The sequence below is a fragment of the Streptomyces sp. NBC_00250 genome (genome assembly GCF_036192275.1).
Taxonomy (GTDB): domain Bacteria; phylum Actinomycetota; class Actinomycetes; order Streptomycetales; family Streptomycetaceae; genus Streptomyces.
In genome coordinates this window covers 6,869,721-6,925,101 of sequence record NZ_CP108088.1, presented here as the reverse complement: position 1 = coordinate 6,925,101, position 55,381 = coordinate 6,869,721, and the positions used below count along the sequence as shown (strand labels likewise).

The window sequence follows — 55,381 nt, the reverse complement described above, 5'->3', positions numbered from 1 at the left end:
CGCCCGTACGGCCGGGCGGGGCGTACGGGCCACGGCCCTGGCCGCCGCCGTCCTCGCGCTCGTCCCCCTCACGCTCCACACGATGTGGCTGTCCGGCGCGACCGAGGGCCTGTCCCCCCGTCAGATCGCCGAGCGCGACGTCGACTTCACCGTCCTGGAAGCCCAGTGGATCGCCTTCCTCGTCGTCGCCGTGGCCACCACCCTCCTCCTCGTCCTGCGCAGGCCCGCCACCCTGAGGACGCGCACGGTCGTCGCCCTGGCCTGGATCGGCTCGGGCACGGCGGGCTGCTGGGGCGCGTACATGTCGCTGGTCGCGCTGATGCCGGACACGGATCCCGCCAAGCGGCTCACGGGCCTCGCGCAGCTGACCTACGCTGGCGAAATGATCACCGGATTCCTCCTCGCCGCCTGTCTGGCCGCGGTCCTGCGGCGGCGGAGCGCCGAGGCGTGAGACGGTGCGCGATCGCCCTCCTCGGGCAGCGGGCCAGACGGCGCTGGCTCCATCTGATCGTGGGCGGCGCGCTGTTCATGCCGTTCTGGATGGTCGGCTCCGTGGTCGTCGGGGCGTTGCTCGACGCGGGCGGTCTGTTCACCGGGAGCCTCACGGTGCAGTTCGGGGCGTACGCGGTGGGACTTCCGCTGGTCGCGGTCGCCGCGCTGTTCCCGTTGGCCCGGCCGATGTCGGTGGCCGCGGCGCGGGCGCTGTGCGGGGTTCCGGCGGACGGGTTGGCGGACGGCCCGGCCCGGGGCAGGGAGGCGAAGGCCCGGACGGCCGGCTGGTTCACGCTGCACCTGGGCGCCGGGGCGCTGATCAGCGGGGCGACGCTGGCGCTTCCGCCGTTCGCGGTGTCCGTGCTGGCGCTGCCGTTCTCGTCGGCGCTGCGGGAGTCGGAGGTCGGCCGGCTCTGGGGTCTCGACCGGCCCTGGTGGAGCTGGGCCGCGATCCCGGCGGGGATCCTGATGCTGATCGCGCTCGCCGCCGTGGCCGCCGCGACCGGGGCCCTCCTCGCCCGGCAGGCGCCCCGGCTGCTCGGGCCGAGTCCGGCGGACCGGCTCGCGGCGGCCGAGCGGCGCGCGGCGGAGGCGGAGTCCCGCAACCGGCTGGCCCGGGAGCTGCACGACTCGGTCGGTCACGCGCTGAGCGCGGTCACCCTCCAGGCGGGTGCGGCCCGCCGGGTCCTGGACGGCGGCGACGGGGCGGACCTGGAGTTCGTCCGGGAGGCACTGACCGCGATCGAGGAGACCACCCGGCGCACGGTCGGCGAGCTGGACTGGGTCCTCGGGCTGCTGCGGCGCGACGAGGACGCCGGGGAAGGACCGGGGCCCGGTCCGGGTCTTGACGCCCTGGAGGCCCTGGTGCGGGGTGCGGGACCGAAGGTGGCGCTGACCGTGTCCGGCGACCTCGGGCCCGTACCGGAGGCGCTGTCCCGGGAGACGTACAGGATCGTTCAGGAAGGGCTGACGAACGCGGCCCGGCACGCGGGCGGGGAGCCCGTCGCCGTACGGCTCGACGCCCGTAGCGAGGAGTTGGAGATCACCATGGAGAACCCCCTGCCCGCGCGGCCCCCGGCCGTCCGCCCGAACGGCGGTCGCGGACTGCGCGGAGTCACCGAGCGGGCCCGGCTGCTGGGCGGCACCGCGGAGGCGGGCCCGGCGGACGGCGTCTGGCGGCTCGCGGTGCGGATCCCCCGATGAGCGCCCCGGCGAACGCCACGATCAGGGTCGTCCTGGCCGACGACGAGCGGATGGTGCGGACGGCCCTGCGGGTCATCCTCGACGCGGAGCCCGATCTGCAGGTCGTCGGCGAGGCGTCCACCGGCGCCGAGGCGGTCTCGGTGGTGCGGGCCGAGCGGCCCGATGTCGTCCTCATGGACGTACGGATGCCGGAGATCGACGGCATCCGGGCCACCGAGCAGATCCTCACGGGGATGGCGGAGCCGCCCCGGATCGTGGTGGTGACCACCTTCGAGAACGACGCCTACGTGTACGACGCGCTGCGCGTCGGCGCGGCCGGCTTCCTGCTCAAGCGGGCGGCGGCGGAGGATCTGGTGAGCGCGGTCCGGCTGGTCGCGCGGAGCGACTCGCTGCTCTACCCGGCGGCGGTACGGGGCCTGGCCGCCGAGCACGCCCGGCACCGGGCGCCGGTGGCGCCGCCCTGGGTGGCGCGGCTGACCGAACGGGAGGCCGAGGTGCTGCGCCTGGTGGCGACGGGCCTCACCAACGCCGAGATCGCGGGCCGGATGGGCGTCGGCGCGGCCACGGTCAAGACGCACGTGGCGGCGGTCCTCGCGAAGTCGGGCGCCCGGGACCGTACGCAGGCGGTGATCCTGGCGTACGAGTCGGGGTTCGTCCGGGCGGGGTGACGGCGCCCACCGCGAGCTCCGCCGACATGAAGGTTCACTGAGAAACGGGCCACACCCGGAACGTCCCGTACCGGGTCGTTCGTCCCCACAAGTGCGATGAACAAGACGATCAGGCGCACCTCGGTCTTCGTGCTGCTCCTGGTGCTCGCCCTGCTGGGCCGGGCCACCTGGGTGCAGGCGTACGAGGCGAAGGCGCTCGCGAACGACAAGAAGAACCGGCGGAACACGATCGCGCAGTACGCGCAGCCGCCCGGGAACATCGTCGTGGCCGGCTCGCCGGTCACCGGCTCGAAGAAGACGGAGGGAACGGACCTCGAGTACCGCCGTACGTACACGGACGGCGAGCTGTACGCCGCGGTGACCGGCTACAGCTCGCAGGCGTACGGCGCCACCCAGCTGGAGGGCATCTACTCCGACGTCCTCGACGGCACCGACGACCGGCTGAAGAACCCGCTCGACGCCGTCACCCGCAAGCAGCAGGAGCCGGGCACGGTCGTCACCACGATCGACCCGGACGTGCAGAAGGCCGCCTACCGGGCGCTGGGCAGCAAGAAGGGCGCGGCCGTCGCCGTCGACCCGGCCACCGGCCGCGTCCTCGCGATGGTCTCCACCCCGTCCTACGACCCGTCGAAGATCGCCGGGACGACGAACGGCGACGCCTGGAAGGCTCTGACCACCGACGAGGACAAGCCGCTGGTCAACCGGGCGCTGCGGCAGCCGCTGCCGCCCGGCTCCACCTTCAAGCTGGTCGTCGCGGCGGCGGCCCTGGAGGACGGTCTGTACGGCTCGGTGGACACGGCGACGGAGAGCCCCGACCCGTACACCCTGCCGAACACCCGGACCGTGCTGAAGAACGAGAACGCGTCGGCGCCCTGCGAGAACGCCACGATCCGCACGGCGCTCCGCTACTCCTGCAACAACGTCTTCGCCAAGATGGCCGCCGACCTGGGGCAGGACAAGGTGAAGGCGATGGCCGAGAAGTTCGGCTTCAACGACGCCGAGCTCGACGTCCCCGTCCGCGCCTACGCGAGCGTGTACCCGTCCGGCATGGACAAGGCGCAGACGGCGCTCACCGGCATCGGCCAGTTCGACGTGACCGCCACCCCGCTGCAGATGGCGATGGTGTCGGCGGCGATCGCCAACGACGGTCTGCTGGCCGCCCCGCACATGGTGTCGGAGGTCGTCGACTCCGACGGCGACGCGCTCACGACCTTCAAGGACGGCGACAGCGAGCGGATCGTCTCCTCGTCGACGGCGGAGCAGCTGCGCAGCGCGATGCGGACGGTCGTGGACGAGGGCACGGGCTCCAACGCGGCGATCAGCGGGGCCGAGGTCGGTGGCAAGACGGGTACGGCGCAGCACGGCGAGAACAACAGCAAGACGCCGTACGCCTGGTTCACCTCGTACGCGAAGGACCCCTCCACGGGGAAGCAGGTCGCCGTCGCGGTGATGATCGAGGACTCGGGCGCGGCCCGCTCCGAGGTCAGCGGCAACGGCCTGGCGGCCCCCGTGGCGCAGAAGATGATGGCGGCGGCGCTGAAGTGAGGTGAATCCGCTTGGCGGGGGCCCCGATTGGCCGTCGGGGCCCGTCACGCGATATGCAGGGTCACGCTCGTATCCGAGCACGCATTCGAACCGCTGACCCTGCTCTCACCTCGCGGAGGACCGCCGTGCGCCTGCCCCGTTCCCTGTCCGGCTGGACCATCGCGGTCTTCGGTGTGCTCGCCGCCGCGCTGGGGGTGGTGGGCCTGGTCGTACCGGACGCGCTGCTCACGGTGATGGGCTTCGAGCCGGTGCCCGAGGGCGGGCGCGCGGACGGCGACCACACCCTGGTGTTCCTCACCGCCTCCTCGATGGCCGCGCTCAACATGGGCGTGTACTACGTGCTGGCCGCGCTCGCCGACTGGAAGCCCTTCTTCCGCTGGACGGTCCCCTTCCGGCTCCTCACCTGCGCGGTCTTCACCCTCGCGGTCGTCGGCGGCCGCGCCCCGGCCGGATTCCTGGGCGTGGGCCTGTGGGAGGGGCTGGGCGCGGTGGTCACGGGTCTCGCTCTGCGGTACGAGAAGGCGCGCGCGGAGCCTCCGTACGAGGAGCAGGGCGCGGGCGCGTGAGGCGCGACGGGCCGGCCCACTAGGGCAGATGCCCGATCCCCCGGGGCCACCTCAGCGACCAGCCTGAGGTCATGCGCTGGTATCTGACAGGTGTCGTCGTGTCCGGGTTCGGGACGACGGCGATGTGGCTGGTCTCCGGGATCTGGGTCAAGTCGCTGACGGGCTCCGACAGTCTCGCGGCCCTGGCCGCCTTCGCCCTGTGGGCGCCCGTCCTCCTCGGGCCGCTCCTCGGCACGCTCGCCGACCGGGTACGGCGTCGGCCGCTCCTGGTCGCGCTGAACGCGGCGATGGCCGTGCTCCTCCCGCTGCTCCTGTGGGTGGAGTCGGCGGACAGGGTGTGGCTGCTCTTCGCCGTCCTCGTGCTCTACGGCGCGCAGGGCGCCGTCCACGAGGCGGCGGAGCAGGCCCTGATCGCGACCGCCCTGGACGAGAAGCGGCTCGGCACCTTCAACGGGCTGCGGATGACCGCCAACGAGTCCATGAAGCTGGTCGCCCCGCTGGTGGCGGCGGGGCTCTTCGCCCGGTACGGGGGCGGGCCCGTCGCCCTCCTCGACGCGGCGAGCTTCGCGCTCGCGGCGGCCCTGTTCGCGTGGATGCCGGTACGCGAGACGCGCCCGGTCCGGTCCGGGTCCCGGCACTGGTGGCGGGAGACCACCGAGGGCGTGCGGCTGCTCCGCGGCTCGCCGGTCCTGCGGCCGCTGGTCGCGACGGGCGCGTTCACGATGCTGCTCGCCGGGGTGAACGGGGCCGCGATCTACGCGGTCGTGGACCGGGGGCTCGGGCACGCGCCCGCGTACGCCGGTGTGCTCTACGCGGTGCAGGGCGTGGGATCGGTCCTCGCGGGCCTGGTCACCGGCCCGCTGCTGCGCAGGACCCCGGAGCGGACGCTCGCCGCGGCGGGTCTCGCCCTGTTCGCGGTGGCGGTGGGCGTACGGGCGCTGCCGTACGAGGCGACGGCACTGGCCGCGAGCGCGGTGATCGGCCTCGGGCTGCCGTGGGTGCTCGTGGCGGTGATGACGGCCGTGCAGCGGGAGGCGCCGACGGAGGCGGTGGGCCGGGTGGCGGCCACCGCGAACACCCTGGTCATGGCGCCGAACGCGCTGGCCCTCGCCCTCGGCGCGGGTCTTGTCGCCCTGGTCGACGTCCGCGTCCTGCTGCCGCTGCTCGCGCTCGCGGGGACGGGGTGGGCGGCGGGAGTCGCGATACGGGGGCGGCGCGGGCGACGCGACCGTGATCCGGCGACGAGCACCCCGGAGACCCCCGTCCCGGCCCGCTGACAGCGCCGCCTCCCAGAGGGCGGCCCGCGGGCGCTCGCGGTGCGGGGCGACCGACGTGCGGCGAGCATGGAAGGAGGCGCGGGCGTGGCGGGAGGAGGGCAGTGTGACGGCCGGTTCCTTCCCGGGGACGACGGGGCGGGTCGGTGTGCCCCTCGAAGGCACGGGGTTGCTGGACGTGCTCGGGGTCGCCGCCGTCGTCGTCGACGCCCACGGCCGGATCGTGCTGTGGAGTCCGCAGGCGGCGGACCTCTTCGGGTTCCGCGCCGACGAGGCGCTGGGCCAGTACATGGGCCGGCTGGTCGTCGGCGCGGACCACCGGGAGGAGGCGACGCGCCTCTTCGGCGAGGTGCTGCGCGAGGGCACGACCTGGGCGGGCGTCTTCCCCGTACGGCACAAGGACGGCAGCGTACGGAACGTGGAGTTCCGGAACATGCGGCTCTCCGACGACCTGGGGGGTCTGTACGCGCTCGGGATCGCCGCCGACCGCTCCGCCGTCGAACGGGTCGAGGCCGAGCTCGCCCTCTCCGACCGGCTCGTCTCCCAGTCCCCGATCGGCCTCGCCGTCCTGGACACCGAGCTGCGCTACGTCCTGGTGAACCCGGCCCTGGAACGGATCAACGGGATCCCGGCCGCGCTGCACCTCGGACGGCGGATCGGAGAGATGGTGCCCGAGGTCGACGCCCCGGCCCTGGAGGCCGCGCTGCGCGCCGTCCTGGCGACGGGCACACCGCTGCTCGACCATCCCACCGTCGGACGGACCCCGGCCGACCCGGACCACGACCACGCCTGGTCGGTGTCCTTCTACCGCCTGGAAGGGCCGGAGGACCGGGTCCTGGGGGTCGCCGCCTCGGTTATCGACGTGACCGAACGGATGCGGGCCGACGCGGACGCGGACCGCTCCCGGCGACGGCTCGCCCTCATCGCGGACGCCTCGGCCCGGGTCGGCACCACCCTGGAGGTGGAGAAGACGGCCGACGAGCTGGCCTCGGTGGTCGTGCCGGAGCTCGCCGACATCGCCGCCGTCGACGTCCTCGACTCCGTGCTCGCGCTGCGCAGGCCGGGCGCACCCGAGGAGGGGCCCGAACTGTTCCGGGCGCTCGCGGTGAAGGCCGCGTCCCGGACGGAGGCGCTGCCGGCGGCGGACCCGCCCGGGGCGATCACCATGTACGGGGCGGACCGGCTCGTCACCCGGTGTGTGCACACCGGTCTTCCGGTCCTGGTGGAGCACGTCGGCCCCGGCGACCTGTCCCGGATCGCGCGGAGCCCGGAGGCGGCCGAGCTGCTCGCCCGGGCCGGGGTCCACTCCTACCTGGCGGTGCCGCTGATCGCGCGCGGGGAGGTGCTCGGCGCGCTCGACCTCAAACGGGACCGCAACGCGCTGGCCTTCGACGGGGACGACGTCCTGCTCGCGACGGAGCTCGCGGCCCGCGCGGCGGTGAGCATCGACAACGCGCGCTGGTACCAGAGCGTGCGGAACTCGGCGGTGACGCTCCAGCGCAGTCTGCTGCCGGGCAAGCCCCCGGAACGGGCGGGTCTCGAAGTCGCGACCCGCTACCAGCCGGCGCAGGCGTCGAGCGAGGTAGGGGGCGACTGGTACGACGTGATCCCGTTGCCCGAGGACAAGACGGCGCTGGTCGTGGGCGACGTGATGGGCAGCGGGATCGACGCGGCGGCGACGATGGGACGGCTGCGGACCGCCACCTGCGCGTTCGCGGACCTCGATCTGTCGCCCGCCCAGGTACTGCGTCATCTGGACCGGATCACGGCCGGCCTGGAGCACTACATCGCGACCTGTCTCTTCGCCGTGTACGACCCTGCCCTGGGCCGGTGCCGGATCGCGAACGCGGGGCACCTGCCACCCGTGCGGGTCCCGGTGGACGGCCCGGCCGAGCTGGTGGACGTTCCGCCGGGGGTGCCGCTCGGGGTGGGCGGCGGCACGTTCCGTACGGCTCGTGTCCCGTTCCGGCCCGGGGACCGGCTCGTGCTGTACACGGACGGTCTGATCGAGACCCGCCACGAGGCCATCGACGAACGGCTCGCGCTGCTCGTGGGCCTCATCGACAAGTCACGCGGACCCCTTGAGGAGACCTGTGACGAGCTCCTTCGGGCACTGCGCCGGCCGGGAGCGCCGGACGACGTGGCGCTGCTCATCGCCCGGAGCACGGGATGACGGCGCGGGACGGTCGGGAGCGGGGGAAGGGCCCGGGTGACCACGGGAACGGCCTTCGCAGCGTCGCCGGACAGGTGTTCGCCCTGGAGGCGCTGATCGCGCTCCTGGTGATCGCGGCGGCCGTGTTCGTGACGTTCTACCAGGCGCGCAGCGACACCGAGCGGGACGCCCGGGTCCGCTCGCTGGCGGTCGCGGAGGCCTTCGCCAAGGCGCCCGGCGTCGACGCGGCGCTCGCCTCGCCCGATCCGACGGCCGTGCTCCAGGCCCGGGCGGAGGCGACCCGGCGGGCGACGGGAGTGGACTTCATCGCGGTCCTGAACCCGGAGGGAGTGCGGTACACCGACTCGGAGCCGGAGCTGATCGGCCGCAAGGCGACCGGCGACCTCAACCGCGCCGTGGTGGACGGCGAGTCCTTCACCGAGCTGTTCCGGGGCGCGCCCAACGACGCCGTCCGGGCCGTGGTGCCGGTCGTGAACGACCAGGGAAAGATCGTCGGCCTGGTCACCAGCGGCGTCGAGGTGGAGAACATCTCCCACGCTGTGCAGGGGCGGCTGCCGCTGCTGGTGGGCGCGGCGGGAGGGGCGCTCGTGCTCGCCGTGGGCGGCGCCGCCCTGGTGAGCCGAAGGCTGCGGCGGCAGACGCACGGCCTCGGCCCGGCCGAGATGACCCGGATGAAGGAGCACCACGAGGCGGTGCTGCACGCGGTGCGCGAAGGGGTCCTGATCGTGGGCCCCGACCGCCGGCTGCTGCTCGCCAACGACGAGGCGCGCCGGCTGCTCGGTCTCACCGCGGACGCGGAGCGGCGGCACGTCTCGGAGCTGGGCCTCGATCCCCGTACGGTCGAACTCCTGGAGTCGGGCCGGCCGGCGACGGACGAGGTGCACCGGGCGGGCGACCGGCTGCTCGCCGTGAGCGTACGGCCCACGCTGCCGCACGGGCGGGAGTCCGGCTGCGTGATGACGATGCGGGACACCACCGAGCTGGCCGCCCTGACCGGCCGGGCGGCGGTGGCCCGCGGCCGGCTCCAGCTGTTGTACGAGGCGGGGGTGCGGATCGGGACGACGCTGGAGGTCGTACGGACCGCGGAGGAGCTGGCGGAGGTGGCGGTGCCGCGGTTCGCGGACTTCGCGACGGTGGAGCTGCTCGAACCCGTGCTGCGGGGGGAGGAGCCCGCGGCGTCCGTCCCGGCGACGACGGAGATGCGGCGGACGGCGCTGAGCGGGCTGCGGCCCGACCAGCCGCTCCAGCCGGTCGGGGACACCGTACGGTTCGACGTCACCAGCACCCCCATGGCGAGGGCCCTGAGCGCGGGACACGCCGTGGTGCAGGCGGAGCTGGCCTCGGCGGAGGGCTGGCGGGAGCAGGACCCGGAGGGGGCGGCGCAGGCCCTCGCCTTCGGGATGCACTCGCTGCTCACGGTGCCGTTGCTGGCCCGTGGGGTGGTCCTGGGGATGGCGAACTTCTGGCGTGCGGACACCCCGGAGCCGTTCGGGGACGAGGACCTGTCGTTCGCGGAGGAGCTGGCGGCGCGGGCGGCGGTCGCCATCGACAACGCGCGTCGGTTCACCCGGGAGCACGCGATGGCGGTGACGCTCCAGCGGAGCCTGCTGCCCCGGGTGCTGCCGGACCAGAGCGCGGTGGACGTGGCGTACCGCTATCTCCCGGCGAAGGCCGGGGTGGGCGGCGACTGGTTCGACGTGATCCCGCTGCCGGGGGCGCGGGTGGCGCTCGTCGTCGGTGACGTGGTGGGGCACGGGCTGCACGCGGCGGCCACCATGGGGCGGCTGCGGACGGCGGTGCACAACTTCTCGACGCTCGACGTGCCGCCGGACGAGCTGCTCGGGCACCTGGACGAGCTGACGGGCCGGATCGACGACCGGGAGTCGGAGGGGCCGGACGGCGAGGGGCGGCGGCGGGAGGAGGGCATCACCGGCGCGACCTGTCTGTACGCGATCTACGACCCGGCGTCGGGCCTGTGCACAGTGGCCAGCGCGGGGCATCCCGGGCCCGCGCTCGTGGGCCCCGACGGGCGGGTCGAGTTCCCCGAGCTGTCGCCGGGGCTGCCGCTCGGGCTCGGCCTGGGCGATGTGCCGTTCGAGGCGACGGAGCTGCGGCTGACGGAGGGCACCAAACTGGTGCTGTTCACGGACGGGCTCCTGGAGGACCGGGGCCGGGACCTCGACACGGGCCTCGGCCTGCTGGGGTCCACGCTCGCCCGCCCGGACCGGAGCCCGGAGCAGACCTGCGCGGACGTGCTCGCGACCCTGCTCTCGCCCACACCACGCGACGACATCGCGCTGCTCGTGGCCCGGACCCGGTTGCTCGACCGCGAGCGGATCGCCGAGTGGGAGGTGGCGCGGGACCCGTCGGCGGTCTCTCCGGTGCGGAACGCGGCGGCGGCGAAGCTGTCGGAGTGGGGTCTCGACGGTCTCGCGTTCACGGCGGAGCTGGTCCTCAGCGAGCTGATCACGAACGCGGTGCGGTACGGGGCCGATCCGGTCCGGGTACGGCTGCTCCACGACCGGACGCTGATCTGCGAGGTGTCGGACGGCAGCAGCACCTCGCCGCACCTGCGGCACGCGGCGGCGACGGACGAGGGCGGGCGCGGGCTCTATCTGGTGGCGCAGTACGCGGACCGCTGGGGGACGCGCTACGGCCGGCGCGGCAAGACGATCTGGGCGGAGCTGCGGGTGGGTGCGGACGACGCGGAGCCGGTCGTGACGGCGGTGCCCGATCTGGACGCGCTGGAGGATCTGGCCTGGTGAAGGGCGGGACCGGGCCGCGGCGGGGCCGCGACGAAGGCTCGTGGTATACCAGATCACGGCACTGTTTTCCGTACTGTCGACAGCTCCGAGGAGACTCCCGTGACCCCGCCGCCCCGCACCGCGACCCTGTTCCACGACGTCCGGCCCTTCGGCGGGCCGGCCGGCGACCTGATCGCCGTGGACGGCGTCCTGGTGACGGAGGTCCCGGAGGGCGCCGTGGTCGAGCGGGTCGACGGAGGCGGGCGGCTGGCGCTGCCGACCCTGGTCGACGCGCACATCCACCCCGACAAGACGTCCTGGGGCGAGCCCTGGCACAGCAGGCGCCCGGCGGACGGCATCGCCGAGTACGTCGCCGGGGACGTGGAGCTCGCCCGGGCGCTCCCGACGCCGGTGGGCGAGCGGGCGCTGCGACTGATGTCGCACGCGGCGGCCCAGGGCACCCGCGCGATGCGCGCCCACGCGGACGTGGCGCCCGCGTACGGCCTGTCCGGGATCGAGGGGGTGGCGGAGGCGGCGGCGAAGCTGGCCGGGATCGTGGACGTGGAGCTGGTCGCGTTCCCCCAGCACGGCGTGGTCCGCACGCCGGGGGTGGCCGAGCTGCTCGCGGAGGCCGCGGCGAGCGGTCTGGTCACGCACGTCGGAGGCATCGACCCGGCGGGCTTCGACACGACGGGCGAGGGCACGGGCGACCAGCTGGGCACGGTCTTCGCCCTCGCGGAGAAGCACGGGCTGGGTCTGGACATCCACCTCCACGACCGGGGCGAGCAGGGCCTGGCCCCGCTGCGGGACATCGCGGCCCGTACGCGCGCGCTGGGCCTCCAGGGCCGGGTGAGCGTGGCGCACGCCTTCGCGGTGGCCGGTCTGTCCGGCCGTGAGCTCGACGAGACGGCGGACCTGCTCGCGGAGGCGGACATCGCCCTCACGACGGTCGCCCTGTCGGTGACGACGATCCTGCCGTTCCGTCGGCTCGCCGAGCGCGGGGTACGGGTCGGGCTCGGCTCGGACGGGGTCCGGGACAACTGGAGCCCGTTCGGCAACGCGGACATGCTGCACCGGGCCTGGCTCGCGGCCTGGGCCCTGGACCTGCGACTCGACGAGGAACTGGAGTCCTGCTTCCGCCTGGCCGCCGACGGCGGCGCGGACCTCCTGGGCCTCCCGAAGGCCGACCTCCGCCCGGGCTCCCCCGCCGACTTCATGCTCGTCGACGGCGAATGCCTCGCCCAGGCGCTGGTGGACCTCCCCCGCCGCGACCTGGTGGTCCGCGCCGGCCGGGTGGTGGCGAGGGACGGCCGACTGGCCTGACGGTCGACGGCGGTACGGGGGCGGGGGCCGCATTTCCGGGCCCGCGGGTCTGCGAAGATCGAAGGAGTACGACATCCCCCCGCCTGGAGCCGCCCCGATGACCGTCCCACGCCCCGCCGCCCGCGGCACCGCCGTCGGGGACACCCACCAGTCCCTGCGGGAGCGGGTCTACGTGGAGCTGCGCGAGCGGATCATCGAGGCGGGGTACCCGGCGGGCATGCGGCTGGTGGAGCGGGAGATCGCCGACGAGCTGCGGGTCTCCCGGGTCCCGGTGCGCGAGGCGATGCAGCGCCTGGAGACGGAGGGCTTCCTCTCGGTGCAGCCGCGCCGGGGTTCGGTGGTGGCGGACTTCGGACCGCGGGACGCCGAGTACCTCTTCGACGTACGGGAGAACCTGGAGGGCCTGGCCGCGCGGCTCGCCGCCCGGCACGCGGGTCCCACCCAGCTGCGGGACCTGGAGCGGCTCCTCGCTCGGGCCAGGAAGGCGGCGGAGTCCGGACGCCTCCGCGAGGCCGTCTCCCTCAACGCCGACTTCCACCGGCAGATCGTCGAACTCTCCGGCAATCCACTCCTGGTGGACCTGATGGCCCCGCTCGACTCCCGGCTGCGCCGGCTGTTCCGGCTCACCTCCGCACAGTCGGACGGCGAGCCCATGTGCGGCGCCCACGAGCGGCTCTACGAGGCCGTCCGCGATCACGACGAGGACGGCGCGGAGGCGCTGGCCCGCGCCCATGTCGCGGACACCCGCGCCTCCGCCGCGCGCCTTCTCGCCGCACCCCGGGTGGAGCAGGCGGCGGAGACGGCGCCCTAGGGAATCCCCGGGAGGCCCCCTCAGAGGGATCCGACAGGATCTCCAGCGGAGGGATCCCACAAGGGGGTCTCGGGCAGAGGGGCCACCAGAGCTCTCCCTAGCCGAGCTTGCGCAGGGCCGTCCGGACGGCTGTCAGATCCTCGTCCGAGGCCAACCCGGCGTGGTAGAGCCGCAGTTCTGTCGCGCCCGCGTCCCGCGCCCGCTCGGCGGCGTCGGCGAGCCGGTCGGGCGCGCCGCCCATGCCGGTGACGACGGACAGGTTCGCCGCGAGGACGGTGTCCACGCGCGCGTGGGCAGCGAACTCCGCGACCCGGGGCGGCCGGGCGACCACACCGTCCGCGAGGCCCAGGACGTGCGCCGGGTCGGTGCCCGAGTCGGCGCCGCAGCGGTACGGGTCGGGGTCGGCGTGCAGCAGGACGCGGAAGCCGGGCGGGGCCGCGGCCCGTACGGCGGCCACGGCGGCCTCCTGGAAGCCGCGGGCGGTCCCCGCGCGCCAGGCCAGGGCCGGGGCCTCCAGGGCGCGGAGTCCGCCCGCGGGACCCGATCCCCGCCACACGGGCTCCAGGGCGCCGCGCACGGCGGCGGCCAGCTCGTCCGGGTCGACGCCCGCGTCCCCGTACCCCTCCCGACAGGAAGGGCAGAAGCAGAGCGACATCAGGTACTGCTCCCGGTCCCCCAGGGCGACGCCGCCGGTCTTGTCGTGGGCGTGGAGGTGGGCGAGGCCGTACCAGCCGCAGGACTCCAGCTCGGTGCCGACGGCGCCGGGCCGTACGGCGGCCTCCGCGGCCAGGCCGACGAGCAGGTCGCGGACCTCGGGGCGGGCGATGCAGGGGGCCCACGGGTAGCGGTCGCCGTACGCGTTGACGACGGAGGTCTCCGGATGTTCGGCGCCGAGGCGGGAGTTGTGCGCGAGCACGACCCAGCTGTGCACCTGGAGACCGGTGGGCGCGAGAGCCTCGACGGCCCGCCCGAAGGCGTCGCCGGGGGCCCACTCGCCCGCCGCGTACGGGCGGAGCGGGCGCCCGGCCCAGCGGTCCGGGTCCGGCGGGTAGAGCACGGCGGCGTGCTCGGCGGTGACGATCCGGTGGCCGGGATGGCGGGGGGTGAGTGCCCGGGTGGAGTGGTAGGCGGCGGCGAGCGTGACCTGCGCGAGGCCGAGTTCGGCGAGCAGCGCGGGCGCGGCGGGATCGCCGTCGACGTCCCAGGGATAGACGAAGGCCCCCGCCCTCACGCCCCGGCCTCCCGTGCCCACGCCCACGCCCCGGCCTCCCGTGCCCCCGCTCACGCGCCGAGCTCCTTCAGGAGGGCCCGGCCGCTCTCGACGAGCAGCATGAGGGCGTCGACGTGCTCGGGCGCGGGCTCGCTCAGCGGCGGCCGCACCTCACCGACGTCCAGGCCCCCCCGCCGCACCGCCGCCTTGACGAGCGAGACGGCGTATCCGCGTCCCTGGGAGCGGAGTTCGACGAGCGGCCGGTAGAAGACGTCGACGAGACCGTTGACGGTGGTGTCGTCGCCGGTGGTGAAAGCGCGGTGGAAGGCGAGGGCGATGTCGGGGGCGAAGCAGAAGACGGCGGAGGAGTAGAGGGTGACGCCGATGCCCCGGTAGGCGGGGCCGGTGAGTTCGGCGGTCGGCAGGCCGTTGAAGTAGAGCAGGTCGAGTCCCTCGGCGCGGACGGCACTGACGATCCGCTGCATCAGGTCGAGGTCGCCGAGGCCGTCCTTGAGGCCGATGATCCCGTCCGTACGGGCGAGGGCGACGGCGGTGGCGGGGGTGAGGATCGCGTTGTCGCGCTGGTAGACGATGACGTCGAGCGAGGTGGCGGCGGCGAGTTCGGTGTAGTGGCGCAGCAGCCCGGCCTGGTCGGCGACGACGAGGTACGGCGGCATGGCGAGGAGTCCGTCGGCGCCGGCCTCCTCGGCGAGCCGGGCGTACCGCACGGCGAGGGCGGTGCCGTAGCCGGCGCCCGCGACGACGGGGACGCGGCCGTCGGCCTCCTCGACGGCGGCGGCGACGCAGTCCCTGAACTCCTCGGGGGTGAGGGCGTGGAACTCGCCGGTGCCGCAGCAGGCGAACACGGCGGCGGCACCCGCCTCGATCCCCGCGCGCACGTGGGCGCGGAAGGTGTCGAGGTCGACGGAGCCGTCCGGCGCGAAGGCGGTGACGGGGAAGAACAGCAGGCCGTCGAGCCGGCCGGTGAGCGGGGCAGTGGTCACGGGCGCTCCCAGGGAAGTCCGTCGTACAGGGCCATCGCGTGCACAGTTATGACTGTCATCCATATTCTTGAACAGTGACGCTCCGCACGCTAGAACAGCACGGAAGGGCCGGTCAAGGTGAGAACGCGCCCTGTCGCCCGCTCTTGACGCTCCGTCGGGCCGCTCCCTAGCGTGTCCACGGTTGTGAATTCCACTCAGGTGAATGCCATCGCATGCGGTTGAATGCCCCCGCATGCGAACGACACCGCATGCCGCTCGACGGAGGAGATCCGTTCCATGGCCGTACCCCGCACCGTCCTGCTCACCGGCGCCGCCGGAGGCGTCGGCACGCTGATGCGGGAGCTGCTGCCCCCGTACGGCTACGAGCTGCGCCTCCTGGACGTCGTCCCCGTGCCGGGGGCGCCCGACGCCATCGTCGCCGACCTCGCGGACCGCGCGGCGCTGCGCGAGGCCGTCCGGGGTGTCGACGCCGTCGTGCACCTGGCGGGCATCTCCCTGGAGTCGACCTTCGACAAGATCATGGCGGCCAACATCGCCGGGACGTACAACCTGTACGAGGCCGCCCGCGAGGAGGGCGTCCCGCGCGTGGTCTTCGCCTCCAGCAACCACGCGGTCGGCTTCACCCGTCAGCCGCGCGAGGGCGACCCGCTCGTCCCGGTCGACACCCCGCACCGCCCGGACACCTTCTACGGCCTCTCCAAGTGCTTCGGAGAGGACCTGGCGCAGCTGTACTGGGACCTGCACGGCGTCGAGACGGTCTCGGTCCGCATCGGCTCCTGCTTCCCCGAGCCCACCTCGGTCCGGATGCTGTCGATGTGGCTCAGCCCCGCCGACTGCGCCCGTCTCCTGCACGCGACACTCGCCGCCGAGGACGTGGCCCACACCGTGGTGTACGGCTCCTCCGCCAACACGCGCGCGTGGTGGGACCTGTCCACGGCCCGGGAGCTCGGCTTCGATCCGCAGGACGACTCGGAGGTCTACGCGGAGAAGCTCATCGCCGACAAGGGCTTCCCCCCGGAGGGCAGCGCCGACGACCTCTACCTGGGCGGGCACTTCTGTGTGAACCCGCCCCGGTGGCCGCACTGAACGACAGGAGCAGAGCAATGGACCGTCCCCTGGCGCTCGTGACCGGTGTGGGCCGCACGGTCTGCATCGGCGCGGGCATCGCCCGACGTCTCGCGGAGTCGGGCTGGGACATCGCGTTCACGTACTGGACCCCGTACGACCGGCGCATGGACTGGGGTGAGGAGGACGGCGCGGCCGGGGCGATCGCCGAGCAGCTCGCCGAGCTGGGCGCGGCCTGCACGGCCGTCGAGGCCGACCTCGCCGACCCGGAGGCGCCGGCACGCGTCTTCGACACGGCGGGGGAACGGTTCGGCCGCCCGGTCACGGCCCTGGTCATGTGCCACTGCGAGTCGGTCGACTCCGGTCTGCTCGACACCACCGTCGAGAGCTTCGACCGCCATTTCGCGGTCAACGCGCGCGCGTCCTGGCTGCTGATCCGGGAGTACGGCCGTCGTTTCACCGGCCCTCCGGGCACCGGCCGCGTCGTCGCCCTGACCAGCGACCACACCGTGGGGAACCTGCCGTACGGGGCGAGCAAGGGCGCGCTCGACCGCATCACCCTGGCCGCCGCGCGCGAGCTGGCGCATCTCGGGGTCACCGCCAACGTGGTCAATCCGGGTCCGGTGGACACCGGCTGGATGACCGAGGAACTGCGGCAGGAGATGGTCCGGCAGACCCCGCTCGGCCGCCTCGGGACCCCTCGGGACACCGCGCACCTGGTGGACTTCCTCTGCTCACCCGAAGGGCAGTGGATCAACGGGCAGCTGTTGCTGAGCAACGGCGGGCTGGCCTGAGGCGACGGCCACCCGAGCGGGAGGATACGCAGGACCCGGCCGGACTGATACGGGGGAGCCGGCCGGGGCCCGGGTCACGGTGCGCGCTGGCAGCCGGACCTGCTCACCGTAGGCCCGGACGAAGATCATCGCGAGCCGCGGAACGCGGCACCTGTCCGGAATGCGCGATGGATCGACGCATGGAAGTCTGCCGGTCAGCGAAATGTGCGCCCCTCGCGCGCCCCGGCGTACGCCAGAACCGGGCACGGCCTGCCACGGACCCGCCGCAACGGCTCGCGACGGGCCGGAGCGACCTCGGCGACACCCTCGCGAGATGCCGCCCTCAGCGACACCCGCGCAAGGTCCCCGACGGCGACTCGCCGAACTTCTCCCGGTAGCGCGCCGCGAAACGGCCCTGGTGGGCGAAGCCCCAGCGCCAGGCCACCTCGCTCACGCTCACCTCGTCCGGCGCGGCCGCCCGCAGCTCCTCGCGGACCCGGTCGAGGCGGACCTCCCGTACGTACGCCATCGGCGACATCCCCACGTACTCCCGGAACGACTCCTGGAGGCGGCGCACGCTCACCCGGGCCAGGGCGGCGAGTTCGGTGGTGGTGAACGGGTGCTCGGGGCGCTCCCGTACGGCGTCCATGACCCGCTTGACCGGGGCCGGGCGCCGGGGCTCCCCCGGGTGGGCCAGGTCCTCGCGCCAGGGGTGCTCGGCGGCCAGGAGCAGCCCGTTGAGCAGGGCCTCCTGCAGGGGGCGGGCCACCAGCTCGTGCCGGGCCAGGCCCTCGCCGGCGAGGGCCTCCGCGGCGACCTGGCGGGCGAAGCGCACCCAGCTCAGTCCGGGGCCGCGCGTGATGTCCAGGACGGGCGCGAAGACGAGCGGGCCCCGGGGCGCGCGGCCGATGAGCTGTTCGAGGCGGTCGCGCAGTTCGGCCGCCCCGACCTTCACGGACAGGGTCCGGCAGTCCCCGCTCCAGCGGTCGAGGAAGGTGTCCCCCGCCGGGTCGAGCAGCAGCGCCTCGGTGGCCGTGGCGACGATCGGCGAGCCGGCCTGGCGCATCTCCATCCGCCCGCTGAGCGGCGCGTTCAGGTGGTACGCGCCCAGCTCCCCGAAGCTCATCCGCACATCGGCCCCGCAACTCAGGTCGCCGATGACCAGCGGGCCGAGCGCGACCGTGTCGAAGCGCGCCGCGAAGGGGCGCCGCTCACCGTCGACGACGTCCATCCGGTTCGCGTAGTAGCGGGCGTCGAGTTCCTCGCGCGCCTCGTCCACGTCCTCTGTCCGGAAACAGCTCCCGTCGACCGCGCCCACAGCGCCCCCCGCCCCTGCCGGTACCACCGGCCCCTCCGCCCCCACTGCACCCATGGGTCGAAAGAATATTCATATGACGGATCTGACCGGGAACGGCAGGATGCCCGGCATGCCACGACCCCATGGATTCACCTACGAGCAGCGCCGGGACGGCTCCGTCGTCCTGACGCATCGGGGACGCGCCGCGGGCGTGCTGCGCGGCGCCCGCGCGGAGAAGTTCCTCGCGGAGGTCGAGTCGGGCGACGCCCAGCTCGTCATGGCCCGCTGGACCGGTGCGTACCGCTTCGGCAACGAGCGGCAGGCCAGGAACCACCCGCGTAATCAAGGTGGCCGAACCGGGCGAGGGTAAGGGAACGGCAAAGGGACCCGGTTCGTTAGCTCTGGCATGACCGCTATGACCCCCGGCTCGAACATCCCTCTCACCGCCGCGCGCGTGGCGGTGGACGTCGCCGCCCCGGTGCGGCTCGACGTCTCGGGCCTGCTGCTCGGCGCCAACGGCAAGGTGCGCTCGGACGACGACTTCATCTTCTACAACCAGCCGTCCGGCCCCGGTGTCACCTACCGCTCCGGCGGCGGGACCGCCCCCGACGCGATCCTCGTCGACACCTCGGCCGTCCCGGCCGGCATCGAGAGGATCGTCGTCACCGCGAGCCCGGACGCCGCGGGCCAGACCTTCCAGGGCATCGAGCCCACGGCCACCCTTCGCAACGCGGACGACGGCAGCGTCCTCGCGACCTTCACCCCGCCGCAGCTGGCCAACGAGACCGCGCTGGTGGTCGTCGAGATCTATCTGCGCAACGGCGCGTGGAAGGCCCGCGCCGTCGGGCAGGGCTACGCGAACGGCCTGGCCGGCATCGCGACCGACTTCGGCGTCTCCGTGGACGACGAGCCCGCCGCCGCCCCGGCCGCCGCCGCGCCCCTGGCCCCGCCCGCCCCGGTGGCTCCCCCCGTCGCGCCCCCGGCCCCGCCCGCGCCGCCCGTCGCCCCCGTGGACCCCCGCATCGCGGCCGCCACACCGCCCGCTCCCCCGGCCGCCGCCCCCGTCTCCACCGGCAAGATCAACCTCGACAAGGGCCGGGTCAGCCTCCAGAAGAACCAGACGGTGTCCCTGGTCAAGGGCGGCCGTCCGCTGCTCTCCCAGGTCAAGATGGGCCTCGGCTGGGAGCCCGCGTACCGGGGCAAGGACATCGACCTGGACGCCTCCGTCATCGCGTACGGCCCGCAGCGCAACCACCTGGACAGCTGCTACTTCGGCAAGCTGTCCATCCTCAACGGCTCGGTGAAGCACTCCGGCGACAACCTCACCGGCGAGGGCGCGGGCGACGACGAGGTGATCGTCGTCGACCTCGGCCGGCTCCCGGCCGACGCCACCGGCCTGGTCTTCACGGTCAACTCCTTCTCCGGTCAGAAGTTCACCGAGGTCGCCAAGGCCTACTGCCGGCTGATCGACGCGGAGACGGGCGAGGAGCTGGTCCGCTTCGACCTGACCACCGCCGAGCCGCAGACCGGCGTGATGATGGCCAAGCTGATCAAGCAGTTCACCGGCGAGTGGGAGATGACGGCGATGGGCGAGTTCGTGAAGTCCCGGACCGTCCGGGGCATGGTGAAGCCGGCCGCCCAGGCACTCTGAGCGACCGGCTTCACGAGCGCCGCTACGAGAACAGGGCGCTGTAGGCGTTGAGGGCGGGCTGGCCGCCGAGGTGGGCGTAGAGCACGGTCGAGTCCCGGCCGATCTCTCCCCGGTCCACCAGGTCGATCAGCCCCGCCATCGACTTCCCCTCGTACACGGGGTCGGTGACCATGCCCTCGGTGCGGGCGGCGAGCTTCATCGCGTCGAGCGTGGCCTCGTCGGGGATGCCGTACACCCCGGCGTGGTAGCGCTCGTCCAGCTCGACGTCGGCCGCCGTCACCGGCCGCTCGACACCGATGAGGGCGGCGGTGTCCCGGGCGATCCGGGTGATCTGCTCGTGCGTCGGGCCGGGCTTCGCGGAGGCGTCGACGCCGATGATCCGCCGGGCCGGGCCGTCCTCCTCCTCGGCGAGAGCGGCGAAGCCCGCGACCATGCCGGCCTGGGTGGAGCCCGTCACCGAGCAGACGACCACCGTGTCGAAGAAGACGCCGAGCGCGCGCTCCTGCTCGGCCACCTCGTAGGCCCAGTTCGCGAAGCCGAGCCCGCCGAGCGGATGATCGGAGGCACCCGCCGGGATCGCGTACGGCTTGCCGCCGCTCTCCTCGACCTCCCGCAGGGCCTGCTCCCAGCTCTCCTTGAAGCCGATCCCGAAGCCCGCCTTCACGAGGCGTACGTCGGCGCCCGCGAGACGGCTGATCAGGATGTTGCCGACCTTGTCGTAGACGGAGTCGGGCCAGTCGACCCAGCTCTCCTGGACGAGGACGCACCTGAGCCCGGCGCGGGCGGCGACGGCGGCCACCTGCCGGGTGTGGTTGGACTGGACGCCGCCGATGGAGACGAGGGTGTCGCAGCCCTGGGCGAGGGCGTCGGCGACCAGGTACTCCAGCTTGCGGGTCTTGTTCCCGCCGTACGCGACACCGGAGTTGCAGTCCTCGCGCTTGGCCCAGAGGGTGGCGCCGCCGAGGTGGTGGGTGAGGCGTTCGAGGGGGTGGACCGGCGAGGGCCCGAAGAGGAGCGGGTAGCGGTCGAAGTCGGTGATCGGCAAAGCGGCTCCCGGTGAGTGACGGCTGCTGGTCGACGTTCCTGGACGCGGAGACGGAGGCGCTACGGAGCGGCGGGAGCGGGCGGCGGGGGCGCGGGGATGCCCGTCACCACCGCCACCTCGATGGCGTCGTCGGCGAGCTGTTCGAGGGCCGCCCAGATCTCCGTGGTGACCCGCACCGCCTCCGCCGCGTCCCCCGCCTCGCACGCGTCGATGAGCCGGGCGTGCAGCTCGGCCGAGCCGCAGCTCCCGGCGTCGCCGAAGAGCCGTCGTTCGACACGGCGGATCAGGGGGGTGTACCGCGCGATCGTGGCGGCGGCGGCGTGGTTGCCGCTGGCGATGACGAGGACCTGGTGCAGCTCGTCGTCGGCGTCGAGGGCGGCCTCGACGTCGGAGGCGCGGACGGCCGCGGCGAAGCGCTCGTTGGCCTCGCGCATGGCCCGGATGCCCTCGGGCCCGAGCAGGGGTACGCCGGTCCGCGCGGCGAGTTCGTGCATCACCCGGACCACCGAGGCGGCGTCCCGGACGACGCGGCTGACCGGCCGGGTGACCCGGGTGTAGCTCTGCGGCTTGGACTCGACGAGCCCCTCGTCGCCGAGCCGGGCCAGGGCCTCGCGCACGGGTGCGCGCGAGAGCCCGAGCCGTTCGGCGAGGTCGGCGTCCTTGAGCGGGGCTCCGGGGGCGAGGTCGCCGCGCACGATGGCCTCGCGCAGCGCCTCGTACGCCCGGTCACGCAGCAGGGTCCGGCTCACGGGCCGTAGTGCGTCCATGGACTGACATGTTAGATGTCAGTCCACGGAACCGACCAGGGGTCAGCGGCGGGGCTGACGGCGCCAGGGGCCGGTGATGGCCACCATGATGCCCGGGTCCTGGATGTTGGCGAACAGCGTGTCGCCGTCGGGCGAGAAGGTCACACCGGTGAACTCGCTGCCGTTGAGGTCGTTGCGGGCGATCGGGTAGGTGCGGCCCGAGTCGGTGGCGCCGAAGAGGTGCTGGACGCCCTCGCCGTCCTCGGCGATGACGAGCCCGCCGTACGGAGAGACGGTGATGTTGTCGGGGCCGTCGTAGGCGCCGTCCACGTCCGGGGCGGCGTTCACGCCGAGCAGCACCTTGAGGGTGAGGGTGCGGCGCTTGGGGTCGTAGAACCAGACCTGACCGTCGTGCGCGGCGCCGGGGCTCTCCTCGCGCGCGTAGGAGGAGACGACGTACGTGCCGCCGTCGGCCCACCACATGCCCTCCAGCTTGCGGGCACGGGTGACCTGGCCGTCCGTGAACTGCTTGCGGACGGAGACGGTACGGCCGTCCCGGTCGGGGACGTCGACCCAGTCGACCCCGTAGACGGTGCCGATCCGGCTCGCCCGGGAGAGGTCGTCCACGAAGCGGCCCGCGGAGTCGATGCACTTGGCGGCCTGGAGCACACCGGCGTCGTCGGCGAGGGTACGGAGCTTCCCGCGGCCGTGCTCGAAGCCCTTCGGCGGCACCCAGCGGAAGAGCAGTCCGTTGGGGTTGGAGGCGTCCTCGGTGAGGTAGGCGTGGCCCCGCTTGGGGTCGATGACGACGGCCTCGTGGTCGTACCGGCCGAAGGCCTTGACCGGCTTCGGGGCGCGGTTGGCGCGGCGGTCGCGCGGGTCGACCTCGAAGATGTAGCCGTGGTCCTTGGTCATGCCGTTGACGCCGGCGCGGTCGGAGTTCTCCTCGCCGGTCAGCCAGGTGCCCCAGGCGGTGCTGCCACCGGCGCAGTTGGTGGAGGTGCCGGCGATGCCGACCCACTCGGCGACCGTGCCGTCGCGGTGCACCTCGACGACCGTGCAGCCGCCGGCCGCGGCCGGGTCGTAGACGAGCCCCTCGGTGAGCGGCACCGGGTGGGCCCACTTGTCGCGGGTGCCCTTGAGCTCGTGGTTGTTGACCAGGTACGTGGTGCCGCGCGGTCCGGCGAAGGCGGCGGTGCCGTCGTGGTTGGAGGGCGTGAACTCGCCGGACTCCAGCCGGGTCACACCGCTGTGGGTGATGACGCGGTACGTGAACCCGGCGGGCAGGGCGAGCATCCCCTCGGGGTCGGCGACGAGCTCTCCGTACCCGAGCCGGTGGCCGTGGCCGTGCCCATGCCCGTGGTCGCCGTCGTGGTCGTGACCGTGGCCGGCGCCGTACGTCTCCAGGTCGTCGGAGGCGAGTGCCTCGGGCGCGGTGGCGAGAGCACCGACGACACCGGTGAGGGCGAGCCCCGCACCGGCGACGGCGGACTGCTTGGTGAACTCTCTGCGGTTGAGGGGCATGTGTGGCGTTCTCCCTGTGCTGGCCCGGTTGTCGCGGGCCACCCTCCCGCGCCGCCACGAACACCGCCTGAACGCCACGGGAACACCGCCGGGCGCGACGGCCCGGCGGTGTCCCCGGCGCTCACCGTCAGGCCCCGACCGCCCCTGCGTCAGGCCCGACCGCCTCCCGCGTCAGGCCCCCGACCGCGACCGCGCCTTGAAAGCGGCCTTGCGGGCCTCCTTCGCCGCGCCCTTGTCCCGGTGCAGGCGTCCCATCGCCTCCAGGACCTCCGCGGTCGCCGGGTGCTCCACCCGCCAGGCCGCCTCGAAGAAGCCGCTGTGGCGGCCCGTGAGCCCCTCGATCAGCTCCTGGAGCTCCTCCAGGTCGCCGTCCGCGTCGAGCTGGGCCGCGATCGTGTCGATCGCCAGCCAGAAGATCATCGACTCCGGCGGCGCGGGCACGTCCGCCGCGCCCCGTTCGGCGAGCCAGACCCGCGCGAGACCGCCGAGTTCCGCGTCGTCCAGGACTTCCCGTACGGCCGGCTCCGCCTCGGCGCCCACCAGGGACAGCGTCTGCTGGCAGTGGAGACGGCGGAGCGGCGAGCCGGCGTCCGCGCCGCGCGCGGCGTGCAGCAGCTCGCGGGCGGCGCCGAGCGCGTCGCGGCCGGTCAGCCAGGCGGCGGTCTCCTCGCGGGCGGCGGCCTCCGGGTAGCCGGAGATCCCGTCGAGCAGCGCGTCGGCGCCCTTGTCGGCGAGGTCGCCGACGGCCGGGGCGTCGACGCCGGCCTCCAGCATCCGGGCGCGGACGCCGTAGAGGCCGAGTTCGGTGAGCCGGACCATGCCGTACCGGGTGACGTCCTCGTCGTCGACCGGCGGCGCGGGCTCCTCGCCCTCCTCCGCCATCAGCGCCTCGTCGACGGGCTGGTACTCGACGAGTCCGATCGGTTCGAGCAGCCGGAACTGCTCGTCGAGCCGCATCATCGCGTCCGAGACCTGCTCCAGGACGTCGTCGGTCGGTTCGCCCATGTCGTCGGGGACGACCATCGACGCGGCGAGCGCGGGCAGCGGGACCGGTCCCTCGCCGGGGCCGCCCTCGCTGACGGTGAGCAGGTAGAGGTTGCCGAGGACGCCCTCCAGGAACTCGGCCTCCACCTCGGGGTCCCAGTCGAGCGACTCGATGTCGATCTCGCCGTCCTCGCCGACGATCGCGTCCAGGTCGTCGAGGACGGGGGCGACGGCGTCGGCGAAGACCACGTCGAAGCCCTCCAGCCAGAGCGCGAGGACGTCCTGGGGCGAACCGCCCGTCATGAGCGCGAGGTTCTCGCCGGGCGTGGCCCGCCCGGGAGCGTCGCCCGCCTCGTCCTCGTCGCCGTCCTCGACGTTCACCAGGCCGGTGTCGACCGCGAGGCGCCAGGCGTCGGCCGCCCAGATCTCGGCGTCCTCGTCGTCGGTGAGGCCCAGGACCTCGACGGCCTCGGGCAGTTGCTCGTCGACGAGTTCGCCGCCCGCGTCGACCCGGGTGTCCGGCCCGGCCCAGCGGGCGAGCCGTACCGCGTGCGCGAGGAGGGGGGCCGCCAGGGCGTCCCGCGCCAGCTCCGCGTCCGCACGCAGCCGAACGGGGGGAAGGGTGGGGTGCTCCGCTGACATCTGGGGGGTCTCCTCGACGCGTCCGTGGGTGAAGGGTGAAAGGGGGCTCAGAGAGGGCTCGAAGCGCGGCTCTCAGCGTAGACGCATCCGGGAGGGCGTCCGTCGGTTCACACATCCGTCAGCCTTCGTACACTCGTCGACTCTTGACAAGTTGGGCGCTCTGCAAAGAGATTGACGCGCGTAGATTCATCTGCCGTTCCTCCAAGCACCCTCGGAGTCCCCTGATGCCTTCCTCCATACCGAGATCTGCCGGCCGCACCGTCGCGCGCTCCGCCGCGGTCTCCGCCGTCGTCGCCTCCGCCCTCTCCGCGGGTCTGCTCGCCGGTTCGACGAGCGCCGCCGCCGACGACGCCGCGGCCGGCGTCCGCATCCACGACATCCAGGGCACGACCCGCGTCTCGCCGCTCGTCGGCACGCAGGTCACCGGCGTCACGGGCATCGTCACCGGCGTCCGCACCTACGGCTCGCGCGGTTTCTGGATCCAGGACCCCGAGGCCGACGCGAACCCGGCCACCAGCGAGGGCATCTTCGTCTTCACCAGCTCCGTCCCGACGGTCGCCGTCGGCGACGCGGTCAGCCTGAACGGCACGGTCACCGAGTACGTCCCCGGCGGGCTGAACTCCGGCAACCAGTCGCTCACCCAGATCTCCAAGCCGGTCGTCACCGTGGTCTCGAAGGGCAACGCCGTCCCGGCCGCCGTGACCGTCTCGTCCTGGTCGGTCCCCGACGAGTACGCCCCCGAGGGCGACCCGGCCGCCGGCGGCTCGATCAACGGCCTGACCCTGGACCCGGAGACGTACGCCCTGGACTACTACGAGTCCCTGGAGGGCACGAACGTCCGGATCGGCTCCTCGCGCGTGGTCGGCGCCACCGACCCGTACTCCGAGCTCTGGGTGACGGTGAAGCCCTGGGAGAACCGCAACTGGCGCGGCGGCACGGTCTACGGCTCGTACGAGTCGCAGAACACCGGCCGTCTGCAGATCCAGTCGCTGACCCCGATCGCCCAGCAGCCGTTCCCCAAGGCGAACGTCGGCGACCGGCTGACCGGCACGACCGAGGGCCCGCTCGACTTCAACCAGTTCGGCGGCTACACGATCACCGCCCGCACCCTCGGCACGGTCGTCGACCAGGGCCTTGAGCGGGAGTCCACGGACAAGCAGCACAAGAACGAGCTGGCCGTGGCCACTTACAACGTGGAGAACCTCGACCCGAGCGACCCGCAGGAGAAGTTCGACGCGCTCGCGAAGGCGGTCGTCGACAACCTGGCCTCGCCCGACATCCTCGCCCTGGAGGAGATCCAGGACAACACCGGCGCCAAGAACGACGGCACGGTCGCCGCCGACCAGACGGTGAAGAAGTTCACGGACGCGATCGTCGCGGCCGGCGGCCCGGCGTACGAGTGGCGCTCGGTCGACCCGGAGAACAACAAGGACGGCGGCGAGCCCGGCGGCAATATCCGTCAGGTCTTCCTCTTCAACCCCGAGCGGGTCTCCTTCACGGACCGCGCGGGCGGCGACGCCACGACCGCCACCGCCGTGACGGGCACGAAGGGCCACGCCGCGCTGACCGTCTCCCCCGGCCGGATCGACCCGGCGAACACCGCCTGGGAGAGCAGCCGCAAGCCGCTCGCGGGCGAGTTCGTCTTCCGCGGCCGTACGGTCTTCGTGATCGCCAACCACTTCGGCTCCAAGGGCGGCGACGAGTCGATCGTCTCGCACCACCAGCCGCCGAACCGTTCCTCCGAGGCGAAGCGACTCCTCCAGGCGCAGGCCGTCAACGCCTTCGTGAAGGACATCGTCGCGCTTGAGAAGCAGGCCGACGTCCTCGTCGTCGGCGACATCAACGACTTCGAGTTCTCCGGCACGACGCAGGCGCTGACCGACGGCGGCGCGCTGTACCCGGCCGTGAAGTCGCTGCCGCGCAGCGAGCGCTACTCGTACGTCTTCCAGGGCAACAGCCAGGTCCTCGACCAGATCCTGACCAGCCCCGGCGTGCACCACTTCGAGTACGACAGCGTCCACATCAACGCGGAGTTCGCCGACCAGGACAGCGACCACGACCCCCAGGTCCTGCGCTTCCGCCCGTAGCGGCTCCGGGGCCGGCCGGCCCCCTCACACGCCCGCGCTCAGACTGAGCGCGGGCGTGTACCGCCGCACCCGGCCGCCCACGAGCCGCGGGTCGTGCTGGACGCGCGTCCAGGCCTCGCTCAGCGGGGCGTCGTCCGCCAGCCAGTCCAGATGGGCCTGCTCGCTCTCCCACTCGGCGTAGTTCAGCACCCGTCCGCCGTCGACGGACAGGTGGAACTGACCGCTGATCCCGCCGGTCGCCGGCCGCGTCACCGCGTCCTCGTCCAGGGCGGCGAACACGCTGTCCACCCATTCCTCCCGGTGCCCCGCGCCGGCCTCGGCTCCGGCCCCTTCGAAGTCCGCCTCGACGATCACGACGACCCCGGGCAGCTCCCCCGCGCTCGTCGCGGCGTGGACGGTGGAGCGGTGGATCGCCCCGTAGCGGCGGAGTTCCACCCGCTCGATGCCGGGCACGGCCGCGTCGATCTCGGCGTTCCGGTCGTCGCGGTAGGTGCGGACGAAGTCGTCGTAGGCCTTCTGCTCGGTCCACTGCGAGTAGTGCAGCAGCGTGTCCCCGTCGGTCCCGGTGAGGACGCTGTACGAGAGCAGCCCGAGGTCCGGCCATTCCCGGCTCTCCCAGGCCGTGCGGATCGCCTCGACGGCGGCGCGCTGGCGCTCGGGAGTGCCGACGCTCCAGGTGCTGACGAGGACGGCGCCGACTCCGGGGCGGTGGAGGTCGGGACGGGCATCGGGGCGTGCGACGGCGTTCATGGGGGAGGTCTCCTGTTCCTCGGGGTTCCTCGGGGTTCCTCGGATGGCTCCACCGTCGCCCCTCAACCTTGGTCGAGGTCAAGCCCCGCCCCCGTGCGAGACTTCGCGCCATGACCCGCGCCCCGATCCTCCGCCCGGCCACCCGCAGCGAACTCCCCGCCGTCCTCGCCCTCCTCGCCGACGAGGAGACCGTCGTGGACCCCGCCACGGTCACCGTCACCGAGGCGTACGAGCGGGCGTTCGCGGCCATCGAGGCCGATCCGCGCAACGAGATGCTGGTCCTGACGGACGGTGAGCTGGTCCTGGGCTGTCTCCAGGCCACGTACATCCCGGGGCTCGGCAAGGGCGGCGCCGAGCGGGCCCTGATCGAGGCGGTCCGGATCAGGGCCGACCGGCGCGGCGACGGTCTCGGCCGGGAGCTGATGGAGCGGGCCGTGGCACGCGCGCGGGAGCGCGGCTGCGCGCTGGTCCAGCTGACGAGCGACAAGCGGCGGACGGAAGCCCACCGCTTCTACGCCTCACTGGGCTTCGCGCGCAGCCACGACGGTTTCAAGCGCGTCCTCTGAGGCGGAGCTAGCCCAGCAGGTGTCCGCCACCGTCCACGAGCAGCACCTCGCCGGTGATGTACGAGGAGTGGGCCAGGTCGTGGACGGCCCCGGCGATGTCCTCGGCGCGGCCGACCCGGCGCAGCGGGACGACGTCCGCCACATGGGCCTTGGCCGCGTCGGCGCCGTCGACCCCGTCGAACCAGGGAGTGTCGATGAGGCCGGGCGCGACCGCGTTGACCCGCACGTCGGGGCCGAGGGTCTTGGCGAGGAGCTTCGTCATGTGGTTGACGGCCGCCTTGGAGACGGCGTACGGGATGGAGCTGCCGCCCGGCCGGACGCCGGCCTGGGAGGAGACGTTCACGATGGCGCCGCGGGTCTTCCGCAGGTGCGGGACGGCGGCGGTGACGGTCTGCCAGACGCCGATGACGTTGACGTCGTAGAGGTGGCGCCAGACCTCGGGCGAGGCGGCTTCGAGGTCGTCGTGCGGGATGAACCGGGTGGTGCCCGCGCAGTTGACGAGGAGGTCGAGGCGGCCGAGGGTCTCCACGGCCCGCTCGACGAGGGCCTTGGCCTGGCTCTCGTCGGACACGTCGGCCTGGAGGTAGACGGCGCCGGGCAGTTCGGCGGCGAGCCGTTCGCCCGCCTCGACGGAGCGGGCGGAGTTGACGACGACCCGGTAGCCGGCCTCGGCGAGGCGGCGGGCGACGGCGGCGCCGATGCCCGAGGACGAGCCGGTGACGAGTGCGACGCGCTGTCCTTCGGTGCTGTGTGAGCTCATGCTGTGCTGTTCTCCATGTCCCCTGTCGCGCCCGTCGATCATGCCAGACGGCCCCGACCCTTCAGTAGCCCTTATCTCTTGAGCCAAGCAGATCTAAGTGGACCTTCATGGTCCGATGCGCCCAGACTTGTCGGATGACTTCTGCACGACCTTTCGGACGCGCGCTCTGCGCGATGATCACCCCGTTCACCGCCACCGGTGAGCTCGACCTCGACGGGGCGGGCGAGCTGGCCGCCCGACTCGTCGGCGAGGGCTGCGACGGCCTGGTCCTCAGCGGCACCACCGGCGAGTCGCCGACCACCGGCGACGCCGAGAAGGCCGCGCTCGTCCGCGCCGTCCGGGAAGCCGTCGGGCCCGGGCCCTCGGTCCTGACGGGCGTCGGGACCGCCGACACCCGGCACACGGCCGAGCTGGCCCGCCAGGCGGAGGCGGCGGGGGCGGACGGGCTGCTCGTCGTCACCCCGTACTACAGCCGCCCGCAGCAGTCGGCCGTCGAGGCGCACTTCCTGAAGGTCGCGGACGCGACCGGCCTTCCGGTGATGGTCTACGACATCCCCGGCCGTACGGGCACCCGGGTCGAGCCGGCGACGATGCGGCGGCTCGCCGAGCACCCGCGGATCGTGGCGGTGAAGGACTGCGCGTACGACCTGCTGAGCTCGGCCCGGCTGATCGCGGAGACCCCGCTCGCGTACTACTCGGGCTGCGAGGAGATGAACCTGCCGCTGTACGCGGTCGGCGGCGCGGGCTACGTCAGCACGGTGGCGAACGTGGCGGCCCGTCAGCTGCGCGGGATCCTCGACGCCTTCGACGCCGGCGACACCGCGGAGGCGGCCCGGCTCAACGCCCGGCTGATGCCCCTCGCCGAGCGGATGATGGCCGCGGGCCTGCCCGGCACGGTGACCGTCAAGGCGCTGCTCGGCGGCCCGGTGCGGGAACCGCTGCAGCCCGCCGACCGGGAGACGGCCGACGGGCTGCGGGGGCTGTACGAGGCGCTGGTCCGGACGGATCAGGCGGAGTCGGTGGTGTAGGTCCTGCCGAGGATCGCGGCGTGCTCCAGGACGTCCTCCAGCGGGTCGTCGATCTGACCCGTGTGGAGCGAGAGGCTGGGCCCGTTGGTGACGGTGGACCCGTTGTGGGTGTGCGTCTCGTCCGCCGCGGCCGTCCCGGCCGGCAGCAGGACCGCCGCCATCGTGAGCACTCCTGCGACCATGGGCTTCGTCCTCATGTCGACTCCTCGCCTTGTCTGCGTGCGGTGACTCTGCTTTCTGTTAACGCAGAGTCACCGGATCAGTTGTGGCTGTGGAGGATGTCGTTCAGCCCGCCCCAGACCGCGTTGTTCGGGCGGGCCTCGACGGCGCCGGTGACCGAGTTGCGGCGGAACAGGATGTTCGAGCCGCCGGAGAGGTCGCGGGCCTTCACGATCTCGCCGTCGGGCATCGTGACCCGGGTGCCGGCGGTGACGTACAGACCGGCCTCGACGACGCACTCGTCACCGAGCGCGATGCCGACGCCCGCCTCGGCGCCGATCAGGCAGCGCTCGCCGATCGAGATGACGACGTTGCCGCCACCGGAGAGGGTGCCCATGGTGGAGGCGCCGCCGCCGATGTCGGAGCCGTTGCCGACGACGACGCCGGCGGAGATCCGGCCCTCGACCATCGAGGTGCCGAGGGTGCCGGCGTTGAAGTTGACGAAGCCCTCGTGCATGACCGTGGTACCGGCGGCGAGGTGGGCGCCGAGGCGGACGCGGTCGGCGTCGGCGATGCGGACCCCGGCGGGCACGACGTAGTCCGTCATGCGCGGGAACTTGTCGATGCTCGTCACGGCGAGGTGCAGGCCCTCGGCGCGCGCGTTGAGGCGGACCTTCTCGACGTCGTCGACGGCCACCGGACCGAGCGAGGTCCAGGCGACGTTGGTGAGGAGGCCGAAGACGCCGTCCAGGCTCTGGCCGTGCGGCTTGACCAGGCGGTGGCTGAGCAGGTGCAGCCGCAGGTAGGCGTCGTGGGCGTCGAGCGGCTTCTCGTCGAGCGAGGCGATGACGGTACGGACGGCGACCACCTCGACGCCCCGGCGGGCGTCCACGCCGAGGGCCTTGGCGGCGCCCTCGCCGAGGGCGTTCACCGCCTCGTCGGGGCTGAGCCGCTGGGTGCCGGCGGGGCCGGGCGCCTCGGTCAGCTCGGGGGCGGGGAACCAGGTGTCGAGAACGGAGCCGTCACCGGCGATGGTGGCGAGGCCGGCGGCGACGGCGCCGGTGGTGCGAGGAGCAGTGGTCATGACGGAAAACCTAACCGGCGGGGCCCCGCGCGGGCCAACCGGTCTCAGGTGTCGGTCGAGCGTGTGGGCGGTTCCGACGAGCGCGGGAGGGCCCGTTTCGGTCCTTCCTTCAGGACGGGTACGGCACTTGCCCGGCTCTCGCCCGAACTCTCGTCCGGCTCCCGCTCAGGCCGGGCGCAGCACCCGCGTCAGCATCTCGCGTGCGTACTCCTCGTCGTACGCGTCGCCGGTGAGCAGGGACTGGAGGCAGATGCCGTCCATGAGGGCGACCAGGGCGCGCGCGGTGGCGGGGTCGGTGTGCCGGGAGAGGACGGAGACCACGGTCTCGGTCCACTCGGCGGCGACGGGGCGGAGCGCGGGGCGGCGCAGGGCGGCGAGGTAGAGCTCGTACTCCAGCTCCACGCGGGCGCGTTCGCCGCCCATCCACTCCCCCAGGAGGCGGGCGAGCGCGGCCCCGAGGTCGGTGTCCGGCGCGGCGAGGGCGGCGCGTTCCCGCAGCAGCTCCCCGAAGCCCTCGTTGGCTTTGCGGAGCGCCGCGACGAGGAGTTCGTCGAGGGAGGCGAAGTGGTACGTGGTCGAGCCCAGCGGCACATCGGCCTCCGCGGCCACGGTGCGGTGGCTGATCCCGGCGATCCCGGCGCGTCCGGCGACCCGGAGGGCCGCGTCGACGATCCGCTCGCGCCGTTCGGGGTCGTGGCGGCGGGGGCGGGCCATCAGTGGGCGCCGCCCAGGTTGAGGACGGCGACCCCGGCGACGATGAGGACGATCCCGGCGATCTTGGGGAGGCTGAGGGTCTCGCCGAGGAAGAGGATGCCGATGGCGGCGACGGCGGCGGTGCCGACGCCCGACCAGATGGCGTACGCGGTGCCGACCTGGAGCGTCTTGAGCGCCTGCGCCAGGAGCGCGAAGGCGACGACGTAGCCGACGCCGGTGACGATCGAGGGCCAGAGCTTGGTGAAGCCCTCGCTGTACTTCATGGAGGTGGTGGCGAGTATCTCCGCCGCGATGGCGCCCGCAAGCAGTCCGTAACCCATGCGTACGAGCGTACACAACATACGTACAGCCGTACGCAACGACGCCCGATACGGTGTCCCGCATGACGATTCCCCCAGGTCCGCCCTACGGTCCCGCAGGGCCGCCCTACGGCTACGGCTACCCGCCTCCACCGCCGCCGCCGAAGCCCGGCGTGATACCCCTGGCACCGCTCACCTTCAGCATGATCCTGACCGGCGCCTTCTCGACCTTCGGCCGCTACTGGAAGCAGCTCCTGGGCGTGGCGGCGGCCATCTACCTCGGTGCCCTGCTGGTCGTCCTGGCGGCGATCGGCATCGCGTACGCGGCCGTGGGCGACCTCTTCCCCGCCGTGTTCGACCTGCCCGAGGGCCAGACGCCGCGGTGGGACGACATCCGGCCGCTGATCATCGCCTTCGCCTGCGTCTGGATCGCCGGCGTGATCGCGATCCTCGTCGCGAACGCCCTGGTGGCGGCGGCCTGTCCGGCCGTGGTCCAGGAGGCCGTCCTCGGCCGGCCCACGACCTTCGGCGTGATCTGGCGCCGGGCCTGGGCCCGGATGCCGGCCGTGCTCGGCACGGTGCTCCTGACGAGCGTGGCGTTGCTGATCCCGGTGATCCTCTTCATGGTCGCCTTCGTCATGATGATGATCGCGTTCGTCGCCGAGATCGCCGACGCGTCCACGGGCTCGGACGCCGGCTATTCAGGCTCCGGGATCTCGTTCGCCGTCGTGCTGCTCTGGTTCCTGGGCGCGCTGGCGACCCTCCCGTTCGCCCTCTGGATCTGGGTGAAGTTCAGCCTGGCCCCGTCGGCGGCGGTGATGGAGGGCCAGGGCGCGGTCGCCTCGATGCGCCGCTCCTCGCACCTGGTCCGGGGCTCCTGGTGGCGGCTGTTCGGCTCGCTGCTCGCCGCCGGGATCATGGCCTCCGTCGTCGGCATGCTGATCCAGCAGGTCATCTCCCTGCTGGTGTCGACCCCGCTGTCGGCCACCGACTTCTCCGACGTGGACTCCTCCGCGATGGTGGCCGCCCTGGTGGTCGTGATCACGTTCGCCGCCCTCGGCCAGCTGATCAGCCAGATGATCGTCTCCGTCTTCCCCCCGCTGGTCACGGCACTGCTCTACGTCGACCAGCGCATCCGCAAGGAGAACCTGGCCCAGGACCTGAGCCAGGCGGCGGGAATCCTCTAGACACGCGGCCACGCGCGCGACCGGACACCACCCGGACACGCGAAACGGCCGTGCCCCGAGGGGCACGGCCGTTCACCGCCAGAACGAGCGGGTCGATCAGACGTTGAAGCCGAGCGCGCGCAGCTGCTCGCGGCCGTCGTCCGTGATCTTGTCCGGGCCCCACGGGGGCATCCAGACCCAGTTGATCTTCAGTTCGCTGACGATGCCGTCCGTCGCGGACTTCGCCTGGTCCTCGATCACATCGGTCAGCGGACAGGCCGCCGACGTCAGGGTCATGTCCAGCGTCGCGATGTTCGACTCGTCGATGTGGATGCCGTAGATCAGGCCCAGGTTGACGACGTCGATGCCCAGCTCGGGGTCGACGACGTCGTACAGCGCCTCGCGGACTTCTTCCTCGGAGGCCGGCTTCATCGTGGCCTCGGCGTTCTCGGTCATGCCGACTTCCTCTCCGCCGCGTCACCCAGAGCCTGGGCGGTCGCGTCCTTCCACGCCATCCAGCTGAGCAGCGCGCACTTCACACGGGCCGGGTACTTGGAGACTCCGGCGAACGCGACCGCGTCCTCCAGGATCTCCTCCATCGCGTCGTCGGGCTCGATCTGGCCCTTGGACTGCATCAGCTCCAGGAAGGTGCCCTGGATCTTCTGCGCCTCGGCCAGCTCCTTGCCGACGAGCAGCTCGTTGAGGACGGACGCCGAGGCCTGGCTGATGGAGCAGCCCTGTCCCTCGTACGACACGTCCTCGATGAGCGAGCCGTCGTACTTCACGCGGAGCGTGATCTCGTCGCCGCACGTCGGGTTGACGTGGTGCACCTCGGCGTCGCCGTCCCGAAGACCGCGCCCGTGCGGGTGCTTGTAGTGGTCCAGGATGACGTCCTGGTACATCGAATCCAGCTTCACGAGCCGTCCCCTAGCCGAAGAAGTTCCGTACGTGCTCCAGACCCGCGACCAGGGCGTCGACCTCGGCCGGGGTGGAGTACAGATAGAACGACGCCCGCGTGGTCGCAGGAATTCCGTACCGCAGGCAGACCGGCCGCGCGCAGTGGTGGCCGACTCGGACCGCGATGCCCTCTTCGTCGAGGACCTGGCCCACGTCGTGCGGGTGGATGTCGCCGAGCGTGAAGGAGATCGCCGCGCCGCGGTCCTCGGCCGTGGTGGGGCCGATGATCCGCAGGTCCGGGACCTCCTGGAGGCGCCGGACGGCGTACTCGGTGATCGCGTGCTCGTGGCGCGCGATGTTCTCCATGCCGATCGCCGAGAGGTAGTCCACGGCCGCGCCGAGGCCGACGGCCTGGGCGATCGGGGGCGTACCCGCCTCGAACTTGTGCGGAGCCGGCGCGTACGTCGAGGAGTGCATCGAGACGGTCTCGATCATCTCGCCGCCGCCGAGGAAGGGAGGCAGGTCCTCCAGGAGCTCCTGCCGTCCCCACAGCACGCCGATGCCCGTCGGACCGCACATCTTGTGGCCGGTGAAGGCCACGAAGTCGGCCTGGAGCGCCTGCACGTCCAGGACCATGTGCGGGGCCGCCTGGGAGGCGTCGATGCAGACCAGCGCACCGACCTCCTGCGCACGCCGGATGATCGTCTCGACCGGGTTGATCGTGCCCAGCAGGTTCGAGACCAGCGTGAACGAGACGATCTTGGTCTTCTCGGTGATGACCTCTTCGATGTTCGAGAGGTCGAGACGGCCGTCGTCGGTGAGGCCGAACCACTTCAGCTTCGCGCCCGTGCGCTGCGAGAGCAGCTGCCACGGCACGATGTTGGAGTGGTGCTCCATCTCCGTGATGGCGATCTCGGTCTCGTGGTCCACGCGGTAGGGCTCGTCGGCCCAGCCCAGCATGTTGGCCACGAGGTTGAGCGACTCCGAGGCGTTCTTGGTGAAGATCACCTCGTCGCGGCTCGGCGCGTTGATGAAGGCCGCGACCTTGTCACGGGCGCCTTCGTACAGCGCCGTCGCCTCCTCGGCGACCGTGTAGACGCCGCGGTGGACGTTGGCGTTGTGACGCTCGTAGTACGTGTTGAGCGCGTCGAGGACCTGCCGCGGCTTCTGCGAAGTCGCCGCGGAGTCGAGGTACACGATCTTCTTGCCGTCGTGGACCACGCGATCCAGGAGCGGGAAGTCCTTGCGGATCGCCTCGGTGTCGAGGAGGCCGGAGAGCCCCTGATGGGCAGAAGTCACGCGGATGCGCCACCCTTCGTGCTGTAAGCCTCGTAGCCCTCGTTCTCCAGCTTGTCGGCCAGCTCGGCGCCGCCGGACTCGACGATGCGGCCCTCGGAGAAGACGTGGACGAAGTCGGGCTTGATGTAGCGCAGGATGCGCGTGTAGTGCGTGATCAGCAGGGTGCCGACCTCGCCGGTCTCGCGGACGCGGTTGACGCCCTCGGAGACCTGGCGCAGCGCGTCGACGTCGAGGCCGGAGTCGGTCTCGTCGAGGATCGCGATCTTCGGCTTGAGGAGCTCCAGCTGGAGGATCTCGTGGCGCTTCTTCTCACCGCCGGAGAAGCCCTCGTTGACGTTGCGCTCGGCGAAGGCCGGGTCCATCTGGAGCTGCTCCATCGCGGACTTGACCTCCTTCACCCAGGTGCGCAGCTTGGGCGCCTCGCCGCGGATCGCGGTGGCGGAGGTGCGCAGGAAGTTGGAGACCGAGACGCCGGGGACCTCGACCGGGTACTGCATGGCGAGGAAGACGCCGGCACGGGCGCGCTCGTCGACCGACATCTCCAGGACGTCCTCACCGTCGAGGGTGACGGTGCCGCCGGTGATCGTGTACTTCGGGTGGCCGGCGAGGGAGTACGCGAGGGTCGACTTGCCGGAGCCGTTGGGGCCCATGACGGCGTGGGTCTCGCCCTGCTTGATGGTCAGGTCGACGCCCTTGAGGATCTCGCGGGGGCCGTTCTCCGCCTCGACGGAGACGTGCAGGTCGTGGATTTCAAGCGTAGCCATGGGTGACTCAGGACTCCTGGGTGACGGAGACGAGCACATCGTCCCCTTCGATCTTTACGGGGTATACGGGGACGGGGCGCGTCGCGGGAAGGCCGGAGGGCTTGCCGGTGCGGAGGTCGAAGCTGGAGCCGTGCAGCCAGCACTCGATGGCACAGTCCTCGACCTCGCCCTCCGAGAGGGAGACGTTCGCGTGCGAGCAGATGTCGTTGATCGCGAACACCTCGCCCTCGGTGTGCACGACCGACACCGGCGTGCCGTCGACCTCGACCCGCTTCGGGGTGTCGGCCTCCAGCTCGCTCAGCGCGCAGACTCGGACGAAGGCCATCAGACGGAGGCCTCCAGCTCGGCCTCGATCTTGGCGATGAGGCGCTCCTCGACGTCCGGCAGACCGATCTGCTGGACGAGCTCCGCGAAGAAGCCGCGGACGACGAGGCGACGGGCCTCGGACTGCGGGATACCGCGGGACATCAGGTAGAAGAGCTGCTCGTCGTCGAAGCGACCGGTGGCCGAGGCGTGACCGGCGCCGGCGATCTCGCCGGTCTCGATCTCCAGGTTCGGTACGGAGTCGACCCGGGCGCCGTCCGTGAGGACCAGGTTCCGGTTGAGCTCGTACGTGTCCGTTCCCTCGGCGGCGGCCCGGATGAGCACGTCGCCGATCCAGACGGCGTGCGCGTCCTGGCCCTGCAGCGCGCCCTTGTAGGCCACGTTGGACTTGCAGTGCGGGGTGTTGTGGTCGACCAGGAGGCGGTGCTCCTGGTGCTGGCCGGCGTCGGTGAAGTACAGACCGAACAGCTCGGCCTCGCCGCCGGGCGCCGCGTACCGCACCCGCGGGTGGATGCGGACGACGTCGCCGCCGAAGGTGACGATGACGGACTTGAAGGAGGCGTCACGGCCGACCAGCGCGTTGTGCTGGGCGACGTGGACGGCCTTCTCGTCCCAGTCCTGGACGGAGACGACGGTCAGCTTGGCGCCGTCGCCCAGGACGTAGTCGACGTTGGCCGCGAGGACCGCGTCGCCGGAGTGGTCGAGGACCACGACGGCCTCGGCGAAGGCGCCGAGCTCGATGACCTGGTGGCCGAAGGCGACGCCGCCCTCACCGTGCACGGTGATGCGGATCGGCGCGTCGAGGACGGCCTCCTTGGCGACGGTGACGACCGAGGCCTTCTCGAAGGAGGAGTACGCCTGGGCGGCGACCCGGTCGACGGGCGTGCCGGCCTTGCCGAGGCGCTCGTCCTCGCGGCCGACGGTCTCCACGGTGACGCCCTCGGGGGCCTCGATCTCGACCTTGACGCCCTCGCCGGAGGCGACGGCGGTGCCGTCGTGAAGTCCGCGGAGGCGGGCGAGCGGGGTGAACCGCCACTCCTCCTCGCGGCCGTGCGGGACGGGGAAGTCCGCGACGTCGAAGGACGGGGGCGCGCTCATGCGCGTGGCGACGGTGGACTCGGCGGCCACCGCGATCGAGCCGGCGGTGGTGGAGCCCGCCGGGATGTTCTGAGCCTCAGCCATGGCTGTCGTGTTGCTCTCTTCCTGCGTACGTGGAAATCGGTCGCTGCGTGGGGTGGGGCGGGGTGGGGGCTTAGCCCACCGAGCCCTCCATCTGCAGCTCGATCAGCCGGTTGAGCTCCAGGGCGTACTCCATCGGGAGTTCCTTGGCGATGGGCTCGACGAAGCCGCGGACGATCATCGCCATGGCCTCGAACTCGGTGAGGCCGCGGCTCATCAGGTAGAAGAGCTGGTCCTCGGAGACCTTGGAGACGGTGGCCTCGTGGCCCATGGAGACGTCGTCCTCGCGCACGTCCACGTAGGGGTACGTGTCCGAGCGGGAGATCGTGTCGACGAGCAGCGCGTCGCAGAGCACGTTGGACTTGGCGCCCGGCGCACCCTCGCCGATCTCGATGAGACCGCGGTAGGAGGTGCGGCCGCCGCCTCGCGCCACCGACTTGGAGACGATGTTGGAGGAGGTGTTCGGGGCCATGTGGACCATCTTGGCGCCGGCGTCCTGGTGCTGGCCCTCGCCCGCGAAGGCGATGGAGAGGGTCTCGCCCTTGGCGTGCTCGCCCATCAGGTAGACGGCCGGGTACTTCATGGTGACCTTGGAGCCGATGTTGCCGTCGACCCACTCCATGGTGGCGCCCTCGTAGGCGACGGCGCGCTTGGTCACCAGGTTGTAGACGTTGTTCGACCAGTTCTGGATGGTCGTGTAGCGGCAGCGGCCGCCCTTCTTCACGATGATCTCGACGACGGCGCTGTGCAGCGAGTCCGAGGAGTAGATCGGGGCGGTGCAGCCCTCGACGTAGTGGACGTAGGCGTCCTCGTCGACGATGATCAGCGTCCGCTCGAACTGGCCCATGTTCTCCGTGTTGATCCGGAAGTAGGCCTGGAGCGGGATCTCGACGTGCACGCCCTTCGGCACGTAGATGAACGATCCGCCGGACCAGACGGCGGTGTTCAGGGAGGCGAACTTGTTGTCGCCGACCGGGATGATGGTGCCGAAGTACTCCCTGAAGAGTTCCTCGTGCTCCTTCAGCGCGGTGTCGGTGTCGACGAAGATGACGCCCTGCTCCTCCAGGTCCTCGCGGATCTGGTGGTAGACGACCTCGGACTCGTACTGGGCGGCGACACCGGCGACGAGGCGCTGCTTCTCCGCCTCGGGGATGCCGAGCTTGTCGTACGTGTTCTTGATGTCCTCCGGCAGGTCCTCCCAGGACTCGGCCTGCTTCTCGGTGGACCGCACGAAGTACTTGATGTTGTCGAAGTCGATGCCGGAGAGGTCGGAGCCCCAGGTCGGCATGGGCTTCTTGTCGAAGAGCCGCAGACCCTTGAGACGCAGCTTCAGCATCCACTCGGGCTCGTTCTTCTTCGAGGAGATGTCGCGGACGACGTCCTCGTTCAGACCGCGCTTGGCGGTGGCGCCGGCGGTGTCGGAGTCGGCCCAGCCGTACTCGTACCGACCCAGGCCCTCGAGCTCGGGGTGGCTGATCTCGGTGGTCATGCGGGGTTCCTCCCGGCCGTACTGACGGATGCTGATTCGGTGGTCTGTGGGGCGCTGTGCGGGATGAACGTGGTGCAGACGCCGTCACCATGCGCGATGGTGGCCAGACGCTGGACGTGCGTTCCCAGGAGGCGGGAGAAGAACTCCGTCTCCGCCTCGCACAGCTGTGGGTACTGCTCGGCGACGTGGGCGACCGGGCAGTGGTGCTGGCAGAGCTGCTCGCCGACCGGCGCGTTCCGCGCAGTGGCAGCGTACCCGTCCGCGGTCAGGGCCTTGGCGAGCGCCTCGGTCCGCTGCGTGGGGTCGACCGCCTCGACGGCCTGGCGGTACGTGTCCGCCTGGGCCTCGATCCGGTCACGGGCGAAGGCCGCCACGGCCGCCTCTCCTCCGGCGTTGCGCTCGATCCACCGGAGCGCCTCGACGGCGAGGGAGTCGTAGGACTGGTCGAAGGCGTCCCGGCCGCAGTCGGTGAGCGCGAAGATCTTCGCGGGGCGCCCCCGGGCGCGGGTGCCGTAGACGCGCTGCTCGCGGGCTTCGACGACGTTCTCGGCGACCAGCGAGTCGAGGTGACGGCGGACGGCGGCCTGGGTGAGGCGGAGCCGTCCGGCCAGGTCGGCGACGGTCGACGGCCCGTGGTCCAGGATCGACCGCGCGACCCGGTTGCGCGTCGAACGCTCTCGGGTCGCGAGTTCCTCCACCGGAGCCGCGCCAACGTTTTTCACAACGCCATTGTTGCGTAATTAATCTCGGACTGACAAGCGACCCCGGGAGCGGCGACGGTGCCGTGCATCACTCAGGTAAGGCTTACCTGACCTGCGGAAACGATCATTCGTAGGACGAATCAGGGGCGGGATCCGGCCGTCCGGCGAAGCCGTACCCGCAGGCCACAAGGGCTCCGCCGCCCCCCGAGCCGCCCGGAACGATCAAGAGCGAGGGCGTGTCCCAGGGACCCGGGACCCGCGCCGGGAGGACCTTCGGCCCCTCTCTAGACTTCCCGTCATGCGAAACGAGTCCGTCGGGTCGGTCGTCCAGGTACGTGGCCTGGTCAAGCGGTACGGCAGAAAGACCGCCGTCGACGGCCTCGACCTCGACGTACGGGCCGGCACCGTCACCGCCGTCCTCGGCCCCAACGGAGCCGGCAAGACCACCACCATCGAGACCTGCGAGGGCTACCGCAGGCCCGACGACGGCACCGTACGCGTCCTCGGCCTCGACCCGGTCGCCGACGCCGCCGCCCTGCGGCCCCGGATCGGCGTCATGCTCCAGTCCGGCGGCGTCTACTCCGGCGCCCGCGCCGACGAGATGCTCCGCCACATGGCGAAGCTCCACGCCCACCCCCTGGACGTGGACGCCCTCATCGAGCGGCTCGGCCTCGGCTCCTGCGGCCGCACCACCTACCGGCGCCTCTCCGGCGGCCAGCAGCAGCGTCTCGCGCTCGCCATGGCCGTCGTCGGCCGCCCCGAGCTCGTCTTCCTCGACGAGCCGACCGCCGGACTCGACCCACAGGCCCGCCGCGCCACCTGGGACCTCGTGCGCGAGCTGCGCGCCGACGGCGTGACCGTGGTCCTCACCACCCACTTCATGCAGGAGGCCGAGGAGCTCGCCGACGACGTCGCCATCGTCGACGCCGGCCGGGTCGCCGCCCAGGGCAGCCCCGAGCAGCTGTGCCGGGGCGGCGCCGAGAACACCCTCCGGTTCACCGGCCGCCCCGGACTCGACCTGGGCTCGCTGCTCAAGGCGCTGCCGGACGGCACGGCCGCGGCGGAGCCGCTCCCTGGCACGTACCGGATCACCGGCACCGTCGACCCGCAGCTGCTCGCCACGGTCACCAGCTGGTGCGCCCAGCACGGCGTCATGCCCGACGGCATCTCCGTCGAGCGCCACACCCTCGAAGACGTCTTCCTGGAACTCACGGGCAAGGAACTGCGGTCATGAGCACAGGCACCTACGCACCGAAGCCCGGCGCCGCGCCCGTCGGGCGGATGATCGCGGCCCAGACGGCCCTGGAGACGCGGATGCTGCTCCGCAACGGCGAGCAGCTCCTCCTCACGGTGATCATCCCCTCGCTGCTGCTCGTCCTCTTCTCCACCGTCGACATCATCGACACGGGTACGGACAAGGCCGTCGACTTCCTCGCCCCCGGCATCCTCGCCCTCGCCGTCCTGTCGACCGCGTTCACCGGCCAGGCCATCGCGACCGGTTTCGAGCGGCGGTACGGGGTGCTCAAGCGGCTCGGCGCCTCGCCGCTCCCCCGCTGGGCGCTGATGACCGCCAAGACGCTCGCCGTCCTGGTCACCGAGGTCCTCCAGATCGCCCTCCTGACGGCGATCGCCCTGGGCCTCGGCTGGTCCCCGCACGGCAACCCGCTGTCCGTGCTGCTCCTCCTGGTGCTCGGCACGGCCGCCTTCTCCGGCCTCGGCCTGCTGATGGCCGGCACCCTGAAGGCGGAGGCCACCCTGGCCGCCGCCAACCTGGTCTTCCTGCTGCTCCTGGTGGGCGGCGGGGTCATCGTCCCGCTGGAGAAGTTCCCGGACGCGGCCCGCTCGGTCCTGGAGCTGCTCCCGATCTCGGCCCTCTCCGACGGGCTGCGCGCGGTCCTCCAGGACGGCGCGGCGCTGCCCTGGGGCGACGCGCTGACCCTCGCGGTCTGGGCCGTCCTCGGGCTCGGCGCGGCGGCGAAGTTCTTCCGCTGGGAGTAGTGGAGGGGTCCCAGAGGGTGACGTTTCCCGACAAGGCACCCCTCGTGAAAGCGTGCACAAGCCCCCGCCTACGATAGGGCGCGTGCTGACCCCCCTCGCCTCCATCGCCAGGCGCTGGACCCCGTCCCCCAGGACGCTCCGGCGCGCCGCGCTCTCCGCCGTCGTGATGAGCGTCCTCATCATCGTCACGGGTGGCGCGGTCCGGCTGACCGGTTCCGGTCTCGGCTGCGACACCTGGCCGAAGTGCACCGACGACAGCCTGATCGTGACGCCCGAGCAGGGCTATCGCGGCGTGATCGAGTTCGGCAACCGGATGCTGACCTACGTCCTGTCGGCCGCGGTCGGCTGGGCGATCATCGCCGCCCGGTCCACCAAGCCGTGGCGGCGCGGGCTGACCCGGCTCGCCTGGGCCCAGTTCTGGATCGTGATGAGCAACGCCGTCATCGGCGGCATCACTGTGTGGATGGGCCTCAACCCGTGGACGGTCGCCGGCCACTTCCTCGCCGCGAACGCGCTGCTCACCGTCGCCGTCATCACCTGGCACCGCACCGGCGAGGGCGACACCGCCGCCCGCCCGCGCGTGCCGCGCCCGGTCCGCAAGCTGGGCTGGGCGATCACGATCACCTCGGGCCTGCTGATCGCGCTCGGTACGACGGTGACCGGCGCCGGCAAGCACGCCGGTGACAGCAGCGACGTGCCGCGCATGCCCTGGGACTGGACGAACGCCGCCCACCTCCACGCCATCGCCGCCTGGGTCGTCTGCGCGCTCGCGCTCGCGATGTGGCTGGTCCTGCGCGTGGTGGACGCCCCGCTCGACACCCGGGCCCGCGCCCGCGACCTGCTGATCGTGCTGCTCGCGCAGGGCGCCATCGGCTACGTCCAGTACTTCACCGGGGTCCCCGAGCTCCTGGTCGCCGCCCACATGCTCGGCTCCTCGCTGATGTGGATCGCGGTCCTGCGCCTGGCCCTGAGCCTCCGCGAGCGCCCGGTCCCCACCGCCGACATCCCGGCCCAGGCCGACTCCCAGCTCGCGACCGCCTGAGACGCCCCGGACCACGTCCACGACCGTCCGGATCCGCCCGGACCCCCGCGAGAGCCGGGGGTCCGGGCGGCCCGTCTATACGGACACCGGCGCGCGCAGCAGCGCCTCGGGCAGGTACCCGGAGCGGACGCCCGGCTCCCAGCCGTGCGCCAGGTGCGCGAGCGCGGCCAGCGCGACGGCGCCCACCGGCAGCAGGGTCCTCGGCTCGGGATCGGCCCCGACGCCCGCGCGGTGCTCCACGAGCCGTTCCACCAGCGCCTGCTCGAAGGCCTCGCGGTCGTCGTCGAGCAGCACGCGCAGCAACCGCTGGTCGGGGCCGAGCGCACCGGCGGCGTCGAGGGCCCGCGCCGCGCCCGCGCGCTCCTCGGCGTCGGGCCGCCGCACCGGGACGGCCCCGGGTACGGCGCCGGGGTACCGCCCTCTCTCGACGGTCAGGTACGCGCAGAGGGCGTCCATCTCGGCGAGGTCCGCCGGCTCCGAGACCGAGTCGAGCGCCGAGTAGGGCACCCCCTCGCGGATCGCGGGGGCGTAGTCCTCCCGGAGCAGCGGGCCGATCACCCGCCGCCGCTCCCAGGCCAGTCCGCTGACCAGGCACAGCGCGAAGGCGTCGATCCAGGTGCGCGCCGTGGGCGCCCGGTGCCCCGGGTCCAGGGACTCGATGTAGAGCTGGTCGTCGCTGGAGAGCGTCCGGTCGACGAGGGGCAGCGGCACGTCCCAGTCGCCTTCGGGGAAGCAACCGACGCCCAGCACGCCGAGGGCGCACTCGGCGGCGGTGAGCAGCGCCGTCCGCGAGGAGTCGGCGGCGAGTGCCGGGTCCTCGACGGTGCGGGCCCCGACGTGGTCGAGGAGTTCGTCGCGGGCCTCCCCGAGACGCACGAGCGACATCCCATGGCCGTACCGGAGGTCGTGCCAGCGGTCGAAGGTCCGGCCCCAGACGTCCTCCAGCGCCCGCGCGATCCGCGCCCCGTCGACCTGGCGTCCTGTCACTTCTCGCATGGCTTCCGCTCCCCGTCACCCGTTCGATCGTGCCCGGGAACGCTACCAACGCGCACCGACAGCGGGTCCGGTCAGCCGGTAGACCCGTCGTGCGTTGTCCGCCGCGATCATCGCGGCGACCCGCTGGGCGTCCCTACGGGACCAGGCGCCGTCCATGACCCACTCGCCGAGCACCCGGGCGAGGGCGTTCCGGAAGACGCTCGCGGCGACCACGTGCAGCTCGGGCAGTCCTTGGGCGCCGCTGGAGAACAGCAGCTTGCCGAACGGCGCCCGCTCCAGGACCTCGGCGAGGACGGCCGCCGCCCGGGCCCCGGTGTGGGCGAGGACGGGGCCCAGGTCCGCGTAGACATGCGGGTGCGCGCCGGTGAGGTGCGCGGCGGCGCGGTGGTACGGGTAGGAGTGCAGCAGCACCAGGTCGGCGCCGAGCCCCGCGGTGGCGGCGGCGAAACCGGCCACCGAGGCCGGGTCCCGGTCCCCGGTGTGCAGCTGGAGGGGTCGCCCTGCGGTGACCGCGATCCAGAGCAGATGGCGCAGCAGGACGGGGTCGGTGAGCCGGCCGCCCGCCGGGCGTCCGGCGAGCCAGCGCCCCGCGGCGCCGCGGACCTCGCCGGGTCCCGGGGGTTCGGGCGCGTCCGTGAGTCCTTGGCGTACGCCCGTCACGGAGGCGAAGGCCACGGCGTGGACGGCGGCCCCGTGGACGGCCTCCGCGAGGTTGGCGAGGAAGGCCTCGACGGTGCCGGAGGTGTCGGCGACCTGTTCGGCGAGGGGTTCGAGGCGGACGATCTCATGGGCCTCGGCGGCCCCCGCGGCGCCGAGTTCGGCGGGCCCCGTGAGGTCGCCCGGGAGCCCCGTGTCGACGAGGTACGTGGCGATCCCGGAGGCCCGCAGCAGGCGGCGGCCCGCCTCGGCGACGCCCAGTTCGCGGCGGCGCGCGAGATACCGGGCGGGCGGGCAGTGCGGTTCCAGACCGAGGAGCGGCGGGCACCAGCGGCGCACGGCGAAACCGGTCTGGGTGTCGAAGAAGGTGGTGCCGGCGGCGGGCAGCGTGGTGCTCCCGCCGAGCTGGGCGCCGAGGTGGGCCTCGAAGGTGCCGAGGCCGAGCTCCTTACGGAGTACCCCGTGGCAGTACTGGTCCACCAGGCTCGGCGTGTCGATCATCTCGGGGGGCTCCCTGTGTGGCCGTGTCGCGTCTCCACACGTCCTAACGGGTGAGCCCCGCGCGAAGTTGTTGCCTCAGCTGTTGGAGGGGCCGCCGATCTGGATACCGGCCATCCGGGTCCACTCGTACGGACCGGTGGCGACCTTGGCGGCGAACTCGCCGTCGAACTCCTCGTGGAGGGTGAGGTCGGCCTTCTCGGCGGCCTGCCGAGCGATCTCGTAGGTCGGCGCGACGAGGTCGCCCCAGCCGCCGTCCGTGCCGACGAGGACGATCCGGGTGCCCGCCTGGCCGATGTGCGCGAGGTGCCCCTCGGAGCCGCCGTGCTCCTTGGAGAAGGCCTTGATCTCCTTGGCGAGCTTGGCCGCCTTGCGCTCTGCCTGCTTCGTTTCTGCCATGAAAAAGATGCTACCGAGGGGTAGATCTACTGGCGACGGCCGGGTCACGTGGCCTATCCCACGTGACCCGGCCGTCTGCCGGTCGAATCATCTGAGCGCTAGCGGAGGAAGGGGTCCACCGCGACCGCCACGAAGAGCAGCGAGACATAGGTGATGGACCAGTGGAAAAGGCGCATCTCCTTGAGCTTCGCGCCGGTCGCGCCCGCCTTGGCGCGGTTGAGCAGCCCGTGCGCCTCCCAGAGCCACCAGCCGCCGGTGAGCAGGGCGACCGACAGGTAGAACCAGCCGGTGTAGCCGAGCGGCGTGAGCAGCAGCGAGACGGCGACCATCACCCAGCTGTACGCGACGATCTGCTTGGCGACGACCTTGTTGGAAGCCAGGACCGGGAGCATCGGCACGCCGGCGCGGGCGTAGTCGTCCTTCACCTTCATCGACAGCGGCCAGTAGTGCGGCGGCGTCCAGAAGAAGATGACGGCGAAGAGGATGATCGCCGCCCAGGACATCGAGTTCGTGACCGCCGACCAGCCGATGAGGACCGGCAGGCAGCCGGCGATCCCGCCCCAGACGATGTTCTGCGCGGTGCGGCGCTTCAGGATCATCGTGTAGACCACGACGTAGAAGAGGAGCGCGCCGAGCGAGAGTGCGGCGGAGAGCCAGTTGACGAGCAGGCCGAACCAGAGCGTGGAGACCACGGCGAGGGTGAGGCCGAAGACCAGGCCCTCGCGCGGCGTCAGGACGCCGGTGACCAGCGGACGCTGGGAGGTGCGGTCCATCAGCGCGTCGATGTCGCGGTCGATGTACATGTTCAGCGCGTTGGCGCCGCCCGCGGACAGGTAGCCGCCGAAGCAGGTGGCGAGCACCAGCCACAGGTCGGGCACGCCCTGCTCGGCGAGGAACATCACCGGAACGGTGGTGATGAGCAGCAGTTCGATGATCCGCGGCTTGGTCAGTGCCACATATGCCTTGACGCGGGCCCCGAATGGCCGATGGCCCCCCGGGCTGGGAGTCAAGACGACCCCTGCGGGTCGGGACTCGACGGCCGTCACGCACACCCCTGACAGAGAAATTCCCAGCAAGCTTCCCGGATGAAGACGGGGTAAAGCTTGCGCGTACCACGCCACTGTAGACGTTGCCCAGACGCCGATCTTCGCGGGGGTGGGGTCGTGTTGAGGGGGTGTGTCCCAAGGCGTGGACACGCTTCGGGAGGCGAACTCACACGGGCGGCGGCAGTCTTGCTCTGTCCGCTCATTTGAGGGGCATGCACACGAAAAGAGGGGCGTTCCGGCGGGGGTAGGCTCGACAACGCCGGTACACCCTCAGTCACCGGCTTAAGACATGTGGAGAGGAGCCCTGACCCAGGGTGAGCACTAAGCCGACCACCACAGACCTCGAGTGGACCGAGTTGGACCAGCGGGCCGTCGACACCGCCCGCATCCTGGCCGCGGACGCCGTACAGAAGGTCGGCAACGGCCATCCCGGTACGGCGATGAGCCTGGCGCCCGCCGCGTACACCCTCTTCCAGAAGGTGATGCGGCACGACCCGGCCGACCCCGAGTGGGTCGGGCGCGACCGGTTCGTCCTCTCCGCGGGACACTCGTCCCTGACCCTCTACACCCAGCTGTACCTGGGTGGCTTCGGTCTTGAGCTGGACGACCTGAAGGCGTTCCGTACCTGGGGTTCGAAGACCCCCGGGCACCCGGAGTACGGTCACACCGCCGCGGTCGAGACCACCACGGGCCCGCTGGGCCAGGGTGTCGCCAACGCCGTGGGCATGGCGATGGCCGCCCGCTTCGAGCGCGGTCTGTTCGACCCGGAGGCCGCCACCGGCGCCTCCCCGTTCGACCACCGGATCTACGCGATCGCCGGTGACGGCTGCCTGCAGGAGGGCATCTCCGCGGAGGCGTCCTCGCTCGCCGGCCACCAGAAGCTCGGCAACCTGATCCTGCTGTGGGACGACAACCACATCTCGATCGAGGGCGACACCGAGACGGCCGTGTCCGAGGACACGATGAAGCGGTACGAGGCGTACGGCTGGCACGTCCAGCGCGTCGAGCCGCAGGCCAACGGCGACCTGGACCCGGCCGCGCTGTACACGGCGATCAAGGCCGCCGAGGCCGAGACCGAGCGTCCGTCGTTCATCGCGATGCGCTCGATCATCGCCTGGCCCGCCCCGAACGCGCAGAACACCGAGGCCGCGCACGGCTCGGCGCTCGGCGACGCGGAGATCGCGGCCACCAAGCGCGTCCTCGGCTTCGACCCGGAGCAGACCTTCGAGGTCACCGACGAGGTCATCGCGCACACCCGCTCGCTCGGCGACCGCGGCCGTGAGGCCCGCGCCGCGTGGGAGAAGTCGCTCGCCGAGTGGCGTACGGCCAACCCGGAGCGCGCGGCCGAGTTCGACCGCATCCAGGCGAACGAGCTGCCGGCCGGCTGGGCCGAGAAGCTCCCGGTCTTCGAGCCGGGCAAGGGTGTCGCCACCCGTGCCGCCTCGGGCCAGGTCCTCAAGGCGCTCGGCGCGGTCATCCCGGAGCTGTGGGGCGGCTCGGCCGACCTCGCCGGCTCCAACAACACGACGATCGACAAGGACTCGTCGTTCCTGCCCGAGGGCAACCCGCTGCCGGAGGCCGACAAGTACGGCCGCACGATCCACTTCGGCATCCGCGAGCACTCCATGGCCGCGGAGATGAACGGCATCGCGCTGCACGGCAACACGCGCATCTACGGCGGCACCTTCCTGGTGTTCTCCGACTACATGCGCAACGCCGTGCGTCTGTCCGCGCTGATGCACCTGCCCGTCACGTACGTCTGGACCCACGACTCGATCGGTCTGGGCGAGGACGGCCCGACGCACCAGCCGGTGGAGCACCTGGCCTCGCTGCGCGCGATCCCGGGACTGAACGTGGTCCGTCCGGCGGACGCCAACGAGACGGCGATCGCCTGGCGCGAGATCATGCAGCGTCACACGAAGGTGTTCGGCAAGGGCGCCCCACACGGTCTGGCGCTGACCCGTCAGGGTGTACCGACGTACGCGCCGAACGAGGACACGGTCAAGGGCGGCTACGTGCTGTTCGAGGCCGATGGTGGCGACGCCCAGGTCGTGCTGATCGGCACGGGCTCCGAGGTGCACCTGGCCGTCGAGGCCCGTGAGCAGCTCCAGGCCGCCGGTGTCCCGACCCGGGTGGTCTCGATGCCGTCCGTCGAGTGGTTCGAGGAGCAGGACCAGGCGTACAAGGACTCCGTCCTGCCGCCGTCGGTCAAGGCCCGCGTCGCGGTCGAGGCCGGCATCGGTCTCACCTGGCACCGCTACGTCGGGGACGCCGGCCGGATCGTCTCGCTGGAGCACTTCGGTGCCTCGGCGGACGCGAAGGTCCTGTTCCGCGAGTTCGGGTTCACGCCGGAGGCGATCGTCGCCGCCGCGCGGGAATCGATCGCTGCCGCCGCGCGCTGACGCGCATACGTACGACTTAATGGAGATGGAATTCTCATGACAGACGCTCTCAAGCGCCTCTCCGACGAAGGCGTCGCGATCTGGCTGGACGACCTCTCGCGCAAGCGGATCACGTCCGGCAACCTGGCCGAGCTCATCGACCAGAGCCACGTGGTCGGTGTGACCACGAACCCGTCGATCTTCCAGAAGGCCATCTCGCACGGTGACGGTTACGAGCAGCAGCTCGCCGACCTCGCCGCCCGCAAGGTGACCGTCGACGAGGCCATCCGCATGATCACGACGGCGGACGTCCGCGACGCCGCCGACATCCTGCGGCCGGTCTTCGAGGCGACCGACGGCCAGGACGGCCGGGTCTCCATCGAGGTCGACCCCCGTCTCGCCCACGAGACGACCGCCACCATCGCCGAGGCCAAGCAGCTGGCCTGGCTGGTGGACCGTCCCAACACGCTCATCAAGATTCCGGCCACCAAGGCGGGTCTGCCGGCGATCACCGAGGTCATCGGCCTCGGCATCAGCGTCAACGTGACGCTGATCTTCTCCCTGGAGCGCTACCGCGCCGTCATGGACGCCTACCTGGCGGGTCTGGAGAAGGCCCGCGAGCGCGGCCTCGACCTCTCCAAGATCCACTCGGTGGCCTCCTTCTTCGTGTCCCGCGTGGACTCGGAGATCGACAAGCGCCTGGACGCCCTCGGCACCGACGAGGCCAAGGCGCTCAAGGGCAAGGCCGCCCTGGCGAACGCCCGTCTCGCCTACGAGGCGTACGAAGAGGTGTTCTCCGGCGAGCGCTGGACGGCCCTCGACAAGGCGCAGGCCAACAAGCAGCGTCCGCTGTGGGCCTCGACCGGCGTGAAGGACCCGGCGTACAAGGACACCCTGTACGTCGTGGACCTGGTCGCTCCCGGCACGGTCAACACCATGCCGGAGGGCACCCTGGAGGCCACCGCCGACCACGGTGTGGTCTCCGGTGACACCGTGCGCGGCACGTACGAGCAGTCGCGCGCCGAGCTGGCCGCCGTCGAGAAGCTGGGCATCGCCTACGACGATGTCGTCCAGCTCCTCGAGGACGAGGGCGTCGAGAAGTTCGAGGCGTCCTGGAACGACCTTCTCAAGTCCACCGAGGCGGAGCTCTCGCGCCTCGCACCTTCGGAGGCGTAAGCACTTTGAGCGCAGTCCACGGAGCCAACCCGCTCCGTGACGCCGCAGACCGACGGCTCCCGCGCATCGCGGGGCCGTCGGGTCTGGTGATCTTCGGCGTCACGGGCGATTTGTCCCGTAAGAAGCTGATGCCTGCCGTCTACGACCTGGCCAACCGCGGCCTGCTGCCGCCGGGCTTCTCGCTCATCGGCTTCGCCCGCCGGGAGTGGCAGGACGAGGACTTCGCGCAGGAGGTCCACGACGCCGTCGAGCAGCACTCGCGCACCCCGTTCCGCGAGGAGGTGTGGCAGCAGCTGATCCAGGGGATGCGTTTCGTCCAGGGCGACTTCGACGACGACGACGCCTTCGAGCAGCTCAAGGCCACCATCGAGGAACTGGACAAGGCGCAGGGCACCGGAGGCAACTTCGCCTTCTACCTGTCCGTGCCGCCGAAGTTCTTCCCCAAGGTCGTCCAGCAGCTCAAGAAGCACGGCCTGGCCGACCAGAAGGACGGCTCCTGGCGCCGCGCGGTCATCGAGAAGCCCTTCGGGCACGACCTGGTCTCCGCCAAGGAGCTCAACGAGGTCGTCCACGAGGTCTTCCCGCCGAACGAGGTCTTCCGGATCGACCACTACCTCGGCAAGGAGACCGTCCAGAACATCCTGGCGCTCCGCTTCGCCAACACCCTCTTCGAGCCGATCTGGAACCGGTCGTACGTCGACCACGTGCAGATCACCATGGCCGAGGACATCGGCATCGGTGGCCGCGCCGGCTACTACGACGGCATCGGCGCCGCCCGTGACGTCATCCAGAACCACCTGCTCCAGCTGCTCGCGCTGACCGCGATGGAGGAGCCCGGCTCCTTCGACGCCGACGCGCTCGCCGCCGAGAAGACCAAGGTCCTCGGCGCGGTGAAGGTGCCCAAGGACCTGGGCAAGTCCACGGTCCGCGGCCAGTACGCGGCCGGGTGGCAGGGCGGCGCGAAGGCCGTCGGCTACCTCCAGGAAGACGGCATCGACCCCCAGTCGAAGACCGACACCTACGCGGCCATCAAGCTGGAGATCGACAACCGCCGCTGGGCGGGCGTCCCCTTCTACCTGCGCACCGGCAAGCGGCTCGGCCGCCGCGTCACCGAGATCGCGGTCGTCTTCCAGCGCGCCCCGCACTCCCCCTTCGACTCCACCGCGACCGAGGAACTCGGCCGCAACGCCATCGTCATCCGGGTCCAGCCGGACGAGGGCGTGACGGTGCGGTTCGGCTCCAAGGTGCCCGGCACCCAGATGGAGATCCGGGACGTGTCGATGGACTTCGCCTACGGCGAGTCCTTCACGGAGTCCAGCCCCGAGGCGTACGAGCGGCTCCTCCTGGACGTGCTGCTCGGCGACTCGAACCTCTTCCCGCGCGTCGAGGAGGTCGAGCTGTCCTGGAAGATCCTCGACCCGATCGAGCAGTTCTGGGACAAGCACGGCAAGCCCGCGCAGTACCAGTCCGGGACCTGGGGTCCGGTCGAGGCGGACGAGATGCTCGCACGAGACGGACGGAGCTGGCGCCGGCCATGAAGACCGACCTGACGGACACCACGTCATCCAAGATCAACAAGGCGCTGGTGCTCGGGCGGCGGGCGATCGGTACGCCGGCCGTCGGCATGGTGCTCACCCTCGTCATCGTCACCGACGAGGAGAACGCCTACGACGCGCTGAAGGCTGCGAACGACGCGTCCCGCGAGCACCCCTCGCGGACCCTCGTCGTCATCAAGCGGGTCACGCGCTCCCCGCGTGACCGCTCCAAGGCACGGCTCGACGCCGAGGTCCGCCTCGGCGCCGACGCCAGCACCGGCGAGACGGTGGTCCTCCGGCTGTACGGCGAGGTCGGCGACCACGCCCAGTCGGTGGTCCTGCCGCTGCTCCTCCCGGACGCCCCCGTCGTCGTCTGGTGGCCGGTGAACGCGCCGACCGACCCGGCGAAGGACCCGCTGGGCGCGCTCGCCCAGCGCCGGGTGACCGACACGTACGCCGCCGAGCAGCCCATCCAGGAGCTGACCGCGCGCGCGGACGCGTACACCCCGGGCGACACGGACCTCGCGTGGACCCGGATCACCCCGTGGCGTTCGATGCTGGCCGCCGCGCTCGACCAGGTCGTGTGCGAGGTGACCTCCGCCGAGGTGGAGGGCGAGGAGTTCAACCCGAGCGTCGAGCTGCTCGCCATGTGGCTGGCGGAGCGGCTGAAGATCCCGGTGCGCCGCTCGACGTCGACGGGTCCCGGTCTCACCTCCGTACGGATGGAGACCAGCACCGGCCCGATCGTCCTCGACCGGCCGGACGGCTCGCTCGCGACGCTCTCCATCCAGGGGCAGCCCGACCGTGCCGTCGCGCTCAAGCGGCGCGACACGGCCGAGCTGATCGCGGAGGAGCTGCGTCGGCTCGACCCGGACGACACCTACGCGACGGCACTCAAGTTCGGCCTTGAGCGGCTGGACGAGGAGGCGGCCGTGACCGCCCCCGAGGTCGTCGTGGAGACGGTCGTGGAGACCGTCGTGGAGTCGGCCGCCCCGGCCGCCAAGCCCGCCCCGAAGAAGGCCCCGGCCAAGAAGACGGCGGGCAAGTGAGTACGCCTCAGCTGGTCGTCCATCGTGACAAGGCGCTGATGGCCGAGGCGGCCGCCGCCCGGCTGATCACGAAGATCGTGGACGCCCAGGCCGCCCGTGGCTCCGCCTCGGTGGTGCTCACCGGCGGACGCAACGGCAACGGGCTGCTCGCGGCGCTCGGTGCGGCGCCCGCGCGGGACGCGATCGACTGGTCGCGGCTCGACCTGTGGTGGGGGGACGAGCGCTTCCTGCCCGACGGCGACCCCGAGCGGAACGTCACCCAGGCCCGGGAGGCGCTGCTCGACCGGGTGCCGCTCGACCCGGCACGGGTGCACGCCATGCCGGCCTCGGACGGTCCGTTCGGCAGCGATGTCGACGCCGCCGCGGCCGCGTACGCGGAGGAGCTCGCCGCCGCCGCGGGTCCCGGCGACCACGGCGGGGTGCCGACCTTCGACGTCCTGATGCTGGGCGTCGGCCCGGACACCCATGTGGCCTCGCTCTTCCCGGAGCTGCCCGCGGTCCGCGAGACCGAGCGGACGGTGGTCGGCGTGCACGGTGCGCCCAAGCCGCCGCCGGTCCGGGTCTCGCTGACCCTTCCGGCGATCCGGGCGGCGAAGGAGGTCTGGCTGCTCGCGGCCGGTGAGGACAAGGCGAAGGCGGCGGCGATCGCGCTGTCGGGCGCGGGCGAGGTGCAGGCCCCGGCGGCGGGCGCCTACGGCCGCTCGCGCACCCTGTGGCTGCTGGACGCCGCGGCGGCCTCGGAGCTGCCGCGGAGTCTGTACCCGCCGGCGTCCGCCTGATCCGACGCCGTGGAGGCCCGGTTCACCCCTCGGTGGACCGGGCCTCCCGCATGTCCCGGGTGTCCCGTGTCGGTACGGGTTCGAGGAAGGGCGTCAGCAGGTCCGGTACGGCCCCGGCGGCGAAGGCCAGGCCCTGGCTCTGTCCCGCGTCGAGGATGTCGTACGCGCCCGCTCCGGCCGCCGTGGTGGCGGTCAGCGTCAGGACGCCGGCCCGCCGCTGGAAGTACGACTGCTTGACGGTCCAGCCGATGACGCCGGAGCGCTGGAGGGCGACCGTGGCGCGCCGGACCGTACCCGAACGGGTCACCAGATAGGCGCCGCTGACGCCGTGGCCGAGACTGCGGTACGCGTCGAGGGCGAACAGCACGGCGACCGGACCGAGGACGACCGCGCAGCCGGCCGCCACGTACAGCAGGGCCGGGGTGAGGAGGAGCCCGAGGAGGGCGAGGACCGCCGCCGGCAGGAGGACGCTCGCCAGCGCCCAGCGCACCCTCCGGCTGCGGGCGGCCAGGGGGTGGGCGGCAAGGGGCGCCCCGGTGGGCGGCTCCGGCTCGCGCAGGACCTGGGCGGCGACCCGGTCGGCCACCGGCCGCTCCGCGGCCGGCAGCAGGCTCTTGAGGTCGGCGTGCTTGTCGGCCTCGTCCTTGACGAGCCCGGTGGCGACGGCGTCGACACGGGCCGCCCCGAAGGCGCGGACGCCGAGCGGCTCGACCAGCTCGATGCCGCGCAGCCTCCGCTCCTCTATGGAGACCGAGCGTGCGGTGAAGAGCCCGCGGGAGACCCGCAGGGTGCCGCCGGGCTCGCGCTCCAGCCGGTAGTTCCACCACATCTCGACCCAGAGGCCGAGGGCACCGACCGCGCCGACGACGGTGGCGAGGAGGACCAGGACGACGATCATCCACGGGATGGAGACGTCCTGGAACCGGTCCCCTATCCAGTCGATGACCTCCCCCTGGGCGCCGAACCACTCACTGACCTGCATGACCGCTCCTGCCGCCGCGCCGCCGAGGGCGGGGGCGAGGAAGGAGACGGGGGCGTAGCGGATCCAGCGCGGGTCGAGGATCGCGAGGGCGCTGTCGTCGTCCGGGTCCTCGGGGGTGACGGCGGCGCGGGCGAGCAGCTCGCGGCGCAGCCGCTCTCCTTCGGGCCGGGTGACCAGGTCGAGTTCGAGCGTGGACTCGCTGCCGCCGGTGTGCTCGCCGGTGCCGATGCGGACCTTGACGAGGCCGAGGACGCGCTGGAGCGGGTTGGCGGTGAGGTCGGCGCTGCGGATGCGCTCGCGAGCGAGCGAGCGGCGCTGGACGACGAGGAGTCCGGTGTGGAGCTCGACCCGCTCGGTACCGACGCGGTAGCGGGTGCGGCGGAGGCGGACGGTCTCGGCGACGACGTCGGCGAGCAGGGCGAGGGCGACGCCCGATGCGACCCAGGCGACGGCCTCCCACAGCGGGCGCGGCCCGGCCAGCGCGAAGGTGACGGGCAGCGCGGCGCCGACGAGGACGCCGCCGAAGAGGACGACCCGGACGAGGACGGTACGGGGATCGAGCCGCAGCCACTCCGAGCCCTGGTTCTCCTCCACGGCGGGGGCTTTGCCCGGCGCCTCGCTCATGTGGCGTCCCCGGGGGTGGCCTGGGTGATGGCGGTCAGCCGCTCGGCGAGTTCGGCGGCCAGTTCGTGGTCGAGGCCCTCGATCCGGATGGCGCCCTTGGAGGAGGCCGTGGTCACCGTGACGGTGGCGAGCCGGAAGAGCTGCTCCAGCGGACCGCGCGAGGTGTCGACGGTCTGGATCCGGGACATCGGCGCGATGCGCCACTCCTGCCAG

53 protein-coding genes (2 of these 53 only partly in view) are annotated in these 55,381 nt (G+C 72.3%); 26 read left to right on the top strand and 27 right to left on the bottom strand.

The genetic code is table 11. The annotated features are described in order from the left end of the window. The 10 genes from OG259_RS31340 to OG259_RS31295 form a co-directional block, all read left to right on the top strand. On the top strand, positions 1 to 451 hold the end of the coding sequence (locus OG259_RS31340; RefSeq protein WP_328945310.1) for a hypothetical protein. 581 nt of this gene lie to the left of the window's left edge; the window shows 451 of its 1,032 coding nt (coding positions 582-1,032); its start codon lies beyond the left edge, outside the window; it ends in the stop codon at positions 449 to 451. Next, positions 448 to 1,695, top strand: a complete 1,248-nt coding sequence (locus OG259_RS31335) for a sensor histidine kinase (RefSeq protein ID WP_328945309.1) — start codon at positions 448 to 450, stop codon at positions 1,693 to 1,695. The genes OG259_RS31340 and OG259_RS31335 overlap by 4 nt, the downstream gene beginning before the upstream one ends. Further along, a complete protein-coding gene (locus tag OG259_RS31330) occupies positions 1,692 to 2,363 on the top strand; it encodes a response regulator transcription factor (RefSeq protein ID WP_328945308.1) in 672 nt (223 codons plus the stop codon). The genes OG259_RS31335 and OG259_RS31330 overlap by 4 nt, the downstream gene beginning before the upstream one ends. Before the next feature lie 96 nt (positions 2,364 to 2,459). After that, complete coding sequence (locus OG259_RS31325; RefSeq protein ID WP_328945307.1) at positions 2,460 to 3,908, top strand: peptidoglycan D,D-transpeptidase FtsI family protein; 1,449 nt, start codon at positions 2,460 to 2,462, stop codon at positions 3,906 to 3,908. 125 nt (positions 3,909 to 4,033) lie between these two features. After that, positions 4,034 to 4,474, top strand: coding sequence for a hypothetical protein (locus OG259_RS31320; RefSeq protein WP_328945306.1), 441 nt, complete (start codon positions 4,034 to 4,036; stop codon positions 4,472 to 4,474). Positions 4,475 to 4,545: 71 nt separating this feature from the next. Continuing rightward, entirely contained in the window at positions 4,546 to 5,751 is a 1,206-nt protein-coding gene (locus OG259_RS31315) for an MFS transporter (RefSeq protein ID WP_328945305.1), read from the top strand. 103 nt (positions 5,752 to 5,854) lie between these two features. Further along, positions 5,855 to 7,921, top strand: a complete 2,067-nt coding sequence (locus OG259_RS31310) for a SpoIIE family protein phosphatase (RefSeq protein WP_328945304.1) — start codon at positions 5,855 to 5,857, stop codon at positions 7,919 to 7,921. Next, positions 7,918 to 10,686, top strand: a complete 2,769-nt coding sequence (locus OG259_RS31305; RefSeq protein WP_328945303.1) for a SpoIIE family protein phosphatase — start codon at positions 7,918 to 7,920, stop codon at positions 10,684 to 10,686. The genes OG259_RS31310 and OG259_RS31305 overlap by 4 nt, the downstream gene beginning before the upstream one ends. 99 nt (positions 10,687 to 10,785) lie before the next feature. Then, positions 10,786 to 11,988 (top strand): amidohydrolase, encoded by a 1,203-nt coding sequence (locus OG259_RS31300; RefSeq protein WP_328945302.1) that lies wholly within the window; start codon positions 10,786 to 10,788, stop codon positions 11,986 to 11,988. A 97-nt stretch (positions 11,989 to 12,085) separates the two neighbouring features. Further along, a complete protein-coding gene (locus OG259_RS31295; RefSeq protein ID WP_328945301.1) occupies positions 12,086 to 12,799 on the top strand; it encodes a GntR family transcriptional regulator in 714 nt (237 codons plus the stop codon). Between the two features lie 97 nt (positions 12,800 to 12,896). On the opposite strand, the gene OG259_RS31290 is transcribed toward OG259_RS31295, so the two are convergent. Then, positions 12,897 to 14,030, bottom strand: coding sequence for a hypothetical protein (locus OG259_RS31290; RefSeq protein WP_328947231.1), 1,134 nt, complete (start codon positions 14,028 to 14,030; stop codon positions 12,897 to 12,899). A gap of 50 nt (positions 14,031 to 14,080) precedes the next feature. Beyond that, positions 14,081 to 15,013, bottom strand: a complete 933-nt coding sequence (locus OG259_RS31285; RefSeq protein WP_328945300.1) for a 5-dehydro-4-deoxyglucarate dehydratase — start codon at positions 15,011 to 15,013, stop codon at positions 14,081 to 14,083. A gap of 276 nt (positions 15,014 to 15,289) precedes the next feature. Here OG259_RS31285 and OG259_RS31280 point away from each other — a divergent pair, with 276 nt between their 5' ends. Beyond that, complete coding sequence (locus OG259_RS31280; protein ID WP_328945299.1) at positions 15,290 to 16,099, top strand: NAD-dependent epimerase/dehydratase family protein; 810 nt, start codon at positions 15,290 to 15,292, stop codon at positions 16,097 to 16,099. A gap of 17 nt (positions 16,100 to 16,116) precedes the next feature. Next, positions 16,117 to 16,872 (top strand): SDR family oxidoreductase, encoded by a 756-nt coding sequence (locus OG259_RS31275; protein WP_328945298.1) that lies wholly within the window; start codon positions 16,117 to 16,119, stop codon positions 16,870 to 16,872. Positions 16,873 to 17,194: 322 nt separating this feature from the next. On the opposite strand, the gene OG259_RS31270 is transcribed toward OG259_RS31275, so the two are convergent. Beyond that, entirely contained in the window at positions 17,195 to 18,130 is a 936-nt protein-coding gene (locus tag OG259_RS31270) for an AraC family transcriptional regulator (protein ID WP_328945297.1), read from the bottom strand. Positions 18,131 to 18,278: 148 nt separating this feature from the next. Between OG259_RS31270 and OG259_RS31265 the strand changes: the two genes are divergently transcribed. Continuing rightward, positions 18,279 to 18,518: a hypothetical protein gene (locus tag OG259_RS31265; RefSeq protein ID WP_328945296.1), complete on the top strand. Its 240-nt coding sequence runs from the start codon at positions 18,279 to 18,281 to the stop codon at positions 18,516 to 18,518. A gap of 36 nt (positions 18,519 to 18,554) precedes the next feature. Beyond that, positions 18,555 to 19,799, top strand: a complete 1,245-nt coding sequence (locus OG259_RS31260; RefSeq protein WP_328945295.1) for a TerD family protein — start codon at positions 18,555 to 18,557, stop codon at positions 19,797 to 19,799. 22 nt (positions 19,800 to 19,821) lie between these two features. On the opposite strand, the gene OG259_RS31255 is transcribed toward OG259_RS31260, so the two are convergent. The 4 genes from OG259_RS31255 to OG259_RS31240 all read right to left on the bottom strand — a co-directional run bounded on the left by OG259_RS31255 (position 19,822) and on the right by OG259_RS31240 (position 24,740). Next, positions 19,822 to 20,844 (bottom strand): 1-aminocyclopropane-1-carboxylate deaminase, encoded by a 1,023-nt coding sequence (locus OG259_RS31255; RefSeq protein ID WP_328945294.1) that lies wholly within the window; start codon positions 20,842 to 20,844, stop codon positions 19,822 to 19,824. A gap of 59 nt (positions 20,845 to 20,903) precedes the next feature. Next, positions 20,904 to 21,611 (bottom strand): GntR family transcriptional regulator, encoded by a 708-nt coding sequence (locus tag OG259_RS31250; RefSeq protein WP_328945293.1) that lies wholly within the window; start codon positions 21,609 to 21,611, stop codon positions 20,904 to 20,906. Between the two features lie 42 nt (positions 21,612 to 21,653). Beyond that, on the bottom strand, positions 21,654 to 23,114 hold the full coding sequence (locus OG259_RS31245; RefSeq protein ID WP_328945292.1) for an alkaline phosphatase PhoX: 1,461 nt from the start codon (positions 23,112 to 23,114) through the stop codon (positions 21,654 to 21,656). A gap of 171 nt (positions 23,115 to 23,285) precedes the next feature. Then, on the bottom strand, positions 23,286 to 24,740 hold the full coding sequence (locus tag OG259_RS31240; RefSeq protein WP_328945291.1) for a hypothetical protein: 1,455 nt from the start codon (positions 24,738 to 24,740) through the stop codon (positions 23,286 to 23,288). A gap of 224 nt (positions 24,741 to 24,964) precedes the next feature. On the opposite strand from OG259_RS31240, the gene OG259_RS31235 reads away from it, so the two are divergent. Beyond that, positions 24,965 to 26,827, top strand: a complete 1,863-nt coding sequence (locus OG259_RS31235) for an endonuclease/exonuclease/phosphatase family protein (RefSeq protein WP_328945290.1) — start codon at positions 24,965 to 24,967, stop codon at positions 26,825 to 26,827. Between the two features lie 24 nt (positions 26,828 to 26,851). Here the strand turns inward: OG259_RS31235 and OG259_RS31230 are convergent, their stop codons facing one another. Next, a complete protein-coding gene (locus OG259_RS31230) occupies positions 26,852 to 27,577 on the bottom strand; it encodes an antibiotic biosynthesis monooxygenase (protein ID WP_328945289.1) in 726 nt (241 codons plus the stop codon). A gap of 110 nt (positions 27,578 to 27,687) precedes the next feature. Between OG259_RS31230 and OG259_RS31225 the strand changes: the two genes are divergently transcribed. Continuing rightward, complete coding sequence (locus OG259_RS31225) at positions 27,688 to 28,143, top strand: GNAT family N-acetyltransferase (protein ID WP_328945288.1); 456 nt, start codon at positions 27,688 to 27,690, stop codon at positions 28,141 to 28,143. 7 nt (positions 28,144 to 28,150) lie between these two features. On the opposite strand, the gene OG259_RS31220 is transcribed toward OG259_RS31225, so the two are convergent. Next, positions 28,151 to 28,903 carry an SDR family NAD(P)-dependent oxidoreductase gene (locus tag OG259_RS31220; RefSeq protein WP_328945287.1) on the bottom strand — a complete coding sequence of 251 codons (753 nt, stop codon included), beginning with the start codon at positions 28,901 to 28,903 and terminating at the stop codon, positions 28,151 to 28,153. 134 nt (positions 28,904 to 29,037) lie between these two features. On the opposite strand from OG259_RS31220, the gene dapA reads away from it, so the two are divergent. Then, entirely contained in the window at positions 29,038 to 29,931 is an 894-nt protein-coding gene (gene dapA / locus OG259_RS31215) for a 4-hydroxy-tetrahydrodipicolinate synthase (protein WP_328945286.1), read from the top strand. Here the strand turns inward: dapA and OG259_RS31210 are convergent. The 4 genes from OG259_RS31210 to OG259_RS31195 all read right to left on the bottom strand — a co-directional run bounded on the left by OG259_RS31210 (position 29,910) and on the right by OG259_RS31195 (position 32,208). Next, on the bottom strand, positions 29,910 to 30,128 hold the full coding sequence (locus OG259_RS31210) for a hypothetical protein (RefSeq protein ID WP_328945285.1): 219 nt from the start codon (positions 30,126 to 30,128) through the stop codon (positions 29,910 to 29,912). The genes dapA and OG259_RS31210 overlap by 22 nt on opposite strands. A 62-nt stretch (positions 30,129 to 30,190) precedes the next feature. Beyond that, the gene (gene dapD, locus OG259_RS31205; RefSeq protein WP_328945284.1) at positions 30,191 to 31,174 is read right to left on the bottom strand and encodes a 2,3,4,5-tetrahydropyridine-2,6-dicarboxylate N-succinyltransferase; all 984 of its coding nucleotides are present in this window, start codon (positions 31,172 to 31,174) and stop codon (positions 30,191 to 30,193) included. A 165-nt stretch (positions 31,175 to 31,339) separates the two neighbouring features. Next, complete coding sequence (locus tag OG259_RS31200; protein ID WP_328945283.1) at positions 31,340 to 31,888, bottom strand: TetR/AcrR family transcriptional regulator; 549 nt, start codon at positions 31,886 to 31,888, stop codon at positions 31,340 to 31,342. Beyond that, positions 31,888 to 32,208, bottom strand: a complete 321-nt coding sequence (locus OG259_RS31195) for a DMT family transporter (protein WP_328945282.1) — start codon at positions 32,206 to 32,208, stop codon at positions 31,888 to 31,890. The genes OG259_RS31200 and OG259_RS31195 overlap by 1 nt, the downstream gene beginning before the upstream one ends. A 62-nt stretch (positions 32,209 to 32,270) precedes the next feature. Between OG259_RS31195 and OG259_RS31190 the strand changes: the two genes are divergently transcribed. After that, the gene (locus OG259_RS31190) at positions 32,271 to 33,374 is read left to right on the top strand and encodes a DUF7847 domain-containing protein (protein ID WP_328945281.1); all 1,104 of its coding nucleotides are present in this window, start codon (positions 32,271 to 32,273) and stop codon (positions 33,372 to 33,374) included. A gap of 96 nt (positions 33,375 to 33,470) precedes the next feature. Here OG259_RS31190 and OG259_RS31185 read toward each other — a convergent pair whose 3' ends face one another. From OG259_RS31185 to OG259_RS31150, 8 genes are all read right to left on the bottom strand, one after another. Continuing rightward, entirely contained in the window at positions 33,471 to 33,809 is a 339-nt protein-coding gene (locus OG259_RS31185; protein ID WP_055602247.1) for a metal-sulfur cluster assembly factor, read from the bottom strand. After that, positions 33,806 to 34,270, bottom strand: coding sequence for a Fe-S cluster assembly sulfur transfer protein SufU (gene sufU, locus OG259_RS31180; protein WP_266890541.1), 465 nt, complete (start codon positions 34,268 to 34,270; stop codon positions 33,806 to 33,808). The genes OG259_RS31185 and sufU overlap by 4 nt, the downstream gene beginning before the upstream one ends. 10 nt (positions 34,271 to 34,280) lie before the next feature. Continuing rightward, a complete protein-coding gene (locus OG259_RS31175) occupies positions 34,281 to 35,549 on the bottom strand; it encodes a cysteine desulfurase (RefSeq protein ID WP_187624021.1) in 1,269 nt (422 codons plus the stop codon). Beyond that, positions 35,546 to 36,313 (bottom strand): Fe-S cluster assembly ATPase SufC, encoded by a 768-nt coding sequence (gene sufC, locus OG259_RS31170; RefSeq protein ID WP_328945280.1) that lies wholly within the window; start codon positions 36,311 to 36,313, stop codon positions 35,546 to 35,548. Before sufC ends, OG259_RS31175 begins: the two co-directional genes overlap by 4 nt. Positions 36,314 to 36,320: 7 nt before the next feature. Beyond that, positions 36,321 to 36,638: a bifunctional 3-phenylpropionate/cinnamic acid dioxygenase ferredoxin subunit gene (locus tag OG259_RS31165; RefSeq protein WP_030322524.1), complete on the bottom strand. Its 318-nt coding sequence runs from the start codon at positions 36,636 to 36,638 to the stop codon at positions 36,321 to 36,323. Further along, on the bottom strand, positions 36,638 to 37,819 hold the full coding sequence (sufD, locus tag OG259_RS31160; RefSeq protein ID WP_328945279.1) for a Fe-S cluster assembly protein SufD: 1,182 nt from the start codon (positions 37,817 to 37,819) through the stop codon (positions 36,638 to 36,640). The genes OG259_RS31165 and sufD overlap by 1 nt, the downstream gene beginning before the upstream one ends. Before the next feature lie 70 nt (positions 37,820 to 37,889). Further along, a complete protein-coding gene (gene sufB / locus OG259_RS31155; RefSeq protein ID WP_030322521.1) occupies positions 37,890 to 39,305 on the bottom strand; it encodes a Fe-S cluster assembly protein SufB in 1,416 nt (471 codons plus the stop codon). Next, the gene (locus OG259_RS31150) at positions 39,302 to 40,027 is read right to left on the bottom strand and encodes a helix-turn-helix transcriptional regulator (protein ID WP_328945278.1); all 726 of its coding nucleotides are present in this window, start codon (positions 40,025 to 40,027) and stop codon (positions 39,302 to 39,304) included. The genes sufB and OG259_RS31150 overlap by 4 nt, the downstream gene beginning before the upstream one ends. Positions 40,028 to 40,304: 277 nt before the next feature. Between OG259_RS31150 and OG259_RS31145 the strand changes: the two genes are divergently transcribed. The 3 genes from OG259_RS31145 to OG259_RS31135 are packed head-to-tail and all read left to right on the top strand — an operon-like array spanning position 40,305 to position 43,046. Further along, a complete protein-coding gene (locus OG259_RS31145; RefSeq protein ID WP_328945277.1) occupies positions 40,305 to 41,240 on the top strand; it encodes an ABC transporter ATP-binding protein in 936 nt (311 codons plus the stop codon). Then, positions 41,237 to 42,004 carry an ABC transporter permease gene (locus OG259_RS31140; RefSeq protein ID WP_328945276.1) on the top strand — a complete coding sequence of 256 codons (768 nt, stop codon included), beginning with the start codon at positions 41,237 to 41,239 and terminating at the stop codon, positions 42,002 to 42,004. Before OG259_RS31145 ends, OG259_RS31140 begins: the two co-directional genes overlap by 4 nt. A 52-nt stretch (positions 42,005 to 42,056) precedes the next feature. After that, positions 42,057 to 43,046, top strand: coding sequence for a COX15/CtaA family protein (locus OG259_RS31135; RefSeq protein ID WP_443052049.1), 990 nt, complete (start codon positions 42,057 to 42,059; stop codon positions 43,044 to 43,046). A gap of 75 nt (positions 43,047 to 43,121) precedes the next feature. On the opposite strand, the gene OG259_RS31130 is transcribed toward OG259_RS31135, so the two are convergent. The 4 genes from OG259_RS31130 to OG259_RS31115 form a co-directional block, all read right to left on the bottom strand. Then, entirely contained in the window at positions 43,122 to 44,042 is a 921-nt protein-coding gene (locus OG259_RS31130; RefSeq protein ID WP_328945275.1) for an immunity 49 family protein, read from the bottom strand. Between the two features lie 42 nt (positions 44,043 to 44,084). Then, positions 44,085 to 45,200, bottom strand: a complete 1,116-nt coding sequence (locus OG259_RS31125) for an amidohydrolase family protein (protein WP_328945274.1) — start codon at positions 45,198 to 45,200, stop codon at positions 44,085 to 44,087. Positions 45,201 to 45,275: 75 nt separating this feature from the next. Further along, positions 45,276 to 45,596 carry a hypothetical protein gene (locus tag OG259_RS31120; protein ID WP_328945273.1) on the bottom strand — a complete coding sequence of 107 codons (321 nt, stop codon included), beginning with the start codon at positions 45,594 to 45,596 and terminating at the stop codon, positions 45,276 to 45,278. Positions 45,597 to 45,694: 98 nt separating this feature from the next. After that, positions 45,695 to 46,642, bottom strand: a complete 948-nt coding sequence (locus OG259_RS31115) for a heme o synthase (protein ID WP_328945272.1) — start codon at positions 46,640 to 46,642, stop codon at positions 45,695 to 45,697. A gap of 314 nt (positions 46,643 to 46,956) precedes the next feature. Here OG259_RS31115 and tkt point away from each other — a divergent pair, with 314 nt between their 5' ends. From tkt to pgl, 5 genes are read left to right on the top strand one after another with little or no spacing between them, the layout of a single operon-like run. Beyond that, positions 46,957 to 49,044 carry a transketolase gene (gene tkt / locus OG259_RS31110; protein WP_328945271.1) on the top strand — a complete coding sequence of 696 codons (2,088 nt, stop codon included), beginning with the start codon at positions 46,957 to 46,959 and terminating at the stop codon, positions 49,042 to 49,044. 36 nt (positions 49,045 to 49,080) lie between these two features. Further along, positions 49,081 to 50,199 (top strand): transaldolase, encoded by a 1,119-nt coding sequence (gene tal, locus OG259_RS31105; protein WP_328945270.1) that lies wholly within the window; start codon positions 49,081 to 49,083, stop codon positions 50,197 to 50,199. A gap of 5 nt (positions 50,200 to 50,204) precedes the next feature. After that, on the top strand, positions 50,205 to 51,737 hold the full coding sequence (gene zwf / locus OG259_RS31100; protein WP_266890569.1) for a glucose-6-phosphate dehydrogenase: 1,533 nt from the start codon (positions 50,205 to 50,207) through the stop codon (positions 51,735 to 51,737). Continuing rightward, positions 51,734 to 52,783 (top strand): glucose-6-phosphate dehydrogenase assembly protein OpcA, encoded by a 1,050-nt coding sequence (gene opcA, locus OG259_RS31095; protein WP_328945269.1) that lies wholly within the window; start codon positions 51,734 to 51,736, stop codon positions 52,781 to 52,783. The genes zwf and opcA overlap by 4 nt, the downstream gene beginning before the upstream one ends. Continuing rightward, a complete protein-coding gene (gene pgl / locus OG259_RS31090; RefSeq protein ID WP_328945268.1) occupies positions 52,780 to 53,562 on the top strand; it encodes a 6-phosphogluconolactonase in 783 nt (260 codons plus the stop codon). Before opcA ends, pgl begins: the two co-directional genes overlap by 4 nt. Positions 53,563 to 53,584: 22 nt before the next feature. Here pgl and OG259_RS31085 read toward each other — a convergent pair whose 3' ends face one another. Beyond that, positions 53,585 to 55,168, bottom strand: coding sequence for a PH domain-containing protein (locus OG259_RS31085; RefSeq protein ID WP_328945267.1), 1,584 nt, complete (start codon positions 55,166 to 55,168; stop codon positions 53,585 to 53,587). Beyond that, on the bottom strand, positions 55,165 to 55,381 hold the end of the coding sequence (locus tag OG259_RS31080) for a PH domain-containing protein (RefSeq protein ID WP_328945266.1). It continues 284 nt past the right edge of the window; only the last 217 of its 501 coding nucleotides appear in the window; its start codon lies beyond the right edge, outside the window; it ends in the stop codon at positions 55,165 to 55,167. The genes OG259_RS31085 and OG259_RS31080 overlap by 4 nt, the downstream gene beginning before the upstream one ends.

What these genes read in the sequence shown, in the direction of transcription:
- OG259_RS31330 (WP_328945308.1), top strand. Translation starts at nt 1,692, where the DNA reads ATGAGCGCCCCGGCGAACGCCACGATCAGGGTCGTCCTGGCCGACGAC.
- OG259_RS31325 (WP_328945307.1), top strand. Translation starts at nt 2,460, where the DNA reads ATGAACAAGACGATCAGGCGCACCTCGGTCTTCGTGCTGCTCCTGGTG.
- OG259_RS31315 (WP_328945305.1), top strand. Translation starts at nt 4,546, where the DNA reads ATGCGCTGGTATCTGACAGGTGTCGTCGTGTCCGGGTTCGGGACGACG.
- OG259_RS31305 (WP_328945303.1), top strand. Translation starts at nt 7,918, where the DNA reads ATGACGGCGCGGGACGGTCGGGAGCGGGGGAAGGGCCCGGGTGACCAC.
- OG259_RS31295 (WP_328945301.1), top strand. Translation starts at nt 12,086, where the DNA reads ATGACCGTCCCACGCCCCGCCGCCCGCGGCACCGCCGTCGGGGACACC.
- OG259_RS31280 (WP_328945299.1), top strand. Translation starts at nt 15,290, where the DNA reads ATGGCCGTACCCCGCACCGTCCTGCTCACCGGCGCCGCCGGAGGCGTC.
- OG259_RS31275 (WP_328945298.1), top strand. Translation starts at nt 16,117, where the DNA reads ATGGACCGTCCCCTGGCGCTCGTGACCGGTGTGGGCCGCACGGTCTGC.
- OG259_RS31265 (WP_328945296.1), top strand. Translation starts at nt 18,279, where the DNA reads ATGCCACGACCCCATGGATTCACCTACGAGCAGCGCCGGGACGGCTCC.
- OG259_RS31260 (WP_328945295.1), top strand. Translation starts at nt 18,555, where the DNA reads ATGACCGCTATGACCCCCGGCTCGAACATCCCTCTCACCGCCGCGCGC.
- OG259_RS31250 (WP_328945293.1), bottom strand. Translation starts at nt 21,611, where the DNA reads ATGGACGCACTACGGCCCGTGAGCCGGACCCTGCTGCGTGACCGGGCG.
- OG259_RS31245 (WP_328945292.1), bottom strand. Translation starts at nt 23,114, where the DNA reads ATGCCCCTCAACCGCAGAGAGTTCACCAAGCAGTCCGCCGTCGCCGGT.
- OG259_RS31240 (WP_328945291.1), bottom strand. Translation starts at nt 24,740, where the DNA reads ATGTCAGCGGAGCACCCCACCCTTCCCCCCGTTCGGCTGCGTGCGGAC.
- OG259_RS31235 (WP_328945290.1), top strand. Translation starts at nt 24,965, where the DNA reads ATGCCTTCCTCCATACCGAGATCTGCCGGCCGCACCGTCGCGCGCTCC.
- OG259_RS31230 (WP_328945289.1), bottom strand. Translation starts at nt 27,577, where the DNA reads ATGAACGCCGTCGCACGCCCCGATGCCCGTCCCGACCTCCACCGCCCC.
- OG259_RS31225 (WP_328945288.1), top strand. Translation starts at nt 27,688, where the DNA reads ATGACCCGCGCCCCGATCCTCCGCCCGGCCACCCGCAGCGAACTCCCC.
- OG259_RS31220 (WP_328945287.1), bottom strand. Translation starts at nt 28,903, where the DNA reads ATGAGCTCACACAGCACCGAAGGACAGCGCGTCGCACTCGTCACCGGC.
- dapA (WP_328945286.1), top strand. Translation starts at nt 29,038, where the DNA reads ATGACTTCTGCACGACCTTTCGGACGCGCGCTCTGCGCGATGATCACC.
- OG259_RS31210 (WP_328945285.1), bottom strand. Translation starts at nt 30,128, where the DNA reads ATGAGGACGAAGCCCATGGTCGCAGGAGTGCTCACGATGGCGGCGGTC.
- dapD (WP_328945284.1), bottom strand. Translation starts at nt 31,174, where the DNA reads ATGACCACTGCTCCTCGCACCACCGGCGCCGTCGCCGCCGGCCTCGCC.
- OG259_RS31200 (WP_328945283.1), bottom strand. Translation starts at nt 31,888, where the DNA reads ATGGCCCGCCCCCGCCGCCACGACCCCGAACGGCGCGAGCGGATCGTC.
- OG259_RS31195 (WP_328945282.1), bottom strand. Translation starts at nt 32,208, where the DNA reads ATGGGTTACGGACTGCTTGCGGGCGCCATCGCGGCGGAGATACTCGCC.
- OG259_RS31190 (WP_328945281.1), top strand. Translation starts at nt 32,271, where the DNA reads ATGACGATTCCCCCAGGTCCGCCCTACGGTCCCGCAGGGCCGCCCTAC.
- OG259_RS31185 (WP_055602247.1), bottom strand. Translation starts at nt 33,809, where the DNA reads ATGACCGAGAACGCCGAGGCCACGATGAAGCCGGCCTCCGAGGAAGAA.
- sufC (WP_328945280.1), bottom strand. Translation starts at nt 36,313, where the DNA reads ATGGCTACGCTTGAAATCCACGACCTGCACGTCTCCGTCGAGGCGGAG.
- OG259_RS31165 (WP_030322524.1), bottom strand. Translation starts at nt 36,638, where the DNA reads ATGGCCTTCGTCCGAGTCTGCGCGCTGAGCGAGCTGGAGGCCGACACC.
- sufD (WP_328945279.1), bottom strand. Translation starts at nt 37,819, where the DNA reads ATGGCTGAGGCTCAGAACATCCCGGCGGGCTCCACCACCGCCGGCTCG.
- sufB (WP_030322521.1), bottom strand. Translation starts at nt 39,305, where the DNA reads ATGACCACCGAGATCAGCCACCCCGAGCTCGAGGGCCTGGGTCGGTAC.
- OG259_RS31145 (WP_328945277.1), top strand. Translation starts at nt 40,305, where the DNA reads ATGCGAAACGAGTCCGTCGGGTCGGTCGTCCAGGTACGTGGCCTGGTC.
- OG259_RS31140 (WP_328945276.1), top strand. Translation starts at nt 41,237, where the DNA reads ATGAGCACAGGCACCTACGCACCGAAGCCCGGCGCCGCGCCCGTCGGG.
- OG259_RS31130 (WP_328945275.1), bottom strand. Translation starts at nt 44,042, where the DNA reads ATGCGAGAAGTGACAGGACGCCAGGTCGACGGGGCGCGGATCGCGCGG.
- OG259_RS31125 (WP_328945274.1), bottom strand. Translation starts at nt 45,200, where the DNA reads ATGATCGACACGCCGAGCCTGGTGGACCAGTACTGCCACGGGGTACTC.
- OG259_RS31120 (WP_328945273.1), bottom strand. Translation starts at nt 45,596, where the DNA reads ATGGCAGAAACGAAGCAGGCAGAGCGCAAGGCGGCCAAGCTCGCCAAG.
- tal (WP_328945270.1), top strand. Translation starts at nt 49,081, where the DNA reads ATGACAGACGCTCTCAAGCGCCTCTCCGACGAAGGCGTCGCGATCTGG.
- opcA (WP_328945269.1), top strand. Translation starts at nt 51,734, where the DNA reads ATGAAGACCGACCTGACGGACACCACGTCATCCAAGATCAACAAGGCG.
- OG259_RS31085 (WP_328945267.1), bottom strand. Translation starts at nt 55,168, where the DNA reads ATGAGCGAGGCGCCGGGCAAAGCCCCCGCCGTGGAGGAGAACCAGGGC.